General features: G+C 32.7%; 64 protein-coding genes, 1 other RNA gene and 2 pseudogenes (2 of these 67 cut by a window edge). 22 read left to right on the top strand and 45 right to left on the bottom strand.

Annotation, left to right across the window (positions count from 1 at the left end; genetic code table 11):
* The 4 genes from ACFELV_RS06100 to ACFELV_RS06085 all read right to left on the bottom strand — a co-directional run.
* Positions 1-92: the 5' portion of an HD domain-containing protein gene (locus tag ACFELV_RS06100; RefSeq protein WP_375327189.1), read on the bottom strand. Its footprint begins 604 nt before the window's first position; the window shows 92 of its 696 coding nt (coding positions 1-92); it begins with the start codon at positions 90-92; the stop codon falls past the left edge of the window.
* Between the two features lie 74 nt (positions 93-166).
* Entirely contained in the window at positions 167-658 is a 492-nt protein-coding gene (locus tag ACFELV_RS06095; RefSeq protein WP_375327188.1) for a hypothetical protein, read from the bottom strand.
* A gap of 81 nt (positions 659-739) precedes the next feature.
* Complete coding sequence (locus tag ACFELV_RS06090; protein ID WP_375327187.1) at positions 740-1,273, bottom strand: condensation domain-containing protein; 534 nt, start codon at positions 1,271-1,273, stop codon at positions 740-742.
* A gap of 105 nt (positions 1,274-1,378) precedes the next feature.
* Positions 1,379-1,516 carry a hypothetical protein gene (locus ACFELV_RS06085; RefSeq protein WP_375327186.1) on the bottom strand — a complete coding sequence of 46 codons (138 nt, stop codon included), beginning with the start codon at positions 1,514-1,516 and terminating at the stop codon, positions 1,379-1,381.
* 314 nt (positions 1,517-1,830) lie between these two features.
* Here ACFELV_RS06085 and ACFELV_RS06080 point away from each other — a divergent pair, with 314 nt between their 5' ends.
* The 4 genes from ACFELV_RS06080 to ACFELV_RS06065 all read left to right on the top strand — a co-directional run bounded on the left by ACFELV_RS06080 (position 1,831) and on the right by ACFELV_RS06065 (position 4,788).
* Entirely contained in the window at positions 1,831-2,151 is a 321-nt protein-coding gene (locus ACFELV_RS06080; protein ID WP_375327185.1) for a recombinase family protein, read from the top strand.
* 63 nt (positions 2,152-2,214) lie between these two features.
* Positions 2,215-2,559, top strand: a complete 345-nt coding sequence (locus ACFELV_RS06075; RefSeq protein ID WP_375326849.1) for a transposase — start codon at positions 2,215-2,217, stop codon at positions 2,557-2,559.
* Complete coding sequence (locus ACFELV_RS06070; protein ID WP_375326848.1) at positions 2,516-3,022, top strand: transposase; 507 nt, start codon at positions 2,516-2,518, stop codon at positions 3,020-3,022. The genes ACFELV_RS06075 and ACFELV_RS06070 overlap by 44 nt, the downstream gene beginning before the upstream one ends.
* Before the next feature lie 479 nt (positions 3,023-3,501).
* A complete protein-coding gene (locus ACFELV_RS06065; protein WP_375327184.1) occupies positions 3,502-4,788 on the top strand; it encodes a hypothetical protein in 1,287 nt (428 codons plus the stop codon).
* Positions 4,789-4,898: 110 nt separating this feature from the next.
* Here ACFELV_RS06065 and ACFELV_RS06060 read toward each other — a convergent pair whose 3' ends face one another.
* From ACFELV_RS06060 to ACFELV_RS06040, 5 genes are all read right to left on the bottom strand, one after another.
* A complete protein-coding gene (locus tag ACFELV_RS06060; RefSeq protein ID WP_375326314.1) occupies positions 4,899-5,987 on the bottom strand; it encodes an IS481 family transposase in 1,089 nt (362 codons plus the stop codon).
* Between the two features lie 76 nt (positions 5,988-6,063).
* Positions 6,064-6,792 (bottom strand): DDE-type integrase/transposase/recombinase, encoded by a 729-nt coding sequence (locus ACFELV_RS06055; RefSeq protein WP_375327183.1) that lies wholly within the window; start codon positions 6,790-6,792, stop codon positions 6,064-6,066.
* Positions 6,793-6,836: 44 nt separating this feature from the next.
* Complete coding sequence (locus ACFELV_RS06050) at positions 6,837-6,965, bottom strand: hypothetical protein (RefSeq protein WP_375327182.1); 129 nt, start codon at positions 6,963-6,965, stop codon at positions 6,837-6,839.
* A complete protein-coding gene (locus tag ACFELV_RS06045) occupies positions 6,958-7,437 on the bottom strand; it encodes an IS630 transposase-related protein (RefSeq protein WP_375327181.1) in 480 nt (159 codons plus the stop codon). Before ACFELV_RS06045 ends, ACFELV_RS06050 begins: the two co-directional genes overlap by 8 nt.
* A 77-nt stretch (positions 7,438-7,514) precedes the next feature.
* Positions 7,515-7,697, bottom strand: coding sequence for a hypothetical protein (locus ACFELV_RS06040; RefSeq protein ID WP_375327180.1), 183 nt, complete (start codon positions 7,695-7,697; stop codon positions 7,515-7,517).
* A 396-nt stretch (positions 7,698-8,093) separates the two neighbouring features.
* Here ACFELV_RS06040 and ACFELV_RS06035 point away from each other — a divergent pair, with 396 nt between their 5' ends.
* Positions 8,094-8,387: a hypothetical protein gene (locus ACFELV_RS06035; RefSeq protein WP_375327179.1), complete on the top strand. Its 294-nt coding sequence runs from the start codon at positions 8,094-8,096 to the stop codon at positions 8,385-8,387.
* Between the two features lie 41 nt (positions 8,388-8,428).
* Here the strand turns inward: ACFELV_RS06035 and ACFELV_RS06030 are convergent, their stop codons facing one another.
* From ACFELV_RS06030 to ACFELV_RS06015, 4 genes are all read right to left on the bottom strand, one after another.
* Positions 8,429-10,273 (bottom strand): AAA family ATPase, encoded by a 1,845-nt coding sequence (locus tag ACFELV_RS06030; RefSeq protein ID WP_375327178.1) that lies wholly within the window; start codon positions 10,271-10,273, stop codon positions 8,429-8,431.
* 140 nt (positions 10,274-10,413) lie between these two features.
* Positions 10,414-10,629, bottom strand: a complete 216-nt coding sequence (locus ACFELV_RS06025; protein WP_375327538.1) for an ATP-binding protein — start codon at positions 10,627-10,629, stop codon at positions 10,414-10,416.
* Positions 10,630-10,725: 96 nt separating this feature from the next.
* Positions 10,726-10,959 carry a hypothetical protein gene (locus ACFELV_RS06020; RefSeq protein WP_375327177.1) on the bottom strand — a complete coding sequence of 78 codons (234 nt, stop codon included), beginning with the start codon at positions 10,957-10,959 and terminating at the stop codon, positions 10,726-10,728.
* A gap of 26 nt (positions 10,960-10,985) precedes the next feature.
* On the bottom strand, positions 10,986-11,318 hold the full coding sequence (locus ACFELV_RS06015; protein ID WP_375327176.1) for a hypothetical protein: 333 nt from the start codon (positions 11,316-11,318) through the stop codon (positions 10,986-10,988).
* 347 nt (positions 11,319-11,665) lie between these two features.
* On the opposite strand from ACFELV_RS06015, the gene ACFELV_RS06010 reads away from it, so the two are divergent.
* From ACFELV_RS06010 to ACFELV_RS06000, 3 genes are all read left to right on the top strand, one after another.
* Positions 11,666-12,376: an IS982 family transposase gene (locus ACFELV_RS06010; RefSeq protein ID WP_375327175.1), complete on the top strand. Its 711-nt coding sequence runs from the start codon at positions 11,666-11,668 to the stop codon at positions 12,374-12,376.
* 878 nt (positions 12,377-13,254) lie between these two features.
* Entirely contained in the window at positions 13,255-14,562 is a 1,308-nt protein-coding gene (locus tag ACFELV_RS06005; RefSeq protein ID WP_375327174.1) for a hypothetical protein, read from the top strand.
* Between the two features lie 6 nt (positions 14,563-14,568).
* A complete protein-coding gene (locus tag ACFELV_RS06000; protein ID WP_375327173.1) occupies positions 14,569-16,818 on the top strand; it encodes a tetratricopeptide repeat protein in 2,250 nt (749 codons plus the stop codon).
* Here the strand turns inward: ACFELV_RS06000 and ACFELV_RS05995 are convergent.
* A complete protein-coding gene (locus ACFELV_RS05995) occupies positions 16,809-17,237 on the bottom strand; it encodes a helix-turn-helix domain-containing protein (RefSeq protein WP_375327172.1) in 429 nt (142 codons plus the stop codon). The two genes, ACFELV_RS06000 and ACFELV_RS05995, sit on opposite strands and share 10 nt — an antisense overlap.
* 554 nt (positions 17,238-17,791) lie before the next feature.
* Here ACFELV_RS05995 and ACFELV_RS05990 point away from each other — a divergent pair.
* Both ACFELV_RS05990 and ACFELV_RS05985 read left to right on the top strand, forming a co-directional pair.
* Entirely contained in the window at positions 17,792-17,992 is a 201-nt protein-coding gene (locus ACFELV_RS05990) for a hypothetical protein (protein WP_375327171.1), read from the top strand.
* A 181-nt stretch (positions 17,993-18,173) separates the two neighbouring features.
* Positions 18,174-19,361, top strand: coding sequence for a tyrosine-type recombinase/integrase (locus ACFELV_RS05985; RefSeq protein WP_375327170.1), 1,188 nt, complete (start codon positions 18,174-18,176; stop codon positions 19,359-19,361).
* 258 nt (positions 19,362-19,619) lie between these two features.
* Here ACFELV_RS05985 and ACFELV_RS05980 read toward each other — a convergent pair whose 3' ends face one another.
* Both ACFELV_RS05980 and ACFELV_RS05975 read right to left on the bottom strand, forming a co-directional pair.
* The gene (locus tag ACFELV_RS05980; RefSeq protein WP_375327169.1) at positions 19,620-19,775 is read right to left on the bottom strand and encodes a hypothetical protein; all 156 of its coding nucleotides are present in this window, start codon (positions 19,773-19,775) and stop codon (positions 19,620-19,622) included.
* A gap of 12 nt (positions 19,776-19,787) precedes the next feature.
* Complete coding sequence (locus tag ACFELV_RS05975; protein ID WP_375326208.1) at positions 19,788-20,867, bottom strand: IS4 family transposase; 1,080 nt, start codon at positions 20,865-20,867, stop codon at positions 19,788-19,790.
* 88 nt (positions 20,868-20,955) lie between these two features.
* On the opposite strand from ACFELV_RS05975, the gene ACFELV_RS05970 reads away from it, so the two are divergent.
* Together ACFELV_RS05970 and ACFELV_RS05965 are read left to right on the top strand one after the other, a co-directional pair.
* Positions 20,956-21,165, top strand: coding sequence for a Tn3 family transposase (locus ACFELV_RS05970; RefSeq protein ID WP_375327168.1), 210 nt, complete (start codon positions 20,956-20,958; stop codon positions 21,163-21,165).
* On the top strand, positions 21,162-21,875 hold the full coding sequence (locus tag ACFELV_RS05965; RefSeq protein ID WP_375326202.1) for a tyrosine-type recombinase/integrase: 714 nt from the start codon (positions 21,162-21,164) through the stop codon (positions 21,873-21,875). Before ACFELV_RS05970 ends, ACFELV_RS05965 begins: the two co-directional genes overlap by 4 nt.
* A 36-nt stretch (positions 21,876-21,911) precedes the next feature.
* On the opposite strand, the gene ACFELV_RS05960 is transcribed toward ACFELV_RS05965, so the two are convergent.
* The 5 genes from ACFELV_RS05960 to ppdK form a co-directional block, all read right to left on the bottom strand.
* Complete coding sequence (locus ACFELV_RS05960; protein WP_375327167.1) at positions 21,912-22,208, bottom strand: hypothetical protein; 297 nt, start codon at positions 22,206-22,208, stop codon at positions 21,912-21,914.
* Between the two features lie 326 nt (positions 22,209-22,534).
* On the bottom strand, positions 22,535-24,793 hold the full coding sequence (gene pnp / locus ACFELV_RS05955; protein ID WP_375327166.1) for a polyribonucleotide nucleotidyltransferase: 2,259 nt from the start codon (positions 24,791-24,793) through the stop codon (positions 22,535-22,537).
* Positions 24,794-24,844: 51 nt separating this feature from the next.
* Entirely contained in the window at positions 24,845-25,114 is a 270-nt protein-coding gene (gene rpsO / locus ACFELV_RS05950; RefSeq protein WP_375327165.1) for a 30S ribosomal protein S15, read from the bottom strand.
* The gene (gene truB, locus ACFELV_RS07815) at positions 25,077-26,213 is read right to left on the bottom strand and encodes a tRNA pseudouridine(55) synthase TruB (protein WP_410521660.1); all 1,137 of its coding nucleotides are present in this window, start codon (positions 26,211-26,213) and stop codon (positions 25,077-25,079) included. The genes rpsO and truB overlap by 38 nt, the downstream gene beginning before the upstream one ends.
* A complete protein-coding gene (gene ppdK, locus ACFELV_RS05935; RefSeq protein ID WP_375327164.1) occupies positions 26,214-28,859 on the bottom strand; it encodes a pyruvate, phosphate dikinase in 2,646 nt (881 codons plus the stop codon).
* Between the two features lie 227 nt (positions 28,860-29,086).
* Here ppdK and tyrS point away from each other — a divergent pair, with 227 nt between their 5' ends.
* A complete protein-coding gene (tyrS, locus tag ACFELV_RS05930) occupies positions 29,087-30,322 on the top strand; it encodes a tyrosine--tRNA ligase (protein WP_375327163.1) in 1,236 nt (411 codons plus the stop codon).
* 23 nt (positions 30,323-30,345) lie between these two features.
* On the opposite strand, the pseudogene ACFELV_RS05925 reads toward tyrS, so the two are convergent.
* The 3 genes and pseudogenes from ACFELV_RS05925 to ACFELV_RS05915 all read right to left on the bottom strand — a co-directional run bounded on the left by ACFELV_RS05925 (position 30,346) and on the right by ACFELV_RS05915 (position 33,659).
* A pseudogene (locus tag ACFELV_RS05925) lies at positions 30,346-31,082 on the bottom strand (TlyA family RNA methyltransferase).
* A gap of 23 nt (positions 31,083-31,105) precedes the next feature.
* Complete coding sequence (locus ACFELV_RS05920; RefSeq protein ID WP_375327162.1) at positions 31,106-32,689, bottom strand: lysine--tRNA ligase; 1,584 nt, start codon at positions 32,687-32,689, stop codon at positions 31,106-31,108.
* 172 nt (positions 32,690-32,861) lie between these two features.
* Positions 32,862-33,659 carry an enoyl-ACP reductase gene (locus tag ACFELV_RS05915; RefSeq protein WP_375327161.1) on the bottom strand — a complete coding sequence of 266 codons (798 nt, stop codon included), beginning with the start codon at positions 33,657-33,659 and terminating at the stop codon, positions 32,862-32,864.
* 223 nt (positions 33,660-33,882) lie between these two features.
* On the opposite strand from ACFELV_RS05915, the gene lnt reads away from it, so the two are divergent.
* Positions 33,883-35,430 (top strand): apolipoprotein N-acyltransferase, encoded by a 1,548-nt coding sequence (gene lnt / locus ACFELV_RS05910; protein ID WP_375327160.1) that lies wholly within the window; start codon positions 33,883-33,885, stop codon positions 35,428-35,430.
* Between the two features lie 55 nt (positions 35,431-35,485).
* A complete protein-coding gene (locus tag ACFELV_RS05905) occupies positions 35,486-35,722 on the top strand; it encodes a hypothetical protein (protein WP_375326287.1) in 237 nt (78 codons plus the stop codon).
* On the opposite strand, the gene ACFELV_RS05900 is transcribed toward ACFELV_RS05905, so the two are convergent.
* From ACFELV_RS05900 to ssrA, 11 genes are all read right to left on the bottom strand, one after another.
* Positions 35,713-35,859, bottom strand: a complete 147-nt coding sequence (locus ACFELV_RS05900) for a hypothetical protein (protein WP_375327159.1) — start codon at positions 35,857-35,859, stop codon at positions 35,713-35,715. The two genes, ACFELV_RS05905 and ACFELV_RS05900, sit on opposite strands and share 10 nt — an antisense overlap.
* Positions 35,860-35,970: 111 nt before the next feature.
* A complete protein-coding gene (locus ACFELV_RS05895; protein WP_375327158.1) occupies positions 35,971-37,734 on the bottom strand; it encodes a type IV secretory system conjugative DNA transfer family protein in 1,764 nt (587 codons plus the stop codon).
* Positions 37,735-38,727 (bottom strand): P-type DNA transfer ATPase VirB11, encoded by a 993-nt coding sequence (gene virB11 / locus ACFELV_RS05890; RefSeq protein WP_375327157.1) that lies wholly within the window; start codon positions 38,725-38,727, stop codon positions 37,735-37,737.
* Positions 38,724-40,163, bottom strand: coding sequence for a TrbI/VirB10 family protein (locus tag ACFELV_RS05885; RefSeq protein ID WP_375327156.1), 1,440 nt, complete (start codon positions 40,161-40,163; stop codon positions 38,724-38,726). The genes virB11 and ACFELV_RS05885 overlap by 4 nt, the downstream gene beginning before the upstream one ends.
* A 273-nt stretch (positions 40,164-40,436) precedes the next feature.
* Entirely contained in the window at positions 40,437-40,928 is a 492-nt protein-coding gene (locus tag ACFELV_RS05880) for a TrbG/VirB9 family P-type conjugative transfer protein (protein ID WP_375327155.1), read from the bottom strand.
* The gene (locus tag ACFELV_RS05875) at positions 40,915-41,676 is read right to left on the bottom strand and encodes a virB8 family protein (protein ID WP_375327154.1); all 762 of its coding nucleotides are present in this window, start codon (positions 41,674-41,676) and stop codon (positions 40,915-40,917) included. The genes ACFELV_RS05880 and ACFELV_RS05875 overlap by 14 nt, the downstream gene beginning before the upstream one ends.
* Positions 41,677-42,564: 888 nt before the next feature.
* Positions 42,565-43,020, bottom strand: coding sequence for an outer membrane lipid asymmetry maintenance protein MlaD (gene mlaD / locus ACFELV_RS05865; protein WP_375327153.1), 456 nt, complete (start codon positions 43,018-43,020; stop codon positions 42,565-42,567).
* Between the two features lie 4 nt (positions 43,021-43,024).
* The gene (locus ACFELV_RS05860) at positions 43,025-43,342 is read right to left on the bottom strand and encodes an NADH-ubiquinone oxidoreductase subunit NDUFA12 family protein (protein ID WP_375327152.1); all 318 of its coding nucleotides are present in this window, start codon (positions 43,340-43,342) and stop codon (positions 43,025-43,027) included.
* Positions 43,343-43,347: 5 nt separating this feature from the next.
* Entirely contained in the window at positions 43,348-43,845 is a 498-nt protein-coding gene (gene rnhA, locus ACFELV_RS05855) for a ribonuclease HI (RefSeq protein ID WP_375327151.1), read from the bottom strand.
* A gap of 20 nt (positions 43,846-43,865) precedes the next feature.
* Positions 43,866-44,348, bottom strand: a complete 483-nt coding sequence (locus ACFELV_RS05850; RefSeq protein WP_375327150.1) for a ClpXP protease specificity-enhancing factor SspB — start codon at positions 44,346-44,348, stop codon at positions 43,866-43,868.
* 414 nt (positions 44,349-44,762) lie between these two features.
* Positions 44,763-45,140: a transfer-messenger RNA gene (ssrA, locus tag ACFELV_RS05845) on the bottom strand.
* A 409-nt stretch (positions 45,141-45,549) separates the two neighbouring features.
* Here ssrA and ACFELV_RS05840 point away from each other — a divergent pair.
* The 5 genes from ACFELV_RS05840 to ACFELV_RS05820 all read left to right on the top strand — a co-directional run bounded on the left by ACFELV_RS05840 (position 45,550) and on the right by ACFELV_RS05820 (position 49,871).
* Complete coding sequence (locus ACFELV_RS05840; RefSeq protein WP_375327541.1) at positions 45,550-46,275, top strand: transporter substrate-binding domain-containing protein; 726 nt, start codon at positions 45,550-45,552, stop codon at positions 46,273-46,275.
* Positions 46,260-46,730, top strand: coding sequence for a flavin reductase family protein (locus ACFELV_RS05835; protein WP_375327149.1), 471 nt, complete (start codon positions 46,260-46,262; stop codon positions 46,728-46,730). The genes ACFELV_RS05840 and ACFELV_RS05835 overlap by 16 nt, the downstream gene beginning before the upstream one ends.
* Positions 46,730-47,515: a 4-hydroxy-tetrahydrodipicolinate reductase gene (gene dapB, locus ACFELV_RS05830; protein ID WP_375327540.1), complete on the top strand. Its 786-nt coding sequence runs from the start codon at positions 46,730-46,732 to the stop codon at positions 47,513-47,515. Before ACFELV_RS05835 ends, dapB begins: the two co-directional genes overlap by 1 nt.
* Positions 47,516-48,196: 681 nt before the next feature.
* A complete protein-coding gene (locus tag ACFELV_RS05825) occupies positions 48,197-48,691 on the top strand; it encodes a hypothetical protein (protein ID WP_375327148.1) in 495 nt (164 codons plus the stop codon).
* Positions 48,692-49,574: 883 nt separating this feature from the next.
* Positions 49,575-49,871, top strand: a complete 297-nt coding sequence (locus ACFELV_RS05820) for a hypothetical protein (RefSeq protein WP_375327147.1) — start codon at positions 49,575-49,577, stop codon at positions 49,869-49,871.
* Here ACFELV_RS05820 and ACFELV_RS05815 read toward each other — a convergent pair.
* From ACFELV_RS05815 to ACFELV_RS05775, 9 genes and pseudogenes are all read right to left on the bottom strand, one after another.
* Positions 49,862-50,941, bottom strand: coding sequence for an IS4 family transposase (locus tag ACFELV_RS05815; RefSeq protein ID WP_375326208.1), 1,080 nt, complete (start codon positions 50,939-50,941; stop codon positions 49,862-49,864). The genes ACFELV_RS05820 and ACFELV_RS05815 overlap by 10 nt on opposite strands.
* A 55-nt stretch (positions 50,942-50,996) precedes the next feature.
* The gene (locus ACFELV_RS05810) at positions 50,997-51,866 is read right to left on the bottom strand and encodes a hypothetical protein (RefSeq protein ID WP_375327146.1); all 870 of its coding nucleotides are present in this window, start codon (positions 51,864-51,866) and stop codon (positions 50,997-50,999) included.
* Positions 51,853-52,110, bottom strand: coding sequence for a hypothetical protein (locus ACFELV_RS05805; RefSeq protein WP_375327145.1), 258 nt, complete (start codon positions 52,108-52,110; stop codon positions 51,853-51,855). The genes ACFELV_RS05810 and ACFELV_RS05805 overlap by 14 nt, the downstream gene beginning before the upstream one ends.
* A gap of 50 nt (positions 52,111-52,160) precedes the next feature.
* Positions 52,161-53,900 carry a hypothetical protein gene (locus tag ACFELV_RS05800; protein WP_375327144.1) on the bottom strand — a complete coding sequence of 580 codons (1,740 nt, stop codon included), beginning with the start codon at positions 53,898-53,900 and terminating at the stop codon, positions 52,161-52,163.
* A gap of 32 nt (positions 53,901-53,932) precedes the next feature.
* Positions 53,933-54,094: pseudogene (locus ACFELV_RS05795) on the bottom strand (transposase); the annotation flags it as partial.
* A 183-nt stretch (positions 54,095-54,277) separates the two neighbouring features.
* Positions 54,278-54,463: an Rpn family recombination-promoting nuclease/putative transposase gene (locus ACFELV_RS05790; protein ID WP_375327539.1), complete on the bottom strand. Its 186-nt coding sequence runs from the start codon at positions 54,461-54,463 to the stop codon at positions 54,278-54,280.
* 2 nt (positions 54,464-54,465) lie between these two features.
* Complete coding sequence (locus ACFELV_RS05785; protein WP_375327143.1) at positions 54,466-54,987, bottom strand: DUF6933 domain-containing protein; 522 nt, start codon at positions 54,985-54,987, stop codon at positions 54,466-54,468.
* A 20-nt stretch (positions 54,988-55,007) separates the two neighbouring features.
* Entirely contained in the window at positions 55,008-55,220 is a 213-nt protein-coding gene (locus ACFELV_RS05780; protein ID WP_375327142.1) for a conjugal transfer protein TraD, read from the bottom strand.
* A gap of 37 nt (positions 55,221-55,257) precedes the next feature.
* On the bottom strand, positions 55,258-55,521 hold the full coding sequence (locus tag ACFELV_RS05775; RefSeq protein ID WP_375327141.1) for a hypothetical protein: 264 nt from the start codon (positions 55,519-55,521) through the stop codon (positions 55,258-55,260).
* 122 nt (positions 55,522-55,643) lie between these two features.
* Here ACFELV_RS05775 and ACFELV_RS05770 point away from each other — a divergent pair, with 122 nt between their 5' ends.
* Together ACFELV_RS05770 and ACFELV_RS05765 are read left to right on the top strand one after the other, a co-directional pair.
* Positions 55,644-55,808: a hypothetical protein gene (locus ACFELV_RS05770; protein WP_375327140.1), complete on the top strand. Its 165-nt coding sequence runs from the start codon at positions 55,644-55,646 to the stop codon at positions 55,806-55,808.
* A 107-nt stretch (positions 55,809-55,915) separates the two neighbouring features.
* Complete coding sequence (locus tag ACFELV_RS05765; RefSeq protein WP_375327139.1) at positions 55,916-56,485, top strand: MobA/MobL family protein; 570 nt, start codon at positions 55,916-55,918, stop codon at positions 56,483-56,485.
* On the opposite strand, the gene ACFELV_RS05760 is transcribed toward ACFELV_RS05765, so the two are convergent.
* A protein-coding gene (locus ACFELV_RS05760) for an AAA family ATPase (protein WP_375327138.1) crosses the window boundary here: on the bottom strand, positions 56,473-57,318 show its final stretch. 999 nt of this gene lie beyond the right edge of the window; the window shows 846 of its 1,845 coding nt (coding positions 1,000-1,845); its start codon lies off the right edge, out of view — the gene reads right to left on this strand; the stop codon is at positions 56,473-56,475. The two genes, ACFELV_RS05765 and ACFELV_RS05760, sit on opposite strands and share 13 nt — an antisense overlap.

The following is a 57,318-nucleotide window of genomic DNA, read 5'->3' as shown; positions in this document are numbered from 1 at the left end:
ATTTCACTTATATCTACCTTATTTTTTGCTTTTTCATTAAGGGATAAAAGCTTATTTAGTAGTCTTTCTGTGTAAGAACAATATTCACCCATTCACTAAAACCTCTTCTACCACTATTGGGTAGATAAATTAACATCCGTTACAAATTATTTATAATTTGATAATATTACTCTTTTGAAAGTAAATTACAATTTTTAACTGATATTATTTGTGTTATATCTTTTAAAGTAACTACATTATTCAGTATTTCTGTAAAAAGCTTTTTATAACAATCTATAAACTTGACTAATAAATCTGTATCAATTTTATTTACTGCATATTTAACACGATAATTAATTTTGTTATTACGAATTGCTTGCTCAAATAATAATTCATTGGGTAAATCAATATTCGTGTCAGTGTTGATACTTACCTTTAGATTCTCAAATGTAAAAATTTGATCTTTTAACTTTGTCTGGATAAATGAATTATTCAAGATCTCTTTATTAGATACTGAAACTATATCATATACAGGTAAGTAACTATGTTTTACTTTCTTATATTTTAATGATTTCGTAAAATGCTGAATTTGCTCAAATAAATCTAAAATATTTTCTACCTTATCAAAATCATAAGGAATAATATTATTATTTATATGTGCACCATATATAAAATCCATACCTTCTTTTACTGATATGGGATAACTAATAGCAAATCTATTTTGCCCACTATATTTATTTAATAAAATTGCATATATTATTTATCCAAATAAATAAGGAGTTATGCTATAGTCACTTCTTACCTGATTCAATTCTAATAAGACTTTTGTATTAAAATAGAACCTTATTGCTCCTATATTTCCTAATTCTAATAATTCTTTTTGACAGCTTTGGTTAGTAGTATATTTTAAAAAGTTTAAGCTTAAAGGTTCAACATTAGCTAATTTAGTTTGCCAAAATAACTTACTACTATCTCTATTTGTTTCTATATATTCCGATAATTTTTTAGATAATTTTGATATATCAGATATTTGCTTTTTTATAGAGAAAATACTTTGATAAAGAGGATTATTATAATAAGTCAACTCATTACAAAAATAATCAAATGAAGATCCATCTATGATAACATGATGTAAAACAATTATTAACCTATATTTATTAGAGTGATATTTTATCAAGCTACATCTATATAACGATCCTTCTTCCAAATTAAATGGTTTTTGTACATATGCTAAAATCTCTTTATTTGTTAATTCATGCTTAAAATATTCTAGCATAGCATCTAAGTTAGCCATTTAATTAAAATCATCATGGCTTCTTCTATCATAATCTACAGCTATTCTCTCTACTGCAGGATAATTGTCTAATTCTTGTTCTTGAATATACGAGTTAAGTAGATCTCATTTCTCGTTATGATTCTCACAAATATCATTTTGATCAACTTGGCTAACAATATTTTTTATATTGTCTATCTTGATCTTATTATCAATATCTTTTATCTTACTTTCGGTAAAAAATTGATCATAATTTAAAGTCATTATCTTTTGTAACTCTTGACCATTATTAGGGGTCTAGTGAAAGAACACCCATTTTTGCGGTTTTATTTTTTATCTCTGCCAATCCTAGTATTCTAGTACATTTATAGGGTATTGTGCTACAAGTCAATTAGTACTAGTTTTGAAATAGGTTTTTAGGTGATTATACTTGTTGCTTTTTGGGCTGGATTTTTCTAGCTAACCCCAGTAAAGATCAGGTTATTAGGCAATTTTTTAAATATTTAAATAGAAATTATTATTTAGGGATACCAAAAACATAGGTTTTTGAAACAAAATTATTGATAGGTAAGGTATAAATGAAATTTGGTTATGCAAGAGTTTCGAAAAATGAGCAGAATTTGGACATTCAAGTAAAAAAATTAGAAGAAGCCGGCGGCCAGGAAATTTTTCAAGAAAAAATCTCTGGGGCCAAAGACGATAGAACACAACTAACTCTACTTTTTAATAAATTGAGAAAAGGAGATATTATCTGCGTTGTACGTCTTGATCGTTTGGGACGTAGGATGATGAAACTCGTAGAACTTATAAATGACTTTAAAGTAAAAGGTATTGAATTTATTTCCTTAGACAATAATATCGATACCACCACTCCTATGGGCATGTTATGGCACTGTTAACAAAATAGTTCACAAAAGAAGGAATAGGGGTTAAAATAATTGAGCAAGTAAGAAGGTTTAATTATGAAAGAAGAAAGGAAATATCCAATCAGCGAAAGTAAGTTTGAAGAATTGATAGAGCCGTTTATAAGAAGAGAACTGAAGAAACCAGGTCGTCCCACAAAAGTAAGTCACTATAAGTTTTTCTGTAGTGTATTATATGTGCTAAGGACTGGCATATCATGGCGTGACATTCCATCAGAATATGGTAATTGGCATACAATTTATACAAGATATAAAAGATGGAGTGAGAATGGATTTTTTTGGCGTTTATTATACCAATTACAAAGCTTGAAGCAATTGATAATGGATATAGTGTTTGTTGATGGGTCAATTATACCTATCCATAGACATGGAGGAGGTGCTTAAGAAAAAGAGAGGGCCGCAATCAATAGGAAGAGGCAGGAAAGGGATAGGCACTACGATGCATTTATCTATTGCTCAAAATAGCGTAGTTAATTGTCAGCTATTTCCCGATCAAAGACAAGATTGTAAAACAGTTGAGCAACTATGGCAAGATTTGCCTTGGGAAAAAATAGGCTTTGGTGTAGCAGACAAGGGATACGATAACGGCAATATTAGGAATTTTATTAAATCGAAAAATGCTATTCCAGTTATACCTTTCAAAGGAGTTTATTTACCTACCTATTCCTCTTTAACACCAGAAGATTTTTATGATACTAAGCTTTATCAAAAACGACACATTATTGAAAGGCTTTTTGGGAGACTTAAAGAAAACAAACGAATTGCTATGCGATTTGATAAACTTGACTGTACCTTCCTCAACTTTATCGCTCTTGCTCTTATTAAAGCTTATAATTTATTTTGTTAACAGTGCCATAGAGAAAAGGTCAGCATTGCTGGGAGATAGGGAGTTTATCGGGGATAGCTGATTACAAGAAATGTTTACCATTCTCTTATAAGTCATTTTGCGTCACAGCGAAAGTTCCTTAACTGAAGAACGCGCATTTGCGAGTTTAATTTTCACCCCCAGGAATTGCTGTACAGCAATGGCTTTGATGCTATCTTAAGAGTCAAGTAAGAAATTATATTTAAAAGTAGTATTTTTACTCAGAAACAATATAATAACTTATGTATATAACATGACCGTGAAGAGCTGTGGTGATAGTTGAGCTGAATGGTGTAGAAATGACCCTCAATGAAAATATGAGATTTAGCCATTAGGTACAATATAATTATTAAGACTTAAAGTATTAATATATTAGTTAATAGACAGAATATCAAACTAATTCTCTGTTAATTGTATATATTGAGATTAATGTGAAATATAATCTAATTGCAAGACACACTATGCCTACTAACCCTTATGAATTAATATCTTCTATAACAGAAGTTGATATAAACGGTGTTCCTACTGTAACGCCTGATGAATATTCAGATACTGAGTCAAGGAGTGCTGTCATGGACGTAGCACAGTATATTAGGATGTTACAGCTAGCTCCAACATTTTTAAACTTTATTAAGAACTCGATATATATACATACTACAAAATATTCTGCTGATTATACATATACTACAATTATAACCCAACCATATCAAGTAACTTCTGACACCGTTACTTATAAGACCTTAAATGACAAAGATGAAATAATAGAAGTTATAGTAGATTCGGAAGTAATAGAAAAAATTAGAGCAGCTAGAGAATGGGAAAATACCTCTAAAATATGTCTACATACAATAGAAAATTTCTTTAAAGAAACAATTAATAGTGAGAAATTAAAAATATTGAAGCCTCTAGTCCAACCTGGTCTTGTTTCAGAACAAGAGTGGGAAGCCGCATTAACCTTAATTACAAAATATAAAATAGTAGAGGATTATATTCATCCTCATGTAGAAAGCCGTAATACAAAAATATCAGAAGATGCTACAATACATGAGGTAATAGTAGCAGCACACAAAATAGAAGAAATTGTTTCTGACCATGATGTTGTAATATTTGCAGGCAATACTCCGCAGCTAATTCGTTATCCTTTTGAAAAAATTATTACCAATACTAAACCTAATATAAAAACTGTATCTCTAGCGATCTCAGGTCACCCAGGTCAAATTAAAACACATTATGTCCACGGTATCCTTGCAAATATACTAACACCTGAATCACACGATATATATAAGGAATACATGCAACATATGGGGATTACTAAAGAGTATGTTAAAGATCATAAAATTTATTTAATAGACTGCATAGGTTCCGGCGGTGGTATAGCCTATTTGGTAAGGTGCATTACTGAAATTGCAGATGCCAATGATGTCCGGGCACCATATGATGCTACTAAGAGCATTGAGGTAATAGCTTTAAATAAAGTAGATCCGGTTTATGCAAAATTTAGTTGTGAAATAAAACATCATGACTTAAAAATGAACACATTAACAAAAACGTTGGATCGTGTTTCAGATGATGAGTCATCTTTAAGACTAATGCCTAGCGCAAGTTCATATAAATGGACTCACGAATTTATACAACAAATGGAAGAACATTCACAACATATTTTTGATAACTTAAATACTTTGTTTGTAGAAGTATTTGATAAAATAGATAGAGAAATGATGGGTCAATCCGCAGATGTTATTACATAGAACCTTACAATCTTCATTTACGACAATATACCTTCCATTTTTTTCAGGCCATTATAAATGCGTCGAGATAAGGTGTAGAAGTCAAGATTTGATCTTACAGACCCCATAAATTAACTTATTAGATTGTCAGATAAATTTTGACTGTCAGATAAGTGTTCAAGATACAAGATCTCATTATTTTTTTCAAACGCTAATTTTTTACTATCTTTAAAGGTTTGCATAGGCGTTTTACCATAACAATACTTACCAGAATGAGGACGTTCGTTATTATAATAACGTAACCAGGTATCAAGATCTTTTTGCAATTCAAAAAGTGAATTGTAAATCTTTTTACGCATTGCAGTATCATAAAACTCATTTTTCATGGTTTTATGAAACCTCTCACATATCCCGTTAGTTTGAGGGGAATATGCTTTTGTAACGGTGTGTTCTATTCCTTCAATACTTAAAAACAATTCAAAGGCATGATGTTCTATATTTCCTTTATATTCAGTACCACGATCAGTTAATATACGTAGTATAGGAATACCTTGTTCTTCGTACCAAGGTAGAACTCTATCATTTAACATATCAGCAGAGGTTATAGCTGTTTTGTCTGTGTATAATTTGGCATCCGTCACCCTGGAATAGCTATCGATAAAAGTTTGACCATAAACCTTACCTATTCCTTTAAAGTTGCCAACATAGTAAACATCTTGACAACCAAGATAGCCTGGATGTTCTGTCTCTATTTCCCCATGTGCCTCTTTAAGATTCTTACGATTCTCCAAGACACGTAATTGAGCTTCCGTAAGTATAATGCCATCCTGAGCCATTTTAGTTTCTAAAGCTACTAGCCGTTTCTTAAGATTATTGAGATCGTTCCTAAGCCAGATAGATCTAATGCCGCCGGGAGATACTAAAATCCCATCTTTTTTTAATTCGTTCGATACACGAAGTTGACCATAAGCGGGGTACTCTATTGCCATGTCTAATACCGCTTTCTCTACAATAGGATCAACTCTATTAGCCAATATGGGTTTCTTACGGCTTATTTCATACAAGGCTTCATCGCCACCATTCTCATATAATTCCTTGAATCTATAATAACTATCTCTGCTATACCCCATTGTCTTACATGCACTAGATACATTTCCTAAGCTTTTTGCTAGTTCAAGTAATCCTATTTTTGGTCTTATTATTTTCTGATTTAAATTCATTTTAATCTCCATTTAATAATTTGTTTATTTTACTAAATGTAAGATTAAATCTCAACTACTTCAGATAAGGGCATTATTAATAAATCCGTATATGTCCGGTTAGGAATTGATTTAGGGTGCCAGACAAAATAATGTTTATAGTAGGTTTAATAGGACGAAACTTAATCGCATATTCTTTTAATCTCTCTTGAACTTCATAAGCAAAAAACTCTTGCCTCCTATCAGTGTGAATACGCTGTATTGGGAATGGCATACGTTCCATTACCTGATCTAAAAAATCTAAAGTATTTTCTGCAGTACGTCTTTTATATAAAGCTAAAACCTTATATCTAGTACAATCATCTATAGCAGTGTACTGATATAAATTGTTAGCTATTTTGCAAACATCCATTTGTACTCTTTCTCCTGGTAGCTTGCAGTTATACCTTTTTGCTTGTTTACGGTAATGGCGCTTCTTCTGTAAATATGGAACGTCACTATTCTTAAAAATCTTATGTATAGTAGCTAAGAATAAAGGCATCTCATACAATCTTTTTATCTCACTTTGAACTCTCCTTACCCCTAATTTTCGTTCGCTTCGTAACGACAAGATAAGTTTCTCATGGTCTATTGTTACCTTTCTTTCTATTTTATGAGGTGCACGGCTATGCTCTTTTAAACTATCTATACCATCTTTTTTATATCTCCTTAGCCACTTCCTTAAAGTAGGTCTAGAAATACCGCATCTACGGCATGTTATGCCCGCATCCTTTAATTCTTGGTAAGATTTTATCCAGCCTAAACGTGTTTTTTGTAGTTTGTCCATTTGGACATTCTAGCATATCTTTATTTTGAAACAATCTCCATGAATCATACATATTTGATTTTAGCTTCTGCAATATGTTGTTCCTTTTGATCCTGAGTTTTGGTTTTTTGGTAAAATGCGTCTGCCGCCAGATCTTTTAGCCAGGTTGCTTTATTTTGATAGTTATTAGCCATGCCAACCATATAGAGGACAGGCGTTATCTTCTATCCCAGATTCATCAAGATATACTAGCTTTTCTTGTGGAATTTGGATGATCTCTGCCTGAAACTTCTCTCTTGCTACTATATCCCTCTTGGGGTGATAAAAGGTTTTTTTATATGTGTAATTAAAGCTTTTTAAAGCACGCTTAATTGTTGAGCTCGACATTCTATTGGGCATTAGCTCTGCAATCTCTTTTATACTTTTTCCCTCATTTATCTTCATGAATTCTAAAAACTCTGTTTTATCTTTTATTAGCTTCCGACTATATCCATTCTGATAACCAGACTTAGCTTTGATATCACCAGTGCTTTCTTTAATCTTCTGCCATTTATATACTGTCTCTCTACAAATCTTAAATATTCCCATTATCTTTGCTACTGGCATCTTAGATTCTAGGGCCGATATAACTCTTATGCGTAATTCATATGGATAAGGTGATGCCATGTATTCTCTCTCTTTATTATCTTCCCTAAATCTTATATCTCTTCCCCCTTAACTTGTCCATACCTCAATGACTTAAGCTATACTTCGGCAGTAGTATAATAACTTGTTACCTTGCCATCTTGGTGGTATAATTTTACTAATCTGGGGGAATTCATTACTTGTTTTATTACTTGCTCTTGTATTGTGTTATCCTCTAGTTTTTGCAAGGCTTGCCGTAAGTCTTTTTGACTAAAAATAGCTTGGTATGGCACTGTTAACAAAATAAATTATAAGCTTTAATAAGAGCAAGAGCGATAAAGTTGAGGAAGGTACAGTCAAGTTTATCAAATCGCATAGCAATTCGTTTGTTTTCTTTAAGTCTCCCAAAAAGTCTTTCAATAATATGTCGTTTTTGATAAAGCTTAGTATCGTAAAAATCTTCTGGAGTTAAGTTAGAATCATTAGGTAAATATACACCTTTTAAGGGTATAACTTTAATAAAATTCCTAATGGCACTGTTAACAAAGTAATTTTTCTAGATAATTTTTATCTTTTTTGCTATCAAATTTTGATAATCTGCCAAATTTAAGTCACTAGTAGTGTAAAAAACTACAATAATTTTGGTTCTAAAACGTTATTATTAGCCGATTAAGGAACTTTGTTAACAGTGCCATATTATGCCAAGAGATCCGGTAACAGCACTAGAAAAACTGAAAAAAATTGAGGAGAAAAAACAAAAAGTATTAATAACCCGCAGAGAGGATTTATTAGAAATCGTTAATAGTTGTAATGCCATGACTATTGATGATCAGCTACTTGCAGGATTCCTACTATTTGCTATGAATGAGCAGAATAAACAACATCCTATATTAAAGGAATTTATACAATTAGCTAAAACTACTCTCGATCCCCGTAAATTATTAGCTAAAAAGCACAGGGCTGCTAAAACAAACTCCAAAACTAATGGCTAACTGTTATTACTAATAGTTTTCAGTAGAGTAGGAAGATAGAGTTAATCTATTTGGTATTGCAGGGCAACTTCCTTACCGCAAAAAGCCATAGAGATCTTTATGATCTTTTTAACGTGTTTATGTTCCTTGATTTTAGTATCATATCTCTTATCATTGATCTGTGATAAACCAGACTTAGCTACGGATTCTAGCTCTTCGGTAGACTTAGAAACCTTGTACTCAATAATAATAGCGTTCTCAGCCCTACCTACTTGAGGAACTAAGATAATATCAGCTCTACCATCCCCTGTTTCTTTTTCACTTTCTATGATATAATCAGGTGCAAGCATATTAATTAAACCAAGCATAAAACCGCTATAAAATAGTTCAGCTCTAGTAATGCCTGTTTGATGAAAACTAGTGGCGTTTAACAACCACTTCTGTAGTTTTTCTTTAAATTCCTCTAGCTTGCCTCTAGGTAACAAGTTAACAAAGGAATAATACCGTGAACTATCGATCTTTAATTGATCAGTAACCCATTGTAATACCCTTGTTTCATAGATATATTTTACTTCTTCATTAGGGATGGATAACTCATAGATATTTTTCTCGTGGCTTTTAGCAGTTGGGTTTAAGTAACCGCTAAATAGCAATAAACTAAATAGCCCTACTGGTTTATTAATGTCAGCAAAACTTATTTGTTTAACAATAGTTGAAGTAATATTTTTACCAGTAATTAAATCCTGTAAATCTTCCTGCATTTCATCTGATAGTAGCGCTTTATCAACAAGGGAAGTACCACCGCTATCTAACCAGTAATGATCTAACTTACCCTTATGTGCAAGACATTGCATAATTGACCATGGATTGTAGATTATTTCTCCACCAAAAGTATAACCATTATACCAATCTTTAATTTGATTAGGATTAGTTTGAGTTGGTACTTTTCTTAGTAATGCATCGACTTCTTCTTGGGTAAATCCATAGAACTCAGAAAAATTCTCATCAAGTAAGGTATATTCACTAACATTATTTAGATCTGAGAACAAGTTAGCTTTAGCAATACGTAATATGCCAGTAATGACTCCTTTTTCTAAGGATGTATTGGTTTTTAGGCCACTACCAAACATTCCTTGGAATAATTCAAGTACCCGCTCGAATTCTTCTGGCCTGGAGCCAAACTTAATGTACGAACTATTGATCGGCGTATCATATTCATCGATTAGTATGTAAACTTTCTGACCAAAGTGCCTAAAAAGTAATTCACTTAAAAATTTCAAACTACTTTTTAGATCATCTGTATCAAGTTCTCCTGTAAAGTATTTCTTCAACTCCTTTTTTTGTACATCTTGTAGCAACCCTGTATTTTTTCTTATGTACCGTTCTAAATATTGGTGCTGTAAAAATAAACCTATAATTTGCCGTTTTATTCCATTCTCAATTTCCTGATAACTACTACCTTTAACATCTTTAAAGTTTATGGAGATTACAGGATAATTACCTTGTTGAACCATGGCATATTCATTACCATTAATCTTTAAAGGCGCAAGAGTCATTTGACCCTTAATACCTAAATCTACTGTCCCACCCGTAAATAGCTTGTTATTTAACTTCTGATCTTCCGGTAAGGGTACGCCTGTTTCATCCAACTCTATCTCAAAAAATTTCTGGAGCATATTCATATTCAAGCTCTTACCCCAGCGCCTTGGACGGGTAATAAGAATCACTTTACCACTATCTTGTAGTATTTCCATAATCATTAGGCTTTTATCTACGAATACATCGCTATTAACTACTAAATCATAAAACTCATCGGTACCTACTAACATTCTAGGTAGCTTATTACTAGCTGGAAGAGGAGTAATAGCTTGATGTATTGAATTAGTATCCGAAAGTTTACTGATCATATTAATTGATTATATTTGAGAATTATTCTAGATCGTTATACGTATAAGAAATTATAGCATAATTAAGTTGGATACTTAAGTAAATTTAAGCAAATAATCTATTGCTGTAAGTTTATGAGTCTTACAGCAACTGTTGTAGCCTAACTAGTATAATCCGTACTACTTGGTAATTTCACTGGTATTTTACACTCAACAGTAGTGGTTTTTTCTTCTTCACTTGATAATTCAATTGCACCGTTCATTTCATGGATCATCTGTCTCACAAACATTAACCCTAAACCTAGCTCTTTACACTGGGTAGAAGAACTAAGACTACCGAGCTCTTCACAAATATGTTGCTGTTTTTCTTGAGAGATATGGCATAAATCGTTAAGGTGCTGACACTATATGTATCTCCAAGTGTGCATATCTATTATGCCTTTGGTATGTTATCTTGTTTGTATCCTACTGATCTAAGCTATACCAATACCAGTATCATGGACAATAAACTGTAATATCCTATCGCTATCATCTTGTGCTTGCCTGTTATCAGCAAAATCATTTTCAGTTGTTCTTAATCTTTTAGCAGGAAATAAATTAGCGGTAATTACGATAACTCTTTCTTTAGTAAATTTAATACTATTGCCAACTAGCTGATCCAATATTGCTTGCAATCTATAGCTATCACCTACCAAAACATCTGGCATTTCGTAATGAATATTAGAGACTAGTCTTATTCCCTTATATAATGTGCGGCTGGTGTGGCTTTGTCTATAGATTGCTCTATTAATTTTTTAGGATTAAATTCTTTTAAAGCTACAGAAGTTAGCCCTGTATAACATTGCAAAAACTCATATAGATCATTAGAGGAATCCAGCAAAGCTTTAGCCGCTTCCATAATGCTAGACAAATGATTGTTTACTTCAGGATTTTGCTCCCCCTCATAAAGCGCAACTAATTGCGCAAAAGTTCTCTTACCAGGAGTACTAATGTTATTGCCAATATTTTTGAGCAAATTTATTTGAATTATTTCAGCTGTCTGTAACTTTGCTTTTATTTGTTGCAATTCCAACTCTAGGATGTTAAATTTAGTAATATCAACATAATGATCGTGACAGCTAATTATGCGAATCTCTTGTGCAGATGCTGGGGTCGCTGTGGCAAATATTGTAGGTAACCCCGACTATGGATAAGGAGAGGAAGAAAAGAGTTGAATAAAGAGTAGGAAGTGTTATTAAACCTTAGAAAAAAAGCAAGCAATAAGGTTTAATAACATGTGTAAGTATAGTACAATTTTTACAATAGTAGATGATTTTTGTAAAATTTATCAAGAATGGAGAAAACATAAGTTGTTACAAGGCAACAGACAACGTATAAGAGAAGGAAAGTTATCGCTAAAAAGCAATATCAATAATGATATTTTATCATTTTAGTCCTTATAAAAATTTAAAATTATATTATAACTCAGAAGTAATAAAAGGATCTTTATTCAGCAACCCACCATGTTATGACCGATTTATTCAATTAATTCCATCATTATTTATACCGCTTATAGTAATGATGCATTATTTAAGTGGCAATAAGACTGGTATATATTATGTGGACTCAACTTATTTAGCAGTATGTAAAAATATTAGGATTACAAGTCATAAGACTTTTGCAGGGCTTGCAGCACGAGGGCATAGTTCTATAGATTATTTTTATGGATTTAAACTGCATATGATTATTAACAATCAAAGTGAAATAATAGCTATTAAAATTACTCAAGGTAATGTAGATGATCGTAAGGCCTTTGAAGCTATGGTAGTGAGTAAAGGTCTGATAGGTAAATGTTATGGGGATAAAGGGTACTTATCAAAAGAGCTTTTCTGTCGACTGTATCACCGAGGGTTAGTGTTAATAACTGGTATAAAGAAAAATATGCAGAACTATTTAATGCCTATAATTGATAAAATAATGCTTAGAAAGCGTTTTATCATTGAGACAATATTTGGCTATATCAAAGAGCAGTTTAATATAAGACCTAACAAGCACAGATCACCAACAAATTTCTTTGCTTCTTTATTTGCTGCCTTAATTGCTTATCAAATTAAACCTACTAAACCTAAAACCTCTTATCCATAGTCGGGGTTAAATATTGGTTACTATTAGCAGAAATATAATCGATAGTAGAAGAGGAAAAGTTGACTAATTGCTGCATAACCCTGCCTGCTGAACATCAGTTCTAGAAAGGGTTTTTGAGCAATTATAGTACCTATAACTTAATTGCAAACCAGCATATAGGCAGCATACGGATTTTTGAAGGCAATTATAAAATTCTAAAAAGCTGAGAGGTATATGGTCGGGGCAGAGAGATTTGAACTCCCGACCCTCTGGTCCCAAATCAGACGCTCTAATTTTTGCGACCCCACCACTATCATTTATATAAGAAGTAGATACAGCATTATTAGCTTGTATTTCAACTGCTCCAGCCTGAACACTCATGGCATTATTTTCCCTATTATCAAGGTTAAAGCTTAAAGTGTAGGTAAAATTGCATTACCTGTCAATCTTTATTCATATTATGGCCATACCTTGTAATAAAAACAGCATATAAGCAGCATAAAGTTATCAAGAAACATAGCTTCTTATAACAACATTGTTAATATTAAAATCCAGTTTTGCAACTAAATATAATATTAGGATAAAACCATTTTAATAATTAATAGACCTTGTACAAAATGTTTAAAAATAGTTAAAACTAAAATTTAACAGGTGAAAACAAGATTATATTTAGTAAGATAAAAATGCTTATATAGATTAAGAACTTAATTCATTATTTAGAACAGAAATATTTGAGGTAATAGTACACTAAAGGTTTATGCTAAAAAAACTACTATTACTTTTTATAACTATGTTAACATAATTACTAGAAATATATAATACCGTGTCAAATGCAGCGTTTTTTCAATAGAAGGTTAATTCCGTATATAGTGACTATTGTTATATTTTTATTGTATAACATGAGCATATGTCAATATCTTCAATATAATCAAAAAGAGAAGGATAAGTTAGTTCTAGAGGCTGTTCAACATAATATAATCACTTTATTAGCAACAGACATAGAAACAGCTTTAAATCCAAGTTTATTTGATAAAACTTTTTTGCTCCTTAAGAAATTTATTAATCAAGATAATGAATCAAGATTAACTCAAAATGGCTTATTTAATTTTATCTTATCCGATCAATCTGCACTTTATGTTAATAATTTCAAAAATATGTTGATATTTGATTTACAGAATTTAAAAGACATAATTGCCAAAATATTTCCAACTTATCTTCTTTATAAAATAGAACTTAATGGCAATAATATAATTACTAATAATGTTAATAACCATAATTATTTAATAACCAAACATCATAAAATTAATAATAATACAAAGCTTTTAGTCAAATTGGATATTAATCCTAACTCTAATTATTATTTCAGTAATACTAATAAATTATACAAATATTTATTCTTAAATATAACGGTTTCTCTTATCCTTTGTCCTATCATTTTATATCTATATCTGCAAACAAGGCTCAGTACTATCTTAAAGATAGAACAATTAGAAGATGATTTATTCGCTCTAAATAAGATGAATAATGCCTTAAATTTATATAAAAAAGCTAGTAAAAACTTAAATAGTTTTTTTATTAGAAGTGCAACTGAAGAATATATAAAACAACAATTAAAAGTTGATCATGATCAGGAAATTAAATTAGACAAAATAGATCCCAGCAACTATTTATTTCCAATTTGTTTTACTAATCATTTTACAACAGAGATTGATGTTAAGAAATTAATTAGTTATCTGCAGGATTATTTTGCAGATCATTTTTTATATACTGCCATAACATATCAATATAAATCAGATAAACTAGTAATAGATTGTGGGCAGCATGTTTTTTACCAAATAATTTTTAGTATAGTTTATAATGTGCTAAAATTTATGGAAGATCAAAGTGATACCCCTAAATCATTATTGATAACATTTACTACTGATAAACTGATTATTTCTCACGAAGGGTTTGTATTAACAGAAGCAACAATGATAAATTTATCTAACAGTTTGATTTTAGAAACTATAGATCCATTTTTACTAAGTTGTAGTAAAATATTTCAATCTTTAAAGACACATGGATTAAACTATAAAATATTTACTGAAAATAAAAAAAATATAATAGAAATTGCATTACGTAAAAATATTATCACTAATAAAGATAAAACTAAGGTAATAAATTTTGCAAAGTACAAACAAAAAAATGAATTACCTGAACTTGAGTGAATAAAAATGTCAAAATATCTCCTAATAATAATGGTATTAATTATGCTTTATACTGCAGTTGCTCAAGCAAAAGTATCTAATCTTGTGACACCAGTAAGCTATTTTGTGGATCATGTTAAACAATTAACTTCACTTAAGAATAATTTAATCAAATATAGGAAAGCAAGTATAGTTGGTATTAGTGGCATGGGTAAGACACAGCTTGCTAGGATGTACGCTTATGAGAATAAGGATCATTATAAGCTTATTTGGTTTATTGATTGTAATTTAGACATTAATGAAGAATTTCTAAAATTAGCTAAATTAATTAACGAGAAAGCTAAGACTAACTTAATTTTAGAAGATGTATCCTCTGTCAAAAAAGAAGTAATATCTTACTTATCAACCAAAGATAAGTGGTTATTAGTATTTGATAATTTAAAAGTTAAAGAAAATTACAAGGTGAAAGAATTCATTAATTGGGAGCATAATGGTCATATTATTTTTGGTTCTCAAGATAGTGAGTTATTACCTAATATAGTCAAGATGACTGCCTTTGCAAAAGATGATGCGATTACTCTTGCTAATAATATTTTAGAAAATAGCGATTTACAATTCGCAGAATTCTTGAGCCAAGAATTTGCTGGTTACCCGATCCTGATAGTTCAAGGTGCGCAGTTGTTAAATCAAGTACCAGGTTTAGATAAAGAAGAATATAAGAAAAAAATCCAGCAATCTACTGATAAAATTAAGTTAAATATTACTTTAGCTATTAAGGAGTTAAAACCAAGTGCTAGAGAGTTGTTAAATAAGATAGCTTTAATTAATAACCAGGCTTTTTCTAAAGATTTACTACGGATTATCACTGATGATCAAAACCTTCTAGGTGATGATATTTATCAATTATCTAAATTTGCTTTGATAGCTAACATTGATCCAAATGAAACTAATCCTATCTTTGAAATGCATGATGTTATAGCTCAAAAAATAGCAGAAATTAATGGTGAAAAAGTTAATAAGGTTTGTTTAGATGAGGTGATTTCCAGATTAGTAAATGCTGTACCAAAAAGTATAGTACAAGCTCGGGCTTTTAGAAATTCTAAAACCATAGCAGAAAATATTGCCGTAATTTCATCAAATTCTGAAAAGTATAGTATAAGCTTATATAAATTAATGGAATTAAATTTACAATTAATAGTACAATATGTTAATTCCTTAGACCTTTATAATGCAGAAAAATTAGTTAATTGGTTTAATCAAAATGATCAACAAAGTAAATTTAAATTGTGGTTAATGAATAATGATGAAAAAAGCAGATATGCTGCATATTTAGAATTAATAGGAGCATATTATAGAAATGCTACTAATAATCACCTAGCAGTTCAATATATCACTAAAGCAAAAAAAGTATTTGAAGATGTAAGAGGCTATGAAAACTATAAAAATAGTACAGTTTTATGGTTAGCAACAACTAACATTCTATTAGGACGAATTCAGGAAGCAGAAAAAAATATTCAAGATATCGAACAAATGTGCAACAAAAGTGTAAATGACAAAAGTGATATAGGATTTATTTTTAGTGCTAAAGCAAAATTGTTCTTTATACAAGGAAAATATATTACATCACTAGAACTGATTAATAAAGCTATAGAATCATGTATTAAAAATGGATTGCAGTCTGATGACCTATTTTTTATAAACCCTTATTTATTTAAAGCAGAAGTGTTAAATTATCTTAAGAAATATCAAGAAGCTTTTGCTCAAACTGAGCAGTTGTACCGCATGTGTAAACCATCTCAGAAAGAAACTCAGGAGGTATTCGGTCGTATATTTACTCAAATGTCGAGAGCTAAACTGGGACTTGGTAATGCTCAAGAAGCTCTAGAATATGCAGAAAAAGCTAAGACTATCTTTATTAACGATCCCAGCAGGCCTAATAATAGTCGAGAAATTGCAGTATCACCTGATATATATTTAGCTAAAGCATGTGTTGCTGAAGCAGATGCTTTAGCAGCTCTTGGTCAAAATGAAAAGGCTGCTAAGTCTTATCTTGATGCAGAAAATTTTTATTGGAATAACTACCGGGAAAATATCGGTAATGTTGATGAAGTAAGCAGCATGTACCTAAGCGCAGCCAAAGCTAGCTGTCATTTGCACGAGAAAGCTTGGTATATTAAATTTCATGATCAGCATATAAAAAAATTCGGCGCAGATCACCCTAGAAGTATTGAAATACTAAATATGGATGATACTTGCTATCCTGAATCTCAGCGTTGAGAATATTTTTGCTTCAATATCCATTTGATAAATTTTTCATCAGCTACAGGTAATTTAGATTCCACAGAATAGTCAAATACCTCATTAATTATTGAGGTAACATCCATACCTGAAACTTTTAATTGTTGTGCTTTAATTTCAGCAATTACTTGCTGCGCTACTGTTGTTAACAAATCTAAATCTTCTGATGTTAGAGATGGATAGCTGCTTGTTGCCATAGTAAACAGGTCTTTTACTGTTAACCCAAATACATCAGCTACAGCTTGTAATAATTCTGCTGAAGGTTTTTTGGATATTCCCTTAATAATATTATAAATATTATTTTTCCTCAGCCCTGCCTTTCTTTCTAAATCAGCTATCTGGTAATTATGATCTTTAATTAACTTTTCAAGATTTTTTTGTAATGCAGTATAAGACATGTAATTACAACCAATTCAGTTTATATATATAACTATTTATACATATAATTTAATATTTTTCAGTAAAAATATCAAAAAATATATTGATAATAATTTTTAGCTATAATATAGTTATATCTATATAATAAAAATTAATAGTTAATTAAAAGTAAAATAATCAAAAATAGATCATATATACATAATAAAATTCAAAGTATGTTTATATAAATATACTCTTAAGGAGTGAGAAAAGAAATAACTCGTTAATAGATTATGCAGAGAAAATTATAATAGAGATATTTAATACAATGACAAACTAGTAAGTACTAACCAGTTTGGCGACTAAAAGTACTTACTAGCTAAAATGAATTAGCTAAACACTATTTGAGTATTTAGCAATAACACTAAAATTAAGGTTATAGTTATGACTATACACAAATTCTATTTACAGAGCAAATTCATTTTGTTCTATCTTCTTAATCTCCTAACCCGACCCCAGATCAATTGTAGATCAAAAATACTACTTTTTTATATATTAGCAGCCTTTAGGGGTCATCAAATGAGATCTAGGCATTATGCAAATTGAAAAAGTATTTAACGTAATCACTATTGTGATAGCTATACTCTATACGGCAATAATGTTTAATTTTCTTATGAAGATAGAAAAACAAAATTTAGTAAAACAGCAACAGGACATACCGTTAAACAGGGAAACTACTAACAATAAAGAACAAAGGGAACTTCAAAATACTATAGTTTTACAGAATGAAAACTAAGCTACATGGTTCCAGTATATTAACCAGTAATCCTAGAGATTGTGTTGATTTGAGAACATAGATAAAAAATTACTGCCACAATGATGCATTACATTAACAAGAGACTAACAAACTTAGAAAGATTCATTATAACACCATTACAAAATCATTAAAAATTTAACTTTAATTGGATGTATAAAATATGACAGAAAGATTATTAAATTTTACGAAAGATGCTTTATATAAAATTGAACCACCAAAAGCAAAAAGAAATGTTTATAGAGATACCAAAGAAACAGGCTTAATTTTGATAGTATCATATGGTGGTAGTAAAATATTTTATTTAGGTAGAATGATTCAAAAAGAATATTATAGAATAAAGATAGGACGTTTTCCTGATTTGTCTATTGTGGATGCTAGAGCAAAAGCAGCTGAATTAAAAAGTCAAATTGCAAAAGGGATTAACCCTACAAAAGAGAACAATACAGTATCTAATGATCTAGATGACTTACCAACACCTGAGGAATTGACTTTTAAGGAACTTTTTGACAAATATATCGATAATTACGCCAAACATAATATTAAAAGATGGCAAGATCGTATTGCAGCAATGGATAGGCAAGCTAAACATTTTTATTCATTGAAAATTTCTGATATACAAAGAACTGATATTCAGGAAACATTTAATGATCTTACAAATGTTGGTAAATATACTGCTAACCGATTTCTTGAAACGTTAAGTTCTATATTTAATAAAGCTATTGACTGGGAACTATTGGAAAAAAACCCTATTACTGGAATTAAGAAGCATAAAGAACAATCAAGAGATAGGTATATTACTAAAGAAGAAGCACCACGATTTTTCCAAACATTAGAAGAAGAAACAAATCAGTTAATGAAAGATTTTATTTTGATTTCCTTATATACAGGAGCACGTAAAAGTAATGTATTATCTATGCGCTGGGAAAATATCAGTTTTATTGATAAAACATGGTACATATCAGATACTAAGAATGGTGAACCGCAAACCGTGGTGTTAATAGATGAAGCAATAAAAATATTGCAAGATAGGAAAACACAAATCACAAGTGAGTGGGTATTCCCAAGTAGCACAAGTAGTAGTGGTCATTTACAAGAACCAAAAAAAGCATGGAAAAGAATTTGCACAAGAGCTGGATTAAAAAATTTAAGATTGCATGATCTTAGACGAACATGTGGAAGTTGGATGGCAATTAATGGAGCAAGTCAATATGTCATTGGTAAAGCTTTGAATCATAAAAATCCTAAATCTACAGCAATATATACACGATTAAGCTTAGATCCTGTACGAGAATTTATGGAAAAAGCTACTGGTGCTCTCACCACTTCAAAGAAAAAGAATTGCAACTAATAATTAATACCTCACAGAGATCACTAATTATTTCAGGTAATCGTTCAATTAAACTTAGTATTAGATTGCCAAGTCGAAACAATCATCATAGAATTATTTTGGCCTATAAGGACATTATAATATTTCATAGCAATCTCTGTTACTTCACAACTGCAGTTAGATTGAATAGCTAACTCTAAACATTTCATTCTTAACTCTATATCATTATTCAACATAATTTTTGCTACACTCAAATTCAACTGGTAAATATTAACAAATCTAACTGAATTCAGCAACAATTAGCTGCACTAATAACTGGATTTTACTCTGCTGTCTCCCAATTAACGCATTCCCCAAGAGTTTTAGAGTTTCCTCTGTTAATCTGTATAGATCTGCTGGCAAACCAATTTTGAGAGAGTTAATGTCACAGCTCATAGTACCCCACACTTATTGTTGAAGTTGAAAGGCATGCATAATGTGTTTTCGTAGTAATGAAAACAACATAGCAGGGGTATCACTTAACGAGTTATAAAAATAATCTTTTATCCAATCAAATCCGTAAGTAAATAATGAGTATAATTTACGACCATGTTTTTTGATCTTTATAGGATAAATTTTGTTCTTAATGTCACCAGCAAGCACGCAAATAGCTAAGGATAAAGATACTATTGCAAATAGTTTTTCCAGCTTTTTTTGATCTGTAATGTGGGTATCTTCAATATTAAATCCAGATGACTTGAGAGACAGAAAAGGTCGCTCAATGCTCCACCTCTGCTTATATGCTAGCAAAGCACATTCACCAATAAGCACATTACTAGCAATAAATAGTTGCTCTCTTTCTAATTGCAAACAAGTTATTTTAATTGCCATACCATTGTAAATTTTGCTTTCTATAGTTTTAGTGTCACCCATTTGCATATCGGCAAAACATTTATTCAACTTCATCTTGCCACCGTTGAAATGCTTGACCTTCTCACTTTTTCTTAGCCTGATAGCAAAAGGTAATTTTTGGATTCCACCCATATATTGCAACCATTCCTCACCAACAAATTCCCGATCGGCAAGGATAAGCTCTATCATTTCCTTAGGTATAATTGTTAAAATTTGCTCAATCAATTTCTTTCTTTCATTAGTAGAAGAGTTGCCTTTTTTATCAAGTAACAACCATGCTATAGGAATTGAAATATTACCATAAACGATAGTTGCAACAAAAAAATTCAAATTTTTAATACCAAATTGCCAGCTGGTTCTATCTATGGCAAGGCTAATTTTACCTGTTAGACAGAGCAATTTAACAATAATTTTCCCTAAACTTATAAAGCACATATTTTGTTCTAAAAGCAAACGCTCAACTTTAACAATCTTGGCATGCAAATTGCCTTTAGAAGCGACATACAGTGCTAATTCTTTGATTCTCACAGTTTTAGCTTTTACTACTGCACAAATTAATTCTGCAAATGTTTTAATTCGTGCTGGGTGCCAATCTAAAAATATGTATAATATTTGGTATAGTGATTGAGAGTCCATTAATACCTCCTGTTGCTTGTTTCTCAGCGGAGATTAGTGACTCTCAGTCACTTATTCAATTTATTATTTTAACCCTCCTGTAAAATCTGTGGGGTACTATGGTATTGTCTATATTAATACTCTTCTTATTCAGCAAGTATTATCTGAGCCTCACTGGCGAAACAAACTGACTCCTGAAGATTACAGGGCATTAACACCGTTACTTTCAACGCATATTAATCCATACGGTTTGTTCCCAATTGATTTTAACCAACGTATATTAATATATTCGCAAGCTGGGTCGGGGTATTACCGATGACAATAATAAACCGTACTCCTGTAAGAGAAAAAGCCAAATACTTTTTGAAGGATTTAAAAAAGGAACAACCAGATTATAATTACTTGAGAGAATTATTTAGACATATTCGTAAAGAACTCGATATAACAGTAGACAATAGCACCACAAAGAAATTACCTTATGTACCAACAGAAGAGGAAATTAGTAAGTATTATAAGGCTGTATGGAAATCAAGAAATATGAAGCATGTAATAATTATTAAGACGTTACTTTATACTGGGGTACGAGTATCGGAATTGGTAAAAATAAAAATATCAGATATAGATTTAGATAGTTGTCAAATTAGAATTAACCACGGAAAGGGTAGTAAAGATAGAATAGTTCCGTTTCCTAATGCATTTACAGAAGTATTAGCTGTACACATTGAAAGTGCAAAGAAAAATAAGACAGTTTACCTATTTGAATCTAGTTGGAAGAAACCGTATTCTGATCGAGGTATTAGGAAAATATTAATGAATTACACAAAAGAAGCTGGCATTGAGAATTCAATATCACCACATAAATTACGGCATTTTCTTTTTACATGGATGAAGAAAAAAGGCGTGGATGATGCATTAATCCAACCTTATTCGGGGCATGATAGTCGTCAATCACTTGAAATATATTCAAAATTATCACTCGTAGACTGCCAACCAGAGTATGAAAAAAAGATTAAAGAATTCCCTGTTTAAATGTGGCGGCTCATCGCAGCTACCTTAACACTAGTCCTAAATTGAGCCATCTTTATCTATTACATAGTGGACGGACAGAATTGTTTTCTTTAATGGCTGCGTATTAGCTTCTTGCGAAAGTAGCATTTTAGCTAATGTCGCCTCAAGTGAATCAAATGACCAAGTTTGAATAATATATTGAAGTAAGGAGTTGGGTTTTCGATCAGCATAATAATTACACTTACCAAATTCTAAATTTGTTTTTTTCCCCTGATTATCTAATGAAAATTCAGGGTTAATTCTTAAGTAAGTCTTGTTTATGGTAGGCTCCGTATTGTGTGAATATTTGGACATAGTAACCTCCAGCTAAAAAATGATATATATTTTTCTGTAGTAAAGCAGGACTTTGGGGCAATATATGTTTACATGTGCAGCGAGCTCATGTATCAATTAGACTTCTTGCATAAGTCGTATCGAGATGGTAATTTGTCCGTCGAGCCTAACTCTCACATAGGTCTAAGTACGCTACGGGTCGAGGTTCCGTCTCTTCTCCACATGCCTTGCTCGATGCGAATTCTGCAAGAAGGCTATTATGATTTTATGGTTAGATTCACAAAATCATAATAGACCCTGACGCTTACTCTATTTTATCGTATAATATCAATCTTTTAGTTGAAATACTAGGAAAAATATTTACGTTCTTTGATAATTTCCTCGTTACTAGTGGTTTTAGTATCATTGCTTTGCCATTTTTTAGCGAAAGCTCGCTTATTGTTGTTATGATCTCCACTATCTCTACTATTAGAGCTTTCAGGATTGCGATTTATTTTCCCATCCGTTAAGGGAGACGTTTCTACATCTATATTTTTAATAGTTAACTTTGCTTTTCCCTTATTATCAAAACCTATCAGTTTAACTCTTACTACCTCTCCATGTTGTAAAACACTAGAGACAGATTCAATTCGTTCTTTGGAAATTTCACTAATATGGACAAAACCATCCCGATTAGCTGAATAATTAATGAAAGCCCCGGCTTCTAGGATTTTAACTACGGTGCCATTAAATATATGGCCTATTTCAGGTTCAAATATAATCGCTTTAATTTTAGCAATAGCAGCTTCTAATTTGTCTTTCCATATTGCAGAAATAGAGACATTGCCATCGTCACTTATATCAATTTTAGCAGTTGTAGTTTCACAAATTTCTCGGATTATTTTCCCGCCTGGTCCTATAACATCTCTTATTTTTTCTTTATCAATTTTAAAAGTGTGAATACAGGGCGCATATTGGCTAATATTTTCATTTACTTTATGAATGACTTTATGCATTTCTTGTAAAATGTGAGTACGGCCTATTTTAGCTTGGGTTAAAGCTTGTTTCATAATATCAAAAGTTACGCCTGCTATTTTGATATCCATTTGTAGTGCGGTAATTCCCTCTAGGCTACCGGCAACCTTAAAATCCATATCTCCTAAATTATCCTCATCTCCTATAATATCTGATAATACTACAAACTGTTCTTTATCTTTAATTAACCCCATAGCAATGCCAGCTATAGGCGCTTTAATTGGTACGCCTGCATTCATCAGGGCCATAGAACCACCGCATATAGTAGCCATCGAGGAAGAACCATTGCAAGAAGTTACTTCGGATACCACTCTGATAGAATAAGGGAATTGGTCTTTAGTAGGAAGCACAGGGTTTAACGCGCGCCAAGCTAATTTACTATGACCTATTTCTCGACGGCCTGGGGCTTTCACTGGTGTTACTTCTCCTACGCAGTAAGGCGGAAAAATATAGTTCAGCATAAAGCGTTGTTTATATTCTCCGTCCAAGCTATCAACAATTTGTTCATCTTGGTTGGTTCCAAGCGTTGTGACAACTAAACTTTGTGTCTCTCCTCTCGTAAATAAACTAGAGCCATGGGTTTTGGGTAAGATTGATACTTCACATTGGATATTTCGGATCTCATCTGGTTTTCTTCCGTCAATACGAAGATTGGTTTGTAATATATCTTGCCGTAATATTGCTGATTCTATTGCTTTAAAAGCAAACTCAATTTGAGCTTTAGTGATATTATTATTAGCCAAATCTGCTGCAAAATGTTGAAGAACTTTTTCTAGCACTTTTGTTACTGCGATATTTCTTTCTTGCTTTAATTTTATAGAATATGCTTGTTTGATATCCTCCTGGATTAGGCTTCTAATTTGTTCTTGTAAAGTAACAGGATATAAATCAGTAAGGGGTAATTTTGGTTTACCCTCAGTTTTGACTAAATCTTCGATCATTTCAATTATGGGCTGGCATGCTTTATGACCAAACTCAATAGCTTCTAGCATCTGTTCTTCTGATAATAAATTAGCTTCCGATTCTACCATCATCACTGAAGTTTTAGTGCCTGCCACTATTAAGTCTAATTTACTGTTTTTTAATTGATAGAAAGAAGGGTTTAATACTAATTTATTTTCTATTAACCCCACTCTGCTAGCTGCTACTATCTCTTGGTATGGCGCACCAGATAATGCTAGGGCTGCTGATGCTCCAATAATTGCTAATATATCAGTATTACATTCAGGATCATATGATAAAACCGTGCATATTACTTGGGTTTCGTTTAAAAAAGAAGGGTGAAATAATGGCCTAATAGGCCTATCTATTAAACGTGATATTAAGACTTCTTTTTCGCTGCTTTTACCTTCAGTTTTGAAAAAGCCTCCTGGGATTTGGCCAACTGCAAATTTCATTTCTCTATAATGTACGGTAAGAGGGAAAAATCCTATTCCTTCTCTTGCTTCTTTTGCACTAACGGCAGTACATAATATAACGGATTCTCCCATCTTTGCCATGACGGCACCATCAGCTTGACAGGCCACCTTGCCCGTCGATAATTCTATTATTTTACCACTCAGTTCTATCTTTCTTGTTATCTCTTTAAACATTATTATTCCTTATTTAATTAATAAAAAGCCCGGCCTAAGCCGGGCTTTATTTTATTTTCTTATTCCTAGCTTGCTGATCAATTTCAGGTAATTATTTAAACTTTTTTTCTTTATATAATCTAACAATCGTCGCCTACGACCGACTAACATTAATAAACCTCTTCTTGAAGAAAAGTCTTTATGGTTAGTTTGAAAATGTTCTGTTAAATTATTAATTCTTTCAGTTAGAATTGCACATTGTACTTCACTGGAACCGGTATCATTTTCGCTAGTAGCATATTGCTCAATTATTTGTTGTTTGCGTGTTGCTGTAATCGACATCATTAATCTCCATTTTTATTAGGTTAAATACTCGAAAAGAATTGAAACAGTTCTCGTTAACGTTACCGATTGCCAGTAAAGTATCATTATATTTCAGCCATATTAAATCAATATTTTTTGGATAGTCGAAATAACATTTTTGTCCATAAATGATCTGTTGTGCTTGTTCCAGGGTAACGCTAAGAACCAGGATGTCGTCCAGTACTGCTTCAATCTTTATGCTGTGTTCTACAAGAAATTTTTTTATAATATCTTGATTAGATTTCTTTTCTGTTTCTACTTCTGCTAGAGGACTGGAATAGGATCCTAAATTCAAATCCTGACATATATTTAAATATGTCAGGGCCTTGCATTTTGCACGCCTTTCAAGTTCTCCAGCTATTGTGATTTTGGAAAGAAGCCTAGTGTCTAAGTCAAGTTCAATTAATCTAATCGCCTCTTCTGCGGAAAATAAACCAACTTTAGTGCGATGTAATTCTACCACAAATCCTAAACTTTGCAAGGATAAAGCTATGTCTTCCGCTAGAGACCTTATATATGTCCCCTTAGAGCACTCAACCATATAAATAGCTTGTTTATCTTTGTGGTTGAAATTCAGGCATTCAAGGTGATATATTGTTATATTACGAGGCGCTAATTTTAGGGGTGAATTTTCCCGGGCTAATTTATAAGCTCTAACCCCATTAATTTTGATAGCAGAAAAAGCTGGCGGATATTGTGATAATGTACCGATAAAATTTTTACATATATTAAAACATTGTTCCTTTGAAGGAATAGTATTAGTAACGTTTATTATCTTACCACTACTATCGGCTGTATCAGTTTTCTTACCAAATTCTATGGTAAAGATATAAGTTTTTTTTGCATCTACTAGCACCCGTACTAACTTAGTAGCTTCACCAACAGCTATAGGTAATACTCCTTGTGCCTCTACATCTAGAGTTCCACAATGTCCTACTTTGCTTTTGTTAAAGTAGCTTTTAACTATAGAGACCAGTTTAGCTGAGCTAACTCCCTTAGGTTTATAAATATTAAGCCAAAAATTGTACTGAGAGGCTAAAAATATCGATGTGTTTTTTTTATCTAAATTGCTATCCATTTATTGTTGCTTTATTTTTGCTTGGGCTGCGGCAATTCTGGCAATAGGAATGCGATAAGGTGAACAGGAGATATAATGCAAGCCGACTTTTTGAAAAAAATCTATTGATTCAGGATTACCTGCATGCTCACCACATACGCCCAATTTTAATTTAGGATTAGCTTGTAAGCCACGTTGCACAGCTATCATGATTAATTCTCCTACCCCTTCTTCATCTAATTTATTAAAAGGATCAAAAGAAAAGATTTTTTGCTCTAAATAATTCGGGAAAAATGATGCTACATCATCTCTGGAAATACCATAGGTGGTTTGAGTCAAATCATTAGTGCCAAAACTAAAATAATCTATTTCAGAAGCAATTTTGTTAGCCTGTAGAGCTGCTCTTGGGAGTTCAATCATAGTGCCAAGAGTTAAATCAAATTTGCATTGATAAGTTGTCTCTATATCAGTAATAGTGTTACTTAGATGTTCTTTTAATTTTTTTAGCTCATCAACCTCACTGATTAAGGGGATCATTAATTCGAGAATAGTATTTTTGCCTTCTTCGACTTGTAACTCCCTGGCAGCCGTTAAGACTGCTGTTACTTGCATTTGATAGATTTCAGGGTAGGTAATCCCTAAACGGCAACCTCGATGTCCTAGCATAGGGTTTACTTCATACAATGCATGCAAGCGTTGCTGCACAGTACTTAACGGTAAATTCATAGCTTTAGCTAGGTTTTGCTTGTCAAGTTCAGTGGTCGGCAAGAATTCATGAAGAGGCGGATCAAGTAACCTTATATTGATAGGTTTATCATGCATAATTCGAAATATTGCCTTAAAATCTTGTATTTGTAAGGGTAATAATTTCTCTAGAGCATGTTTTCTATACTCGTGACTAGGAGCAATGATCATTTCTCGCACTAAAGGAATTTTATTGGGGTCAAAGAACATATGTTCTGTTCTACATAGCCCAATTCCTGTTGCTCCAAATTTCATAGAAGTAGTTGTATCTAATATAGTTTCGGCGTTGCTTCTCACTCTTAAAGTGGCGATCTCATCTGACCATTCTAAAATAGTTTGAAATTCCTGAGTAAAAGTAGGTGAAATTAATGGTGCTGCTCCTAAAAATATTTTGCCAGTAGTGCCATCTATAGTGATTACATCTCCATAGTGTATTATAGTGCCACCTACTGTGAAGTGTTGTTTTGTTTCATCTATTATAATATCGTTGGCTCCACATACACAGGGTTTCCCCATGCCTCTAGCTACTACCGCCGCATGGGAAGTCATACCGCCCTTGCGCGTTAGTACTCCTGCGGCAATATGCATACCATTGATATCCTCAGGGCTAGTATCTTGTCGTACTAAAATTACTTTATGATGATGAGACATTTTTTCAGCGTCGTACGGTAAAAATACTACTATTCCTGTTGCCGCTCCTGGGGAAGCAGGTAAACCTTTAGTAATCGGGTTAGTGGTTTGACTATAATCAATGGCTGTATGTAAAAGCTGATTTAGTGATTCAGGTTCAATACGCATTACTGCTTGTTGTTTAGTGATAAGTTTTTCCGCTACCATATCGGTAGCAATTTTAATACTAGCTAAAGCGGTTCTTTTAGCTATGCGTGTTTGTAATATATATAATTTACCTCTTTCAATAGTAAATTCTATATCTTGTGCATCTGAATAATGTAATTCTAGTTTTTTGCAAATTTGCTGTAGTTGGTTAAATGAGTCTGGCATAAGATCTTGCATCGAGCGATCTAAATCTTGGTCAGTCGAAGTAAGAGAGCTAGGAGTTCTGGCCCCTGACACTATATCTTCTCCTTGAGCATTTATTAAGTATTCACCAAAAATTTTATTTTCTCCAGTTGCAGGATTGCGAGTAAATACTACGCCTGTTGCAGAATCATTACCAAGATTACCAAAAACCATTGCTTGGATATTAATGGCTGTACCCAAACTATCTGGTATATTATTTAGTTTTCTATAAATTATCGCTCTTTCACTCATCCAGGATTTTAATACAGCTCTGATGGATTGTTCCAGTTGCAAGTATGGGTCTGTGAAATCAGAGGTCGAGTTATTTAAGATAATATTTTTAAATTCCTCAATTATCTGTTTTAAGAATTCACAAGTAAAGTCACTTTCTTGATATATATTATGTTTATTTTTATGAATTTCCAATGCATCCCCAAATGTCCACTTAGGAATTGTTAGCACCATAGAACCATACATTTCTAGGAATCTACGGTAACTGTCAAGAGCAAATAGTTCGTTATTAGTAGCATTGAGTAAAGCTGTACATACTTTATCGTTGATTCCAAGATTAAGTATAGTATCCATCATCCCTGGCATAGAAGCCTTGGACCCCGAACGTACCGATAGTAATAATGGTTTTTTAGTATCACCAAAGATTTTTTCGGTAGTTATTTCTAAGTTTTTAATTGCTAGCTTAAGATTTTGAGTAAAATCTTCAGGTAAATTATGATTATTTTGGTAAAAATAATTACATAGTTCAGTGGTAATAGTAAAACCTGCGGGAATAGGGAGGCCTAAGTTGGACATTTCCGCAAGTCCTGCACCTTTGCTGCCTAAAATATCGGCCATTTGAGCATTGCCATGACTTCCTTGAACACCAAAATAGTAGATCCACTTATTCATAAATACCAAAATAGTTTTTGCCTGTAGTTATACAATATGGAATGATAGGGCGCAATGTTAAAAACAAAAACCTATTAGTAATTATTTGGTTGGTTGCTTTTTCAGCTTTTTTAAAATATTATTAACAGGGTAAATTTTTATTGATGAGAACAATTTATGCTATTAGAAGAGTAGGTGAGTTTTTGTGAAGAAAATTAATACTCATATCTCAATTTTAAGAAAATAATATGTTTATTAAAGAATTTCAACGTCGAGGATTTTTATATCAATGTACTGATTTAGAAAGATTAACGGAAGTGATGAATCAGGGTAAGATAGCTGCTTATATAGGTTTTGATTGTACTGCAGAATCTTTGCACGTTGGTAGCCTGATGCAAATTATGATATTGCGTTTATTGCAACAATATGGTCATAAAGCTATTGTCATTATCGGTGGCGCTACTAGTAAAATTGGAGATCCTACTGGTAAAGATACTGCCCGCAATGCTTTAACCAAAGAAGAGATTGCTAAAAATGCTGTAGGAATCAAGAATACTCTTGCTAAATTTATTAAATTTGGCAATGGTACTGATGAGGCTTTATTGATTGATAATTCCCAGTGGCTAGAGTCCTTAAATTACTTAGATTTTCTCCGGGATTTCGGTAGTTTTTTCTCAGTAAATCGTATGTTATCGATGGATTCTGTGAAATTACGCTTAGAGCGAGAGCAGCATATGAGTTTTTTGGAGTTTAACTATATGTTGTTACAAGCTTATGATTTTTATCATTTAAATAAAGAATATGATTGTTCTTTGCAAATAGGTGGCAGTGATCAATGGGGTAATATAGTAATGGGAGTTGATTTAACAAAAAAGCTAACGGGAAAAGAGGTATTTGGGATCACTACTCCTTTATTAACCACAGCCGCAGGTCATAAGATGGGTAAAACTATGGGGGGAGCTATATGGCTCAGTAGTGATATGTTAAGTCCTTATGAATATTATCAATATTGGAGAAATTGTCTAGATCAAGATGTAGTGCGCTTTGCTAAGATATACACTGAGTTTAGTGAAGAACAGCTGCAAAAATTTACGGCCCTTACTATTTCAGATATTAATGCTGCCAAAAAACAGTTAGCTTTTAATTTAACTCAAATTTGCCATGGCAATCAGGCTGCCCAGTTAGCTTTAGAAACTGCAACTAAAGTGTTTGAGCAAGGGCAAATGGGTTCTAATTTGCCAACTATAGATATAATAGAGAATAAGTTAGGGATAGGTATTGCAGCTTATGAATTGTTGCATGAAGCAGGCCTTGTGAGTTCAAAAGCTGAAGGACGTAGGTTAATTAGAGGTAAAGGCGCTAAAATTAATGACCAAGTAATTGCGGATGAAAATATTATTATTGATAAGAGTTTTGCCGATGAAAAACAAGTGATAAAAGTTACTTTGGGAAAGAAAAAACATTTCTTATTGAGGGTAACATGACAATGCGTATTAATAATTGATGGTTAGTTTGTTAATAATTTTTGGCCATAAATCAAGAACTCCTGGTTGCCTTTTGTTCCTAAAATAGGACTTGGTATTACTCCGTATATATTAAAATTACAGCTCTCTAGCCAATAGCTAATCTCATTACATACTCGTTGGTGCAAAAGGGGATCGCGTACAATTCCTCCTTTTCCTACCTCGGTTTTTTCCACTTCAAATTGGGGCTTAATCAGAGCAATCAATTTACAACTAGATGCTGCTAGCGCAATGGGCGTAGGTAATATTTTAGTCAAGCTAATAAAGCTGGCATCACAAACAATAAGATCTGGAGGTAGGGTAATTTGGTCTATGGTTAAGTACTAGCATTTGTTCGTTCAATAACAGAAATTGCCGGATTATTACGTAATTTGTAATGTAATTCCCCGTAACCGACATCTACTGCAAAAATCTTTTTAGCCTTTTTACGTAATAAAACTTCAGTAAAACCGCCAGTACTAGATCCTATATCTAAACAGATTAAACCTTGAGGATCAATATTAAAATGTTCTAGTGCAGCGATTAGCTTTAAGGCGCCCCGTGACACGTAGTCATGCTTTGGTTGTTTTATAATAATATCAGGAGGATTTAGAGAAATTTGCGTGCCAGGCTTTACACTAACTTTTTGATTAATATACACTTTGCCTTGGATTATCAGACTTCTAGCTAGCTCAATATTATCAACTAATTTTAATTGTACTAGATATTGATCAAGTCGCATCAATTGACTATAGTTGATTTAAATTATGCATTTGGTAAGGTTTGCCTGATTAAATTAATGGTTTCCTGAATACCAAACAGTTTGATAAATGTACCAAGGCGGGGGCCTTCAGTTTGACCTAATAATATTTGGTACAATTCTTTAAAATATTCTCTTAAATTCTCATAGCCATACTCGTTACCAATATCATAAATTTTTTCTTGTATCTGTTCTGCTGAAATATCTGCGGGCAGAGCCATTAACATAGATATTAATTGTTGTAAAATAACATTTTGTTGGCTATTAGGAGCCACATACACTTTATTTGCTTTAATGAAATCATTATAATAGCGAATGGCAAAATCTATCAAATGGTCAAGATAAGGAGCATTGTCTGGGGTAATGTCAGAGTTATATTTATTAATAAACCCCCAAAGAACTGATTTATCTTCTGGGTTACAAGCTGAAGCAAGATTTAATAATAAGCTAAAACTAATGCCAAAAGTTTCAATTATAGGCACTTGACCGTGATGGATATGATGTACGGGGTTACTATAACGTTTTACTTGATCAGTTTCTGTATGATATTTTTTGTTAAAAATAATATATTCATCAACATTTTTAGGTATAACATCAAAATGTAAACGTTTGGCTCGGGTAGGATTATTGTACATGAATAGGGACATACTTTCTATAGGAGCATATTGTAACCACTGCTCAACTGTAATACTATTACCTTTAGATTTAGAAATTTTTTCACCCTGTTCATTAAGGAATAATTCATAAAAGAATTGTACAGGTTCAGTGCCTCCAAGAATTCGGCAAATTTCAGAATATAACCTTGAATTAGGCATATGGTCTTTACCATACATTTCGTAATCAACCTGCAAGGCTGCCCAACGCATGCCAAAATCAGGTTTCCATTGGAGCTTACAATGTCCTTTTGTTACTGGTACTTCTACTACCTTACCTAGCTCATCTTGATATGCTATAGTGCCATTTTTAGGGTCGGTTTTAATAATAGGCACTTGCAGTACTATGCCAGTTTCTGGACAAATTGGCATGAAAGGGGAATAGGTAGATCTTCTTTCTTCTCTAAAAGTTGGTAGCATTAAGGCCATAATTTCGTCATATTTTTCAATGACTTTCAGCATCATTTGGTCAAACATTCCAGACTTATAGCACTGCGTACTGCTAAAAAATTCATATTCAAAACCAAATCTATCTAAGAAAGAGCGTAATTTAGAATTCATATACTCTCCATAACTTAAGGCTTCACCAAAAGGATCTGGAATAGATGTCAAAGGTTTGCCCAAATGTGATGCCAACATTTCGGGATTAGGAAGATTGCTTGGTACTTTGCGTAAACCATCCATATCGTCAGAAAAGCAGAGCAGTTTAGTAGGGATATTGGATAATTGTTTAAAAGCTTGCTGTACCATTATAGATCGCGCCACTTCTGCAAAGGTCCCAATATGTGGTAAGCCTGATGGACCATAACCTGTTGCAAATAGCACATAACCTTTAGCTGGTGCAATATTACCAATGCGGTCTAAAACTTTTTTGGCTTCTAAAAAAGGCCAAGCATTCGATTTAATTGCATTTTCTATGCTTTCTGTTTTTGACATTTTGATATCCATCTATTGATATTATAAATATCTTATAAAATTAGTTTATACCATTTCCTAACACTAAATTAGCGCTAGGAATACGAGTGTTTGCTACCTGCGCGTACAGACGTATATGTGAGGAAGAGAAGATCATGAAGTACGACGTGATAATTAGTTTTCGAAAATAGTATTATTTGAGTTGACTAGGGCCAATTGTCGTATTAAATCCACAATCTACGTAGTGTATTTCTCCCGTAACTCCAGATGATAAATCACTAAGCAGGTATAGCGCAGCACCAGCAACATCACGTTGAGTAGTGTTTTTACGTAATGGGGCAGCATTCTCATGCATAGATAACATACTTTTAAAATCATTAATACCGCTAGATGCTAAGGTTTTTATAGGTCCAGCAGATATTGCATTTACTCGAATATTATTTGGCCCCATATCAGAGGCAAGATATTTGACACTAGTTTCCAGTGCTGCTTTAGCCAGGCCCATGACGTTATAGTTTGGTACAACTTTTTGTGCACCGTAATAGGTTAAGGTGACTATTTTTCCACCGTCTTTCATCAAAGGTTCGGCGCGCCTTGCTAAGGCTGTTAAGGAATAACATGATATATTCATACTGTTAAGAAAATTTGGCAAGGTTGTATCTATATACCTACCTTTTAACTCATTCCTATCCGAAAAAGCTATAGAATGGACCAAAAAGTCCAATTTTCCCCACTTTTTTTTCACTACTTCAAATACAGCATCAAGAGAGTTCTCATCGGTTACATCACATGGAACCACAAAATCACAACCTACCTCTTCTGCCAATGGCATAACACGCTTTTCAAGTATTTCTCCTTGGTAGGTAAAGGCTAAATTCGCTCCATGTTCTTTAGCTATTTGAGCAATAGCCCAAGATATTGATAAATTATTTGCCACTCCTGTGATTAATCCTTTTTTTCCATTAAGTAATCCTGAGATGTTAGTTTGCATATATTCTCCAATGAACTTGATAGCTATACTCAATCGATTTCAAGAGTTGGATTTTATTTTAAGGGGTGAGCGCGCGGAGCGTACAAATAGTACGTGAGCACGCCGAAACCCCGATAAAATGAAAAAACAACTCTTGAAAGCCAAAGAGTATATAATTAAAGCTTGTTCAAACAATAGCATGATGTATATTTTTGTAAATAATTCTTTCTAAGTAATAACCAGAATGTTGATCTCTAAAAAATTAATTTTTGTAGCTGGCTTGGTAAGTGGGTTAGCCTTTGCTCCTATCTTTTTTATACCAGGATTGTTAGGGATTTCGTTACTATGCTACCAAGTAAAAATAGCTCGGGATTGGCAAGAAGCTGCTATAAGGGGGTTTATCTTTGGTTTTGGCCATTTTTTAACTAGTATGTATTGGATTAGTATAGGGGTTTCTGTTTATATTGAAGAATTTTGGTGGGCTATCCCTTTTGCTTTATTTGGTTTACCGATTATTCTGGCATTTTTTATTGCGGGGACATGTGGTTTTGCCTTTTTAGCCAAAAAATATAATTATTATCAATTTATATTTTGTATTAGTTGGGTATTTTTTGAATGGTTAAGATCCTGGATATTTACAGGATTACCTTGGAATTTACTAGGCTATGCTTTTGCCTTTTCTGACACTTTAATCCAAATAACAAGTCTTGTGGGAATATATGGATTGAGTTTTTTTGCTGTCTATATTGCTAGTAGCTTTTATACTATTTTGTCTAGAGAATATCATAAATTAAAAATATTAACGCTAAATTCATTGATAATTATTCTATTAATAGCTTCCTATGGTGGGCTGCGGTTATATAATAACCCAACTTATTTTGCTAATGTGAAACTTAGATTAGTGCAGCCCAGTATACCCCAATCTGCTAAATGGGATATTGAAGCATTTTGGAAAAATTTAGATTTACACATTAAATTATCTGAAAAACCAGGGAACGTAGATTTGATTATATGGTCAGAAGCTGCTTTAGTAGTACCATATATTTATGAGCCAGTTAAAATAAAAATATTGCAAATGTTAAAAAATAAAGGGGCAATTTTAATTACCGGGGGCGTAACAGAAAATGGTAAGATAGCTCAAGATTTAAAAATTTATACCAGCTTATACGCTTTAACTCCAGAAGGAATACAATTATTTGAGTACCATAAATCTCATCTAGTCCCCTTTGGGGAATATATGCCATTGCAAAAGTTATTACCTTTAAAGAAATTAACTCCTGGAATTTTAGATTATACGGCAGGAGATGGAGGGTTTGTTAAAGTTGATAGATATAATCTCACTATTAAGCCTCTTATTTGTTACGAATCAATTTTCCCCAATTTTGTTCGTATTTCTAATAAAGTAGCCGATTTGATCATTAATGTCACTAATGATGCATGGTATGGTAAATCTTCTGGCCCATACCAACATCTACATATTAGCCGAATGCGTAGTGTGGAAAATGGTCTGCCGATGATTAGAACAGCTAATAATGGTATCTCAGCTATAATAGATCCGGTAGGGAGAATTGTTCAATCTCTAGCTCTTAATGACGTAAATTATATAGATAGTTTTATACCAGTTAAACTCAAGTTTAAAACTCTCTATTCACAATTTGGAGATATATGTGCATTCTTAGCAATAATTATTACCTTTATTAGCTATAAACTTTTGCTGTCCAGGATTTCTCGAAACATAAGTAATATCATAGTACCCCACAGATTTTACAGGAGGGTTAAAATAATAAATTGAATAAGTGACTGAGAGTCACTAATCTCCGCTGAGAAACAAGCAACAGGAGGTATTAATGGACTCTCAATCACTATACCAAATATTATACATATTTTTAGATTGGCACCCAGCACGAATTAAAACATTTGCAGAATTAATTTGTGCAGTAGTAAAAGCTAAAACTGTGAGAATCAAAGAATTAGCACTGTATGTCGCTTCTAAAGGCAATTTGCATGCCAAGATTGTTAAAGTTGAGCGTTTGCTTTTAGAACAAAATATGTGCTTTATCATAGTACCCCACACTTATTGTTGAAGTTGAAAAGCATGCATAATGTGTTTTCGTAGTAATGAAAACACATTATGCATGCTTTTCAACTTCAACAATAAGTGTGGGGTACTATGGCAGAAGTCTATTATTATTAAATTATCATGCTTGTTAATAAAGTGCAATAGCTAAAACTTAGTGGCTGTTCGTGCTGTACCATGCGCATGGCTAGAAGGTGGAGTTGTTTGTTTGATTTTATCTGGGTTTTAGTTATGCTCACCTATTTAAGGTTATGGTTATTCATTGCCAGCATCTGAAGTTTGTGGTTTTTCTTCTATATTATTTTTATTTGGTTCGTAAGGTTTTTGGGTAGGTACAAAGGTAGGAGGTAATAATCTATGCGTAAAAAACCTATCTTCATAATATTTAATTTTTAAAGATTTAATAGGAGGAAAGGATTCAATTAAAACAATCTGTTCTTCTTTTGGTAATTGTATTACTTCCTGGGGTAGAAGCAAAGCTCTTTGAACTTGAGATATATTTTGGGTTCTAGTGGAAATATTAAGGTCAAAAAATATTGGTTTACTATAAGACCTTTGTTCAACTGTTTTATTACCCACTAATTGAGATATCAAATTAGCTGTTTCATAGTTATTAGCGGCAAAAGTAATACGGTAAGTAGAATTTGATAAAAAGGAATTCATACCAGCTTCCTCATAAGTGCCTTTAAGCTGTTGCGTGTCTTGGATAATTAAGAATAACCGTACCCTATATCCGCGGAAGAACGCAATGCCTGCTTTAAATGTATCCATTTTTCCTAACGTAGGAAATTCATCCAGTACGAACATAACTCCATAAGGTTCTTCTTTTAAATCTGGCATTTTGCGACTTAAAAATTCGGTAGCTTGTTGGTAGAATACTTGCATTAATTTTTGTAAACGTTGAATATTATCAGGTGTTAAGCCTACATATACTGTAGTTTTCTTTTTCTTGAATTCAAGAATGTTAAAATCTGACGTAGCAGTAGCAGCGTCAATTAAGGGATTCGCCCATAATTCTAGAGAAGAGTTGAGGGTAGAAATAACGCCAGAACGTTCTTTATCTGCCTTTTGTAAAAAAGCTGCTATGTTCATGTAAGCAACTGGATGTATTAGCTTTCCTAAAGTATCTAATACTACGGCTAAATTATATACCACATCATCGCTACGCATCGTTCTTACTACTTCCCCAAATGATTTAATTTTTGTTGGATCAGCAATTAAATATAATACTACCCCTAAAAATAAACTTCTGGCTTCATTGTTCCAAAAGTCTTTTTCTGGCATAATTAAATTTGAGATTTTTTGGACATCATCAACCATTTGCCCTGGTTTATTACTTACCCAATCTATAGGGTTATAGCAATGGGTTATACCATCGGGATTTGAAGGTTCCCATACGAATACTCTTTGTCCTTGCTTGGCTCGCCAGCCACTTGTTAATCCATGATTTTCTAATTTAATATCATGTACTATAACTGAATGTTGCCAGAATAATAAATTTGGAATTACAAAACCCACCCCTTTGCCTGAGCCAGTAGGAGCAAACAGTAAAGCATGTTGGAACCCATCAGCTACAAAATATCCTCCACTATCTTTGCCAAGTAACATACCGTGCTTAGCGCGTAATCCCGCTCTTTCTACATCTTCTATACTAGCCCAATGGGCATCACCATAAACTTTTTCTGGTTGTATAAAAAATTGTAAAGACTTAATTCTTTTTAAATTTTTATAATAAAATATAATTACTGTAAGCGGAGGGAGGAAAAAACACAGTAGCAATTTAATTTTTAAGTAATCATAGGCAGCAAAAGGGAGCCGGGTCCACGTACTTATTAACCATTTAGCGTATTTATAAGCTATATTTATGGCATTTAGATCAACATTGATAGCAGAAAGTGTATTAGTAACAAAGGCTATTAATGCCCCGCAAATCCAGATAGTACAAAATATCACTAATGGGTGAATTATTGAATGACCAAAGATATTACGGGTAATTTTTAGTATCTTATTCCAATCCATTTAATTTACCTTATTTTTACTATAATATATCTCTGAAATATATCTTTTCCCTGCGCTTCCACGTTTTAATTGAATTACAATATCTACAACTGCCAATATATATTTTTTTATTTCTTCGGGCGGCATTCCAAGACTAGCTTGCATGACCATAAGCTTAAGCTGTTCTAAAGCCATAGAGGGTGTATCAGCATGCAGGGTTGAAATAGATCCAGGATGTCCCGTATTAATTGCCCGTAAAAAACTAAAAGCTTCAGCTCCTCTAAGTTCACCTACGATAATTCTGTCTGGTCGCAGCCGTAAACAGGCTTCAATTAGATCTTGAGTAGTAACTTTTGCGCGGCCTTGTCCCCCTTTTGATACTAGTAAATGTAATTTATTAGGATGATTTGCTAATATTACTTCCCTAGCATCTTCAACCGTAATTAATCTTTCATCAGCAGGTATTTCTCCCAGCGCCGCATTGGTAAAAGTTGTTTTACCGGTGGAAGTGCCCCCACTAATAATAATATTTTTTTTAGCTAATACTGCATATCTAATAAATTCTTTTATATTTTTTTCTTTTAAGTACTTATTTAAAGTAATTGTGTTTTCATCAATTACTTCCCCAATAGCGGTAGAATCAAATGCCCCAAGCTTGTCATAGTCCTCTAAGGTAAGATTCATGGTACTCCCTTTTCTAATAGAATAACCTACTGAACCTGGTTCGCAGGCAGGAGGAAATATTATTTGAATACGGTAACCATTAGGTAGAGAAGCAGAAAGTAAAGGTTTTTCTTCCGAAATTATTTGATCAGTTGACTGTGCAACAAGCCTACCAAGAGATAATAGATGATCAAAATCAAGTTCGGGCATAGTTTTAGAAAATAGCTCTCCTTTCTTTTCAATCCATACTTCACCTGGCTTATTAACCATGATTTCATTAATTCCCTCTTCCGCAAACAATTCCTTAAATGGCAATAAAAATGTCTCTAGGGCAGCAAAATAAGAAGTCATCGGATTAATCGTGATTTTTTTAGTAGATTTTTAGGAAATTTATAATCTTTGTTAACATAGATTTTTATTATGGTTCCTTGATCTATAGTAGTTGAAGGTTTAAAGTCTTGTTGCCCAAGTATATCTTTCATAGTATCGGTGATATGGGTAAAAGCTTCTTTAGAAGCGGTTTGAGCTTGGGTCGGAGTACTAGCAGTTGCGGCCGTAGTAAGTAGAGAAGTAGAAGCGCTAGTGACTGCAGTCATTAAATTATTAAGCCTATCTGCAGCTATGGTACTCCCAGTGGTACTTCTTGCAGTAGTACAAGCTGTACTGATTAAGGTAAAAGCGTTGGATGTTTTATCAGTAATAGCATTCTGAACATCATTACAGATTCTATTAATTTTGTCTTCTGGGGTGCCTGCTCCATTATTAATACTTTGTGCAGTAGCTTGTATATTTTGAGCTATAGAAATGTTAGTAGCACTAGCTTGAGAATTAATAGGGGGCGCCACTACTTTATCTAAAGCATTTGCTACACCAATATTAAATGCAGATAGTAGTACAGCATTGGTCAGTCTTTCTTTGATTTTATTATCTACACGTCCCTGTTCTCCTTTTCTTCCTAAACTATCTACCGCTACAGCATCTAAGTTAATAGTATAGCCATGCGATAAATCAATACGGTTCCATATTATTGCTATTCTACCATAAGCTCCACTACTTCCCATCGCATAATTACCAAAGATTTTGGATCCTTTTGGAATTAAAATATTTTTATTTTGTTCAGAGAATACATCTCTACTAATTATTGCTCTTACTTCGCCACCAAAATCGCTACTAATTGCTGTTTCTAGCACTGCCTCAATTATTTTGCCGTGTGCAAGAAGTAAGGACATATCTCCGCGGTCTTGAAAAGAGGCTTCTGCTGCAATTTGTTCAGGCGTTTTAGCAGGAGGAGTTCCTTGCATTAACATTATTGCAGATTTTCTTTTGATCTCAGTACGATTTTTTTCCTCCTCAGTATGTATTAATTTTCCACTACTAGGCATGGTAATAGAAGAAGGAGGGGTGGGTACATCGAGCGATTCTTTAGTAGGAGTAATAGGTAATGGTTCAGTTTTAATTAATGGTGGAGGGGGAGGGAGTTCTATAGGCGCCTCTAATTTAGGAACTTCGGGTAATTTAGGTATTTCGTGCAGGTTAGTAGAAGAATCCTGAGCTGGTTTGGTTATATCCGTTGGCATTGGAGGAGGGGTAGTGGTAGAAATAGTATGGTCATTAAAGAAAAATTTAAAAAATATTATTAGGCATCCAATGAAAATAACTACTAGAATTACTAAGCTTTGTTTAGGATTAGTAGCTACCTTGGATAGCTCATTCTGAACTTCAGGAATGTCTTCTTCTGCTAGTTTACGAGAAGGATCTAGAGGATCTAACTGATTTTGGTCTGCCATAAATTATGTTATTAATTTAATAAAAATATTTCAATTTGTGACTATATTACTTAGATTGTGTTGACAAAATTTTTAGGTACTGTTTTGGCATGCTTTTCCTGCAAATAAATATAGGCAAATTATTAACTTAAATAAACAGTTAGTAGTGATATAATAAACTGGACGGCAAAGTATAATCCTCTGTAAATTTACGATTTATTAGAAGAAAATTTTGCTAAGCTGTCTAATTGCTTAAATTATTAGGATCTGTAATATTTGCCAGATTCTATTATTTTATTCGTGCTCTGATGTGCTAAATTTTTCTGAAGCACTAAGCCGCTTGTAAGAATTAGATTTCTTTTTGGGGTAGTAAAACCTTACCACATATACTAAATCTTTTTCTTCCCCTTCTTCTAATTCTTTAGAGATAATATCAAACTGGTATGTTCTTTTATTAGTCATTATAGTCATATTAGTTCTAATGTTTTTTTCTAATGGCTTAATAAATAACCTATTGCCTACAGGAGTCATTTTCCAAGCATAAGATTCTCCTAAAATAATATTTTCAACTTCTTCGTTTTTGGCGAATTCTATACTTGACTGAAAACCATAATGTAACACTAATAAATACACTTCATTAGGGTTATGTATATAAGTTTTTATTCTATTATCAGTAGTAATGGATAGATCATCATTATAATCATTAAATGCAAGGGTAGCATTTATTTTACTTATAAATAGGCCTAATAAAATTATATTAAGAAAAAAAGCTCTAACTATTATCATCGTCTACTCTATAGCCATTAATTTGAAATCCTACAGGATTAATATCGCGATCTGCATCTGTTAATATCATGGGAATATATGCAAAACTTACTACTGATATTTTATTAAATACATTTTTAGAGCCAGCTGTTTCAGTAATAGAAAACCGGACTATATACTTATTTTCCTCTAATTTTGACCAAGATTTAATTGTTAAATATGTTGTATTACCTTGACTATATTTAACTACAGGATCTATTTCTTTATCTTTTATATATCCCAGGTAATTATAATATATTGCACTTGAAGAAAGTAATCTAATAGTTTTTCGTGCTTCTGTATCAAAATCAACAGGATTGTATGTTTCTCTGGCAATTAGATATTTTTTAATAAAATATTTAGCAAGTGCTTCGTTACCTTCTAACATGCTTGAAGAGATAGGATTTACAATCGTTGCTCTTCCGGTATTATTATCAACTTGAATTACAAAAGGACTAAATTCTCTAGCATTTACTATAAACACTATAGATCCCACGGATACCATTATAAGAATTATTAGCAATATAGATGATACTACTAAAATATTCCGTTGAACAATTAACTTATCTGTTCTTTCTTCATACCAATTTTTAGTCGTTTTAACAAAATTGCTATCTTGCTTTATTTCTTGCCCTAACTGTAGTGCTGTAGTAGGTGATTTTATTGTTTTGAGGATAGTGCTTAACTTAAACATTTTATACTTAAATAATATATTTACATTGCTTGACAATATTATGTAGCAATTTATAGAAAAAGGTAAATAAAAAAATGTTTCTATACTACTTTTTTTTTATTTTCCATTATGTTACTTGTAAATAAAGAATTAGTATATAATAGAGCAAACAAAGATTAGGATTGGAAAACAAGGGGTAAAATAATAATATAGAGGTTGGCAATTATTCTTAACATAGTCTGTGATATACTCAAATGACAAAACAACTCTTAAAAGGCGAAGAGTATATTTCGCTATATCTAAGGAGACTAGATAAAATACCCTATGCTTTATCAATAGACTTCTTTCCAAGCTCTACTCGAGATGGTAATTTGTACGTCGAGTCTAGGCTCAAACCCTCACGTACATTTAAGTAGGCTGCGGCCCTACGCTCCGAGCCTTCTTCAAATTCCCTACCAGAAGCGAGCTCTAAAAGAAGTCTAATATATACTCCTCTTCAGATGAATTTGCATGCGTCGTTGCGCAATGCTCGCCTATTATCTATAGGCTTCGCTCCATCGCGCCTAGCAGCAAAATCATCTGAAGAGGAGTATAGAGAATGGCGTTATATAATAGCGCAAATGCCAGTTAAATAGGATAGGTTATTTTGTCTAGCGTCCTAATATACTATACTCTACGAACTTCAAGAATTAGCGGATGTACTGCCATCAAGATTTGCAGATAGTTACCTCCTAATCTAGTATTGCTTGCACTCCTTCAGGCTTTGCTATTGCCTAGCTCTTCTTGAAGTTAATTCTATCGTATCCAACTCTTCGGATACGAGTAATATACTAATACATTTTTAAATAGGGGAATATTTCATAATCAACTTAAGGATTGCTACTAAATCTGTTTGTTGCTATTTTTATCACTAAGTTTATTGCTCCTTATTCACTTAAGGGCAGATTATTTATTACTGCCACCAAAAGAGTAAATTAATTTACCGATTATGGCTTCGATGCTAACAGAGGACTGAGTATATTTTACTTGGTCATTAGCAGCTAAAGTTTCCTCAGATGAGCCAGGCGTTACTGCAATATATTTGCCTCCTAACAAGCCACTTGTTACTATAGCTAAGCTAGTATCTTTTGGTAATTTTATTTCATTATTGATATTAATAGTTAATAAAGCGAAAAAGCTTGTTTTATCTAAAATAATATTGGTTACAGAACCAATTTTTACTCCGGCTAACATTACGTCACTACCATTAATGATCCCTTCGGCATTTTGAAAAGAAGCAGTAACAGTATACCCCTTGTCTATTTTGGATGAATTTCCCATCTTATAGGCAAAGCTAAAAAATACTAACGCTATAATTATTACTGCAAAACCAACTACAGTTTCTATGACATGCTGTTTCATTATTTTATTTACCTAACGGTTTCCATTTATTGTATTTTATTTTGTCTTCAGTTTTTTCTGGTGATACATTGACTGATTTGGTACCCGAGATATTTGGAGAATATGCAAGTTGCCATGGGAGGTGGCTATTATTTTGGGGTATCTCATCAATCATATAGTGCAGCCAGGCATGCCAAATTGGAGGTACTTTTGTTGCTTCTACTGTCCCTTTGTAAATTACTTGCCTTCTAAAGCGCCCTAAATAATCTTGTTTGCTACTTTCATAATATCTATTTCCAAATTGATCTTTTCCTATTTCCTTAGAAAAAATATAGATAAACAAATTATTTATAAATGACATTTTAATAATTTTATAGCAGTTTCTTTTCCTTTTACAGCTAATTTATCTGCTGCTTCATTTCCTTTGTTATTAGCATGCCCTTTCACCCAATGCCAAATAATATCATGTTTATTTAATTCATTGTACAGCTCTTGCCATAAGTCAGTATTCTTTATAGGGTGTTTATTGCTTTTATACCAATTGTTTTTTATCCATTTATTAATCCACTTTGTTATGCCAAGTTGTAAATATTGGCTATCCGTATATAACTCAACATGACATGATTTTTTTAGGGTTTGTAGAGCTTTAATGGCTGCGGTCATTTCCATACGATTATTGGTAGTATTAAGTTCATGACCAAATATTTCCTTATAAACTTTGTCAAACTGCAATAATACCCCCCACCCCCCTGGCCCTGGATTACCTGAACATGCTCCATCAGTATATATTATAACTTTCGGTAAAGCTGTTTGATTTGTTAAAATATTATGAGTTTGTAAATTCATTAATCCTAACCAATTATTAATTAAATTGGTTTAGTAGGTTTACGAAATTTATCTAGAATTATTATATTATCAGTGGAACTAAAATTATTTTCGCTAGTAGGAGAGGTAATAATATTTGTCTTGTCCCTTTTATAATTTAAATCTGTAGATTTAATAATTTCAGGAATAAATTTTAAGTTATATCCGCTATTAGGATCAGCAAAATTGGTGATAGAATCAAAAGGTATATAGATGTTTTCTTTAATGTTATCAAAGCTAACAGTGAGAGAAATTCCGCTAGACATTACAGTTAAATTTTCAAATTGATATTGAATTACTATGGTTATTTCTTTAGGATAACATTTTTTTACTTTAGAGGATAAGACCACGGCTGGGTGATCGGTTCGATAAGAAATATATAAGGCTTGATTTTGTTGCAGTTTATTACTACAAATTCTTAATAAAATTTTTTTGGCAAATTCTAACATGCATTCATTAAGAAATTTCCAATATGAGATACTCATCTTATATAATACAAAAATATACAGTGAAATTCAGAGGAGGATTTTGCTCCATATAACTAAGTTCTGTGAACATTTCTATCTAATGGCCGATTTCGTCGTTATTTTCGTTCTCGAATCCCCACGTACATTTAGTACCTTGCGGTTCTGCGAGCGAAAATGCCTATAAATCTACTTATTACATAGAAATGTTCACAGAACCTAGTGCGAGCTATCATTTATACCATTTCCGAAAACTAATCATCTACGTTTGTCGCACTTCATGATCTCCTGCTCCTCACGTATACGTCTGTACGCGCAGGTAGCGGGCACTCGTACTCCTAGTGCTAATTTAGTTCCCGGAAATGGTATTATTCCTAACTTGTTACGAATAAATTAGTGCATTATGAAAGCTCGTTAACAAAATGTCTATAAAAACACGGGACTTTTCTGTTGCCCGGTAAGTCCCCAACCGCGCAAAACTATGCAGCAGCTAGTGCTGAATTGTTTGCGAAACGTTCATTATTGTTTGCGTTTCTTTTTTGTAACCCATATGACTTTATAAGTCCGGTGGAATTATACCGAGTAAAGATAATTTCTTTATTAAGCACGTCGATCCTATTTCGCTCCCATAACTTAAGATACTTAAAAGTTCCAACTAAATAATTAATGAATTGATTCTTCAAGACTTTATTGGTGGTGGAAGCGCCGGGTACCGCCCCCGGGTCCGCAACTTCTATTCTAAATTACGTTTATTACTATAGTTGCATAGCAACAAGATTAATGGTACCTCAATTGTGCAAAAATGTAAAGCGCTATTTTAAGCACATCCAGTTCTTGAGATCAAATGAATATACTCTAGGAACTTCAAGAATTGAGCTCTATCGTGTCTCAAGATCGGCGGTGCTTGTATATCTCACATACTAATATGTACTGCTTGCGCTCCTTGACCCTTTGGCTCCTGCTACTATCTTGATTTTCATCGAGTATATCATATCGCGCCCGATGTTAAATTAATTATATTAAATGAACATTTCATACTATATAATTTATAGCTTAATAAAATTATCTTAACTAATAAGAAGATTGAGCAAACCAATTTTCGGAAAAGAAAAAAAATAACTTGATTTTATAATTATTAATTTCTATCAAGCCTATTGTTTAGGATGGTAAGAAATGCAATAATGTTGTTTTAATTTAAAGAGCTCTAAATTTTATGAAAATAATACAGTTCCTTATATTGATTATATTACCTTTCTGTATAATTGGTTGTAGTGAGAGAGAGGCAAATAAAGAGATAATAGTGGCTACATCAGCAGATAATCCCCCTTATGAGTTTATTCAAGATGGACAGATAGTAGGGCTTGATATTGACATTATCAATGCCATAGCCGAGAAGTTAGAACAAAAAATTGTTATTAAAAATTTTGATTTTAATGGTTTATTGGCAGCTTTAGCTACTAAAAATAGTGATATCGTGATAGCTGGATTAAGTGTAACAGAAGAGCGCAAGAAATATGTTAGTTTCTCCACTCCTTATATAGAAACTCGAGTTTCGGTATTATATCGACTAGCAGATGAAATAAAATGTATTAAGGATTTAGAGAATAAGGTAATAGGTGTACAGTTAGGTACTACATGGGAAATAATAGCTAAGAATTTAACTAAACAGGTTAATATTAAAATAAATAGTTTATCAAATAATTTGATGTTAGTGGAAGAACTAAAGACGAAAGCTATAGATGCAGTATTATTAGAAGAATTACAGGCTAAACAGTTTATAGCAAATAATCATCAACTTGGAAGCTTTAGCTTAACTGAGTTTGGGTCCAGTTTAGCCATTGCAATGGAAAAAAATTCCAAACTAATGCCACAAGTTAATAAAGCAATCATGGAGCTAGAGCAAGATGGGACAATTAACAGAATAAGGAAAAAATGGCTTCAACAGTAAATACTGAGCAATTTAAAAGAGCTTTGGGTACCTTTCCTAGCGGGATTACTATTGTAACTACCTCATATAATAATAAGTTATTTGGACTGACAGTTACTTCTTTTACTTCTGTATCCTTGTTACCACCTCTAATCTTGTTCTGTATTAATAAACAGGCTCATAGCATTAAAGCTTTTACCAGTAGTCAATATTTTGCTGTTAGTATTTTAGCGGACAATCAAACCGCTCTTTCTAGGCATTTTGCTTACCCGCAACTTGATAAATTTGCTAGCGTTTTATATCATTTAGGAGCGAGCAGTAAATGTCCATTAATTGACAGAGCTGTATGTCATATTGAATGTAATAAATTTAATCAATATAGTGCGGGAGATCATATGATAGTAATTGGGGAAGTAGTACATACGGTGGTTAACGATGAGTTAACGCCTCTAATCTACCACCGAGGAGCTAAATGATGGTATTGGATAAGATAGTAAATTTACCATCTTCTTCTGTTACTATAGGGCTTTGTGGAGCTACAGGTAAAATGGGAAAAGTAGTGATGCAAAGAATAGAAAAATTTAGTAACTGCCGAATTGTAGCAACCTTTTCACGACAAAATAATATTAGAGAACTTACAGAATTTTGTCGTAGTTGCGAAGTAATTATTGACTTTTCTGATAGAGAGATATTAGAAAAACTACTTAATTGTGCTTTAGTGTATAAAAATAAATTAGTGATTGGCACTACAGGCCTTACGCAAGAGCAAATTTCTCTTATTAAGGGTATTTCTAAAGAGCTGGCAATATTATATTCACCTAATATGAGTTTAGGGGCAAATTTACTATCGGTATTAGCTACGCAAGCTTCTAAGTTTTTGGGGGAAAGCTATGATATAGAAATTGTAGATTGGCATCATCGGTTAAAAAATGATGCTCCTTCAGGTACTGCTATAATGTTAGGGGAGACTCTTGCTAAAAGCAGAAATTTAGATTTTACTGAATGTGCAGTATTTTCGCGTAACCAGAAAGGGAAGAGAGCTGCGAATGAGATTGGTATTGTGTCTGTTAGGGGCGGGCAAGTGCATGGAGAACATAATATATTATTTTTAGGAGATAACGAAGTTATTAGCCTAAAACATACAGCGTTAAGTAGAGAATCTTTTGCTGATGGCGCTATACAGGCAGCGCTTTGGGTAGCTAAGAAGGAGCCAGGGCTTTATTCGATGCAAGATATATTTTGTTTGAATTCTAAGTTGTAAATTTAGTTGCATTAGCTCAGTAATGTACAGGAATATAGGAATAGTAAATAGCTACCGCTTAATCGAAAAATAGCGGGAATTTTGCAAGTCAATAGTGTACCTAATTTCAAAAAATTTGCCTATATTTGTAGACAAAACATGCCAAAAAAGGACCTAAAAAATTTTGTCAACAGAACCTAGATAGAATTCGCTAAGAAAATGCCTTAGAATTGTCTAAGAAGAAGATAGCAAAACTTTTTAGACAAAGATAATGAATAGCACTAGAAAAGAGTAGACCTCTTGCATAACCTAAAGATAATTGAGGAATTTTTAGGAAAAACGAAGTTGAGTACCGCAGCGTACTTAAATTGTACGTGAGGAACGGAGACGAGTTTTGACAACAAAATTACCAATTAGATTAGGTTATGCAAGAGGTCTAGTGGGTTATTGTAAATAGAGCATAAATGGGCGCCAGATACATCAACGCGTAGAAAATTTCAATCTAGTTGATAATGCTAACAAGTTTTTCGTCGTTATGCCTGTTACAGTGTAGGGTTATAGGTTTTTTGTGAAGCCAATAAACATCCAACAGTTGAAAAGTTAATATTTTAGTTAATAATTGATTGATTAAATATTGCAAAATTTTCTATAAATTTGTATAATGGTGAGGTAATGATTTGTAATATAAATAAGGAGTAAATTATGCCTCAATCTGTAGAATGGCTTGAAACTTTTGGGCGTTACGCTCCAGGTAATAGGTGGCAGCATCTAAAACCCCCGCGTAAGAAGGAGCAAGGCAAGGATAAGCCAAAAGTATCCATACCTACCTCTTGGAACGATGATGCCAAAGATTTGACCAATCAAATACTTGGTGACAATCCTGACCTTAAGAAGAGTGTACAATGGAATGTGGGTACAGTTTATATGGATATGGCTAGTCTTGTCCGCATTGCAGAAAAAATATTAGCGCAGGGAATAGGGCTACCTGCTTTTTATCAAAAGGAAGTACTTCCTCATATGCTGCAAAATGATCTATCTAGTAGCGTTGCGGTAGTAGTTAGTAATGAGACCCTACCAAAAGTAGTATCTCAGGATAAAGTATTACAGGACCAGGAAGGTAGCGCAACTTCACATACGCAGTGTCAAAAGTACAGGTTGTTAACATCCCATCGCAAGATACGAATAGTTTTATATTAGCGAGTGGCTGCAGTCATCAAACATCCACTGATGTCTCCCATACGCAAAATGACGAAGTGAAGGAACTAGGAATATAGCTCTTTTCCCTATCATATTCTGATTAAAATATCTTCAATAATATTTCCTTACGTGCTTGTATACTCGTTCTTGCCTCCATTGTTTAACCTGCCATAAATGTTTAGAAGGTTAGATTTTTATTTGAGGCAATATGTTCGATTTTTATAGTTGACAATAAACACATCCCGGTTTATCGGCAGGGATTTGTGTTTAGCACCTCCTTTAGGCCCCGGCTAGTTTGCATAGTGTTCTTTCAAGACCATTTATTGTAAGATAAGTTAATAACCTTTGATTGTTTATTTTGTATAATATTTACATTTTTACTATAATGTGATTTACTACAATCTCCAAAAACATATATTTAATTAAATTTTTGAATTTTACTATAAAGTAAGAGGAACAATGGCTTTGTATAGTCAATTGACATGAACTAACTACATAGTTGCTTCAATGGTGATTAGAGTAAGTTCTAAGCTTTAGGCTCTAGTATCTGATTCATCGGATACTAAATTGCTTTCTTCACATTAGGTCGTCGTATTTCGGGATTCGTCGTGCTCATCTAGATCTACTAGGTTCCGCGCGTCTCACCACTCATACCCCTACTACTATCTTGAAAGCAACTTGGTATGAATTGATTATAGTGGCCGCGGGGCAGTTGGCAAGATAAGCATATAATTTTTATGTTTACAGAAGCAACAGCTAGGTAATATTCAGGTTTTTGGGAGCAGAAGAATTTAATTAGCAAGTGTAGGCGCTATGGAGTACTTATGCTTAGCGCTCAGCTAAGAAGGTTTGACTAATTGTTAATCTGACAAAGGTGTTGATCATGAAACGACTAAACTATAACAATGACCATAGAATAGAGTTGTCAGCAAAGCGACGTAAAAATATAGATCACGTCACTATTAATACTGAATTTGAGCAACTACAACATAAATTATACCATAAACATCCTGAAATAAAATTGAAAATAAGCTTTATAACGAGCATTGCGACAAAGCGGCAAGTATTAATCATAAACTTTATATCGTTTCTTAAGGAAGAGCCTGCTTTAAGCCAAATAGCTATTTTAGCAACAAGTAATTATATTAAATTACCCATAGTACCCCACACTTATTGTTGAAGTTGAAAAGCATGCATAATGTGTTTTCGTAGTAATGAAAACAACATAGCAGGGGTATCACTTAACGAGTTATAAAAATAATCTTTTATCCAATCAAATCCGTAAGTAAATAATGAGTATAATTTACGACCATGTTTTTTGATCTTTATAGGATAAATTTTGTTCTTAATGTCACCAGCAAGCACGCAAATAGCTAAGGATAAAGATACTATTGCAAATAGTTTTTCCAGCTTTTTTTGATCTGTAATGTGGGTATCTTCAATATTAAATCCAGATGACTTGAGAGACAGAAAAGGTCGCTCAATGCTCCACCTCTGCTTATATGCTAGCAAAGCACATTCACCAATAAGCACATTACTAGCAATAAATAGTTGCTCTCTTTCTAATTGCAAACAAGTTATTTTAATTGCCATACCATTGTAAATTTTGCTTTCTATAGTTTTAGTGTCACCCATTTGCATATCGGCAAAACATTTATTCAACTTCATCTTGCCACCGTTGAAATGCTTGACCTTCTCACTTTTTCTTAGCCTGATAGCAAAAGGTAATTTTTGGATTCCACCCATATATTGCAACCATTCCTCACCAACAAATTCCCGATCGGCAAGGATAAGCTCTATCATTTCCTTAGGTATAATTGTTAAAATTTGCTCAATCAATTTCTTTCTTTCATTAGTAGAAGAGTTGCCTTTTTTATCAAGTAACAACCATGCTATAGGAATTGAAATATTACCATAAACGATAGTTGCAACAAAAAAATTCAAATTTTTAATACCAAATTGCCAGCTGGTTCTATCTATGGCAAGGCTAATTTTACCTGTTAGACAGAGCAATTTAACAATAATTTTCCCTAAACTTATAAAGCACATATTTTGTTCTAAAAGCAAACGCTCAACTTTAACAATCTTGGCATGCAAATTGCCTTTAGAAGCGACATACAGTGCTAATTCTTTGATTCTCACAGTTTTAGCTTTTACTACTGCACAAATTAATTCTGCAAATGTTTTAATTCGTGCTGGGTGCCAATCTAAAAATATGTATAATATTTGGTATAGTGATTGAGAGTCCATTAATACCTCCTGTTGCTTGTTTCTCAGCGGAGATTAGTGACTCTCAGTCACTTATTCAATTTATTATTTTAACCCTCCTGTAAAATCTGTGGGGTACTATGATTGGAGATTTGTTATTATCGGTTAGATTGGGTTTTTTATACTTCATATCGGAAAAATCCAAATGGTTATATCCAATATTATCTATCCATATCCATGTATTACATGACTTTTTTGCTGCATCTGGGATAAAATTTGGCAAACCATTAAGTACCTTAACTATCTCTTTCTGGTCCGTAGTAATATCAAATATTATTTGACAAGGACACCATGGATTACCCTCGTAGTCAAATATCTCATGATAATCCATATAATTAGCATAATATAAATACCACTGTTCTAGTATTTCTTTAGTCCGAATCTTCTTTTGTATCAAACGGTTATGAGCATTATCTTCAAATTTTTCTTGCATTAAAACAAATGACCATTTAGGATTATTAATAGCATCATTTAATGTTTTAATTATTTCTACCGATTGTAGAGCAATTTTTGCTGGTAATAATATTAAGGTATTAGATATCTGATATTCTGTCGGTTTTGTTTTATATTCAATAGCAATTAATCGCACTGTTATAATTTGACCTACTACTATTGTGTTGCTAAGTTCTTTATCTATGACAATACAATGTTTAACACTAGGCTCGATCATATCTTCTAAAATTATTGACTTACCAGAGACTACTGATATTACTCTATAAAGGCTTAAATAGGAGTTATTTAAAGTTTTAAGATATTTTTTGTCCTTTACTGTAAACAATTCTACGTGATTTTTAAGTAAATGATCAATACAGTTCCATGTTTGTCCTTCAATTATATAATCATTAGTAATACAAAATTCTATAGCACAGTTTTGAGCAATTATCGCCAATCTTTTATTTAAACCCATTATCAATGGTATTCAGTTTGCTAATCAGCTGGTGTAAATATTCTGTAGATTCTTGTGATTGATTACCACCAATTATTCTTACATTAATTAATGCCGGTTGGGTCAATTTATTAGGATTGATTTCATTAAATAGTTGTTGTAATTGTTGAATATTGATATTTCTTGCAAGCGCAACTTTATTTAATTCAAGTAAAAAAAAAGTACAGGCACTCTCCTCATCAAGTTTCGTGGCAGCTAATACCAAGTCTTCAGTAGGGGGAGTATATTCAATATCTTATATTCTACTTTGCACTGTTAATATCTTGTGCATCTCTTTAACCCTTGTTTACTAGTTGATTTTGTTGCTTTGTATTTATTAATATGGCTAGTAGTCCTAGCATTAGGTGATGGGCTGGAAAAAACTCTATTTAATTCTTGAAGATTGGAACCTGGTTGTTTTACATCTTGAGTAATAGACTTTAAATATATATCCATAATTTTTTTATATACTTCTTTTTTGTTATTATCATATATATCCTCTATTATTAACTTAAGTGTTTCTACCAAAGGTTTTGTTTTATCACTTATCAATTCACTAACATATATTAAAGTTGCAAATGGTAGTCGTTCTCTATCAGTTTTATCAATATGCTGGAAATCTAATGCACTTTCAAATTTCTTAAAAACTATATTACTAATTAATTGAGGATTATTTTGTTTTATTTTTTCTGCAACTTCAACTAATGGTACTAACTTTATATTAACATAATAAAAATCTTTTTCAACACTACTATTATAACCATCTTTTTGTATTAATTCTGTCATTAAATGACTTATTACGATTTCTTGTACCTCAGTAGTTAAATTTGGCATAGTATCTGTATCTCTAGATTCAGTGAAATCAAAGGCAAAACCTAAACTATCTCGGGAGCTGGAATACCATATGTTTGCCCATCTTCCATATATATTATTATCAATTTTTGCAGGTACTTTATTTGTAATTTGAGCTGTTACGGGGTTAACCACTATAGCTTGAGGTGATCTTTTATTCCCTATATCAGCTGACTTTATATTAATAAATGAATATTTAGCTAATTTTTCTACAATTTTTATCATATTTTGTTGGGATGTTATGTCTCTAGTGTTCGCTCCTATTAAGAAGGCATCTAATTGTCTATTGACTGGAAATTTACTAATCATATGCGTAAATAGAGAATCTGGCTTAATGTATTTATCCACATGAGCAAGGGCCGTATAACAAGTCATAGGGTCACGTAAAACTACCGTTACACAGTTCTGAATATTAGTAGTACCTATTTTTTCATCAGCAGAGAATCCAACTTCATGTTGTAAAATCTTATGTGCGTCGTAGTCAAACATTCCTTGATTTAGTAAATCAGCTTTATTATAGTGTTGAATAGCTTCTGTATGTTTTCCTTCATATTTACAAATAGTTCCTATTATTAACCTTGCCTTTATGGCGTCTCTTGTATCTTGTATTGAAGGTTCAGACTCATATTTATTTAAATAATTTTGTTGTTTTTTTTTATATAATTCTAATAAAGCTGTTTGTTCCTGTGTTGAGTTTTGGTGAGAATAACCTTCTAATATATCTATTAGAAAGTTACAACATTCCTTAAGAATCATATAATTTCTTATATTATTACCCGCTTTTTCAATAGCTTTGTCTAGTTTTTGGATAGCTTCAAAATGCATACCTAACTTTTGATAGCACTTAGCTATTCTTAGTTCTATCCTAGCTGATAAATAACTATCTCGCCAAGAAGTAGGAAGAGCTTTGTCTGCCTTTAAGAATAGTTCTATAGCTTGTTTAAAGTGATGTTGATCAAATAACTGTAGACCTTGACCATATAGTTTTTGCAATAGTTCTAGTTCTTTCTTATATTTTACTTTTTCTTCTTCATGCAATGGAGGTTGTAGGGCAGTAATAGTAGAATTATTATAATCAGGAAAGCTTGCAGGTAAACTAGCCAACTGTTCTAATATTTTTGGTGTACTGCTTGCAGCTTTTTCATCATTTATTAACAAGGGCATGAGATTAATCTTTATGTCGTATATTTAATTGCTTATCTATTCATATGCAAATAAGGTTTTTCTGTAATCCAATCGTCATTTATTTCTGAGAGAATAGCAGTTATCAATCTCAAACAGGAGCTGCTGTTTGGAAAAATACCTACAACCTTAGTTCTACGCCTGATTTCTTTATTAACACGTTCCGCCATATTACTTTGTAATCATCTCTAGTGCATGTAACCCTCTTCCAACTAAGCTCTCCCCATACTTGAGCTAAACTAGTTATTAGTTCTTCTTCTTTTTCTTTAGATAAATTATTTGTAGTTCCATTTTATCATTTTGATCGATAAAGGTCAAACTGTACTGCAGAAGATTTCTGATATGATCATATCCCAAATTTATTCCTGCAATTTTTTTAGCAATTGACGTTCATGGATATGTTTGAGAAAAAATAGCAAAATTCCAGACCATAATTGTTCTTTTAATTGTTCGTCATTTATGTCATGAACATTAATAAGAAGGTAATCATCAGTCCAAAGTCTTTTAGCAAGATCTGGGTTATTAAATAACTGCTGATATTGAATTATTAGTCTAATAATTTCTTTAATAATTTTAGAGGAGTAGTATAGGCGTTTATTTGGCTATTGTCTTTTATCAAACGCTCTAACCAACGTTCACTAGTATTATCACATAGAAGTTGACTAATTTTCTGATATTTTTCAGCTGTGATCTCAAGTATCAGTTTGAAATCACTAACATAACGTAAGGTACTTTTATCATTTGTTTTAACAAAGTTAAATTGTGATTGAGGGCAAGAGAAAAAATCATATGATTCATTGGCAATTTTTCCATAATTAAGGAGATGCAAGAATTCGTTAATGAGCAAAGGGAAACATTTAAAGAGATTATGAATACCCCCAATTTCATAGCTAGGAATAGCAAGAGCTATACGAGTATGGATATGCATAAAAATAAAAATTTTCTTACGTAATATACGTACCACATCTACATACCAGTCATCATACAATGCTGTACAGTTATTTAGATTTTTTAACTCGAGAATTTTTAATTCTTTTGCCATTTTAGCAGTTAGTCTTAATTGTGGCATTTAAATAATTATCTTAGCTTTTATTTCATTAGTTCTTTACCTAGTTCTTTAAATTTTTGAACAAAGCTAGGATCTTGTAGTAAGTTTTTAGAGTATAGTAACATCCCATATAAAGTAGCTGGATCATGAGGGTGGAAGTGACCCAGTCCTGCTTTAATGATTAGACCACCAAGCATAATTTTTTTGTGGGCATCGTTCTTACGTTCTAGATGAGATTGTTTTAGGACTTGCATACGAAAATATAGTAATTTACGGATAAGTCGTTTGAGTTCATTGGTGATTTTGTTGTTTGGGTTTAGTGGGAGTTTTAGAATACGTCGCTAGTTCTTTAAACATGTTAAGAGTAGGGTGGTTTTTATTATTTTTATCAGTAGCAAATTTTAGGAAACCTCTCAGGATTTGATTGGGAATAGTAATCATGTTCTCTTCCGAGAAGAATTTAAAGATTTCATCTTTACGTTTATTTAATAAAGCCTGTTTTTGTTGTTCAAGTTTAGTAATCCTTTCAATTAAAGGTAGTGATTTTGTTGCCATCTATAGAGCCTCTTAATATTGTTAATGTAAAAGATAAAGTATATAATAAGTTTTGTTAGATGCCAGTAATAATACAGTATAAAAGAATGGTGAGGATAGCAAAAATTCTTGTTAGGTAAGTTATGTGGTATAAATTTGTTCAAGGAATCAATTCTTTAAGTGTGGTAAGAACTGATGGAAAAGTACCAAAAATGCCTGACCGTATTACTTCAGGAGAAGGACGGGGTGGTATGAGGGGGCGTAGCCCCCTACTTTACCCCCTTGGAAGAGAGATAGTAATAAAATAGTATGCTAGATTCATGTAATGTGCACTTACGCAAAGTGGATGAACCCACTTTGCTGGCGCTCAAGTAATCAGAAACTAATAACCATTACTACCAGCAGCAATCACTAAATGGCGATATATCATTTAAATAAATCATCAGTACAAAGAAGCGAGGGACAAAGTGCAGTAGCATCAGCTGCTTATATTTCTGGTAGTAAGTTAACCTACAATATTGTTGATGGAGATACTAATGTAGAATTAAGCAGAACCTTTGATTATAGTAATAAGCTAGGCCTTGCTTTTAGTCAGATTCTGGCTCCAGATAATGCACCTAGCTGGGTATATAATAGAGAGGAATTATGGAGTAAAGCAGAAGCAGCTGAAGGTAGGATTAATGCGCGTCCAGCTTATAAATTTATTACTGCTTTGCCAAAAGAATTAACACTCGAGCAAAATATAGAATTAGCGCAACAATTTGCGACAAAGTATCTAGTATCATCTGGGATGGTAGCAGATGTAAATATTCATTATGATAATGAAAATAATCCCAGGTGTAATGCCATGACTACAGATGATCCGCTCCTGGTAGGGTTCCTATTATTTGCTATGAATGAGCAGAATAAACAACACCCTATGCTCAAGGAGTTTATCCAATTAGCTAAAAAGCACAAGAGTGTTAAAAAGAGTCAGTCAACTTGATACTGCATGGCAACTTCTTTTCCACAAAAAGCCATAGAGATCTTTAGGATTTTTTTCACATGCTTATACTCTTTTATTTTGCTATCATATTGCCTATCCATAATTTGCTTTAACCCTGCTTTGGCAGCAGATTCTAGCTCTTCTGAAGTAGTACATATTTTATACTCAATGATAATTGCAGTATCTGTGCCTTGAGCTATTGGAATCAATATGTGATCACACCTACCATACCCATATTCTTTGTTAGATTCTATCATATATTTACTTGCAAGAGGCGCCAGCAGCCCCCCCATTAAATTATGATAATCCTTCTCCTTACTTAAATCATGATAACTAGTTGAATTTAATAAATATCCTTGCAATCTTTTGCCAAACTTCTCTATTTGCTGATCAATTAATAAGGCAATAAAATCATAATAATCACTCATATCCATATTCAACTTAGCCGAAACCCAGCCCATTACCCTTTCGGCGTAGATCCCTCTGACTTCCTTATTAGGAATGGTTAAATGATATCTTAACTCCTCTGGATTATCATTTGCTAAGCAAGGATTTAAATAACCCGCAAATACAAGCAAACTATAGAGTATATCTTTATTATGTTCTATTTGCCCTAAAGAAATTTGTTTATATAATTTCTTAACAATTCCTCTGCCTTCCAATAATTCCTGCAAATCTTCTTGTATTGCATCTGACAATAATGCTTTATCAACCAGCCCTGTTCCCCCGCTATCTAACCAGTAATGATCTAGTTTACCTTTACTGGCTAAACATAACATGATTGACCATGGGTTATAAATTATTTCTCCACCAAAAGTATAACCATTATACCA

Origin of the sequence: Candidatus Tisiphia endosymbiont of Nemotelus uliginosus, assembly GCF_964264835.1 — a bacterium.
In the GTDB taxonomy this organism is placed as follows: Bacteria; Pseudomonadota; Alphaproteobacteria; order Rickettsiales; family Rickettsiaceae; genus Tisiphia.
This window is presented reverse-complemented; position numbering and strand designations above follow the sequence as displayed.

What these genes read in the sequence shown, in the direction of transcription:
- ACFELV_RS06065 (WP_375327184.1), top strand. Translation starts at nt 3,502, where the DNA reads ATGCCTACTAACCCTTATGAATTAATATCTTCTATAACAGAAGTTGAT.
- ACFELV_RS05880 (WP_375327155.1), bottom strand. Translation starts at nt 40,928, where the DNA reads ATGATAATAGTTAGAGCTTTTTTTCTTAATATAATTTTATTAGGCCTA.
- virB11 (WP_375327157.1), bottom strand. Translation starts at nt 38,727, where the DNA reads ATGACTTCTTATTTTGCTGCCCTAGAGACATTTTTATTGCCATTTAAG.
- tyrS (WP_375327163.1), top strand. Translation starts at nt 29,087, where the DNA reads ATGTTTATTAAAGAATTTCAACGTCGAGGATTTTTATATCAATGTACT.
- ACFELV_RS06050 (WP_375327182.1), bottom strand. Translation starts at nt 6,965, where the DNA reads ATGGCTAATAACTATCAAAATAAAGCAACCTGGCTAAAAGATCTGGCG.
- ACFELV_RS05835 (WP_375327149.1), top strand. Translation starts at nt 46,260, where the DNA reads ATGGCTTCAACAGTAAATACTGAGCAATTTAAAAGAGCTTTGGGTACC.
- ACFELV_RS05990 (WP_375327171.1), top strand. Translation starts at nt 17,792, where the DNA reads ATGCAAATTGAAAAAGTATTTAACGTAATCACTATTGTGATAGCTATA.
- ACFELV_RS05905 (WP_375326287.1), top strand. Translation starts at nt 35,486, where the DNA reads ATGGACTCTCAATCACTATACCAAATATTATACATATTTTTAGATTGG.
- ACFELV_RS05985 (WP_375327170.1), top strand. Translation starts at nt 18,174, where the DNA reads ATGACAGAAAGATTATTAAATTTTACGAAAGATGCTTTATATAAAATT.
- ACFELV_RS06055 (WP_375327183.1), bottom strand. Translation starts at nt 6,792, where the DNA reads ATGGACAAACTACAAAAAACACGTTTAGGCTGGATAAAATCTTACCAA.
- ACFELV_RS06030 (WP_375327178.1), bottom strand. Translation starts at nt 10,273, where the DNA reads ATGATCAGTAAACTTTCGGATACTAATTCAATACATCAAGCTATTACT.
- ACFELV_RS05770 (WP_375327140.1), top strand. Translation starts at nt 55,644, where the DNA reads ATGTGGTATAAATTTGTTCAAGGAATCAATTCTTTAAGTGTGGTAAGA.
- truB (WP_410521660.1), bottom strand. Translation starts at nt 26,213, where the DNA reads ATGGATAGCAATTTAGATAAAAAAAACACATCGATATTTTTAGCCTCT.
- ACFELV_RS06060 (WP_375326314.1), bottom strand. Translation starts at nt 5,987, where the DNA reads ATGAATTTAAATCAGAAAATAATAAGACCAAAAATAGGATTACTTGAA.
- ACFELV_RS06005 (WP_375327174.1), top strand. Translation starts at nt 13,255, where the DNA reads ATGAGCATATGTCAATATCTTCAATATAATCAAAAAGAGAAGGATAAG.
- ACFELV_RS05885 (WP_375327156.1), bottom strand. Translation starts at nt 40,163, where the DNA reads ATGGCAGACCAAAATCAGTTAGATCCTCTAGATCCTTCTCGTAAACTA.
- ppdK (WP_375327164.1), bottom strand. Translation starts at nt 28,859, where the DNA reads ATGAATAAGTGGATCTACTATTTTGGTGTTCAAGGAAGTCATGGCAAT.
- ACFELV_RS06020 (WP_375327177.1), bottom strand. Translation starts at nt 10,959, where the DNA reads ATGCCAGATGTTTTGGTAGGTGATAGCTATAGATTGCAAGCAATATTG.
- ACFELV_RS06090 (WP_375327187.1), bottom strand. Translation starts at nt 1,273, where the DNA reads ATGGCTAACTTAGATGCTATGCTAGAATATTTTAAGCATGAATTAACA.
- ACFELV_RS05850 (WP_375327150.1), bottom strand. Translation starts at nt 44,348, where the DNA reads ATGAGTATCTCATATTGGAAATTTCTTAATGAATGCATGTTAGAATTT.
- ACFELV_RS05915 (WP_375327161.1), bottom strand. Translation starts at nt 33,659, where the DNA reads ATGCAAACTAACATCTCAGGATTACTTAATGGAAAAAAAGGATTAATC.
- mlaD (WP_375327153.1), bottom strand. Translation starts at nt 43,020, where the DNA reads ATGAAACAGCATGTCATAGAAACTGTAGTTGGTTTTGCAGTAATAATT.
- ACFELV_RS05775 (WP_375327141.1), bottom strand. Translation starts at nt 55,521, where the DNA reads ATGGCAACAAAATCACTACCTTTAATTGAAAGGATTACTAAACTTGAA.
- ACFELV_RS05785 (WP_375327143.1), bottom strand. Translation starts at nt 54,987, where the DNA reads ATGCCACAATTAAGACTAACTGCTAAAATGGCAAAAGAATTAAAAATT.
- ACFELV_RS05820 (WP_375327147.1), top strand. Translation starts at nt 49,575, where the DNA reads ATGAAACGACTAAACTATAACAATGACCATAGAATAGAGTTGTCAGCA.
- ACFELV_RS05995 (WP_375327172.1), bottom strand. Translation starts at nt 17,237, where the DNA reads ATGTCTTATACTGCATTACAAAAAAATCTTGAAAAGTTAATTAAAGAT.
- ACFELV_RS05895 (WP_375327158.1), bottom strand. Translation starts at nt 37,734, where the DNA reads ATGGATTGGAATAAGATACTAAAAATTACCCGTAATATCTTTGGTCAT.
- ACFELV_RS05920 (WP_375327162.1), bottom strand. Translation starts at nt 32,689, where the DNA reads ATGTCAAAAACAGAAAGCATAGAAAATGCAATTAAATCGAATGCTTGG.
- ACFELV_RS05975 (WP_375326208.1), bottom strand. Translation starts at nt 20,867, where the DNA reads ATGGACTCTCAATCACTATACCAAATATTATACATATTTTTAGATTGG.
- dapB (WP_375327540.1), top strand. Translation starts at nt 46,730, where the DNA reads ATGGTATTGGATAAGATAGTAAATTTACCATCTTCTTCTGTTACTATA.
- ACFELV_RS05765 (WP_375327139.1), top strand. Translation starts at nt 55,916, where the DNA reads ATGGCGATATATCATTTAAATAAATCATCAGTACAAAGAAGCGAGGGA.
- ACFELV_RS05800 (WP_375327144.1), bottom strand. Translation starts at nt 53,900, where the DNA reads ATGCCCTTGTTAATAAATGATGAAAAAGCTGCAAGCAGTACACCAAAA.
- ACFELV_RS05965 (WP_375326202.1), top strand. Translation starts at nt 21,162, where the DNA reads ATGACAATAATAAACCGTACTCCTGTAAGAGAAAAAGCCAAATACTTT.
- ACFELV_RS05825 (WP_375327148.1), top strand. Translation starts at nt 48,197, where the DNA reads ATGCCTCAATCTGTAGAATGGCTTGAAACTTTTGGGCGTTACGCTCCA.
- lnt (WP_375327160.1), top strand. Translation starts at nt 33,883, where the DNA reads ATGTTGATCTCTAAAAAATTAATTTTTGTAGCTGGCTTGGTAAGTGGG.
- ACFELV_RS06080 (WP_375327185.1), top strand. Translation starts at nt 1,831, where the DNA reads ATGAAATTTGGTTATGCAAGAGTTTCGAAAAATGAGCAGAATTTGGAC.
- ACFELV_RS06085 (WP_375327186.1), bottom strand. Translation starts at nt 1,516, where the DNA reads ATGACTTTAAATTATGATCAATTTTTTACCGAAAGTAAGATAAAAGAT.
- ACFELV_RS06075 (WP_375326849.1), top strand. Translation starts at nt 2,215, where the DNA reads ATGAAAGAAGAAAGGAAATATCCAATCAGCGAAAGTAAGTTTGAAGAA.
- ACFELV_RS06045 (WP_375327181.1), bottom strand. Translation starts at nt 7,437, where the DNA reads ATGGCATCACCTTATCCATATGAATTACGCATAAGAGTTATATCGGCC.
- rnhA (WP_375327151.1), bottom strand. Translation starts at nt 43,845, where the DNA reads ATGAATTTACAAACTCATAATATTTTAACAAATCAAACAGCTTTACCG.
- ACFELV_RS06035 (WP_375327179.1), top strand. Translation starts at nt 8,094, where the DNA reads ATGCCAAGAGATCCGGTAACAGCACTAGAAAAACTGAAAAAAATTGAG.
- ACFELV_RS06000 (WP_375327173.1), top strand. Translation starts at nt 14,569, where the DNA reads ATGTCAAAATATCTCCTAATAATAATGGTATTAATTATGCTTTATACT.
- pnp (WP_375327166.1), bottom strand. Translation starts at nt 24,793, where the DNA reads ATGTTTAAAGAGATAACAAGAAAGATAGAACTGAGTGGTAAAATAATA.
- ACFELV_RS06070 (WP_375326848.1), top strand. Translation starts at nt 2,516, where the DNA reads ATGGGTCAATTATACCTATCCATAGACATGGAGGAGGTGCTTAAGAAA.
- ACFELV_RS05780 (WP_375327142.1), bottom strand. Translation starts at nt 55,220, where the DNA reads ATGCAAGTCCTAAAACAATCTCATCTAGAACGTAAGAACGATGCCCAC.
- ACFELV_RS05980 (WP_375327169.1), bottom strand. Translation starts at nt 19,775, where the DNA reads ATGAGCTGTGACATTAACTCTCTCAAAATTGGTTTGCCAGCAGATCTA.
- ACFELV_RS05815 (WP_375326208.1), bottom strand. Translation starts at nt 50,941, where the DNA reads ATGGACTCTCAATCACTATACCAAATATTATACATATTTTTAGATTGG.
- rpsO (WP_375327165.1), bottom strand. Translation starts at nt 25,114, where the DNA reads ATGTCGATTACAGCAACACGCAAACAACAAATAATTGAGCAATATGCT.
- ACFELV_RS06095 (WP_375327188.1), bottom strand. Translation starts at nt 658, where the DNA reads ATGGATTTTATATATGGTGCACATATAAATAATAATATTATTCCTTAT.
- ACFELV_RS06010 (WP_375327175.1), top strand. Translation starts at nt 11,666, where the DNA reads ATGATATTTTATCATTTTAGTCCTTATAAAAATTTAAAATTATATTAT.
- ACFELV_RS05960 (WP_375327167.1), bottom strand. Translation starts at nt 22,208, where the DNA reads ATGTCCAAATATTCACACAATACGGAGCCTACCATAAACAAGACTTAC.
- ACFELV_RS05810 (WP_375327146.1), bottom strand. Translation starts at nt 51,866, where the DNA reads ATGGGTTTAAATAAAAGATTGGCGATAATTGCTCAAAACTGTGCTATA.